Annotated in this window: 57 protein-coding genes and 1 riboswitch (2 of these 58 cut by a window edge); of the genes, 31 read left to right on the top strand and 26 right to left on the bottom strand. The window is 71.1% G+C overall.

The features are described 5' to 3' along the window. Positions 1-46, bottom strand: partial view of an RNA polymerase sigma factor SigJ gene (gene sigJ, locus BC793_RS22330; protein WP_109595206.1) — the beginning only. 845 nt of this gene lie to the left of the window's left edge; only the first 46 of its 891 coding nucleotides appear in the window; it begins with the start codon at positions 44-46; the stop codon falls past the left edge of the window. Between the two features lie 99 nt (positions 47-145). Between sigJ and BC793_RS22325 the strand changes: the two genes are divergently transcribed. From BC793_RS22325 to BC793_RS22315, 3 genes are all read left to right on the top strand, one after another. Then, positions 146-1093 (top strand): PI-PLC domain-containing protein, encoded by a 948-nt coding sequence (locus tag BC793_RS22325; protein ID WP_109595302.1) that lies wholly within the window; start codon positions 146-148, stop codon positions 1091-1093. Positions 1094-1178: 85 nt separating this feature from the next. Continuing rightward, positions 1179-1805 carry a DUF47 domain-containing protein gene (locus tag BC793_RS22320; protein WP_109595204.1) on the top strand — a complete coding sequence of 209 codons (627 nt, stop codon included), beginning with the start codon at positions 1179-1181 and terminating at the stop codon, positions 1803-1805. Between the two features lie 3 nt (positions 1806-1808). Next, positions 1809-2819: an inorganic phosphate transporter gene (locus BC793_RS22315; RefSeq protein WP_109595202.1), complete on the top strand. Its 1011-nt coding sequence runs from the start codon at positions 1809-1811 to the stop codon at positions 2817-2819. A 170-nt stretch (positions 2820-2989) separates the two neighbouring features. Here BC793_RS22315 and BC793_RS22310 read toward each other — a convergent pair whose 3' ends face one another. Both BC793_RS22310 and BC793_RS22305 read right to left on the bottom strand, forming a co-directional pair. Further along, positions 2990-3259, bottom strand: a complete 270-nt coding sequence (locus tag BC793_RS22310) for a LysR family transcriptional regulator (RefSeq protein WP_109595200.1) — start codon at positions 3257-3259, stop codon at positions 2990-2992. 249 nt (positions 3260-3508) lie between these two features. Further along, positions 3509-3922, bottom strand: coding sequence for a hypothetical protein (locus BC793_RS22305; protein WP_109595198.1), 414 nt, complete (start codon positions 3920-3922; stop codon positions 3509-3511). A 284-nt stretch (positions 3923-4206) separates the two neighbouring features. On the opposite strand from BC793_RS22305, the gene BC793_RS22300 reads away from it, so the two are divergent. Beyond that, complete coding sequence (locus BC793_RS22300) at positions 4207-4407, top strand: hypothetical protein (RefSeq protein WP_109595196.1); 201 nt, start codon at positions 4207-4209, stop codon at positions 4405-4407. 175 nt (positions 4408-4582) lie between these two features. On the opposite strand, the gene BC793_RS22295 is transcribed toward BC793_RS22300, so the two are convergent. Together BC793_RS22295 and BC793_RS22290 are read right to left on the bottom strand one after the other, a co-directional pair. Further along, positions 4583-5839, bottom strand: coding sequence for a helix-turn-helix domain-containing protein (locus BC793_RS22295; protein ID WP_109595194.1), 1257 nt, complete (start codon positions 5837-5839; stop codon positions 4583-4585). A 210-nt stretch (positions 5840-6049) separates the two neighbouring features. Beyond that, positions 6050-7117 (bottom strand): nucleotide disphospho-sugar-binding domain-containing protein, encoded by a 1068-nt coding sequence (locus BC793_RS22290; protein ID WP_109595193.1) that lies wholly within the window; start codon positions 7115-7117, stop codon positions 6050-6052. A gap of 442 nt (positions 7118-7559) precedes the next feature. Between BC793_RS22290 and lxmK the strand changes: the two genes are divergently transcribed. The 15 genes from lxmK to BC793_RS22215 all read left to right on the top strand — a co-directional run bounded on the left by lxmK (position 7560) and on the right by BC793_RS22215 (position 21280). After that, positions 7560-8696, top strand: coding sequence for a class V lanthionine synthetase subunit LxmK (lxmK, locus tag BC793_RS22285; protein ID WP_203896322.1), 1137 nt, complete (start codon positions 7560-7562; stop codon positions 8694-8696). Beyond that, complete coding sequence (locus BC793_RS22280; protein ID WP_109595189.1) at positions 8696-9649, top strand: T3SS effector HopA1 family protein; 954 nt, start codon at positions 8696-8698, stop codon at positions 9647-9649. The genes lxmK and BC793_RS22280 overlap by 1 nt, the downstream gene beginning before the upstream one ends. Positions 9650-9734: 85 nt before the next feature. Further along, on the top strand, positions 9735-9929 hold the full coding sequence (locus BC793_RS22275) for an LxmA leader domain family RiPP (RefSeq protein ID WP_109595187.1): 195 nt from the start codon (positions 9735-9737) through the stop codon (positions 9927-9929). Between the two features lie 70 nt (positions 9930-9999). Continuing rightward, positions 10000-10182, top strand: coding sequence for an LxmA leader domain family RiPP (locus BC793_RS22270; RefSeq protein ID WP_109595185.1), 183 nt, complete (start codon positions 10000-10002; stop codon positions 10180-10182). Between the two features lie 146 nt (positions 10183-10328). Continuing rightward, the gene (locus BC793_RS22265) at positions 10329-10532 is read left to right on the top strand and encodes an LxmA leader domain family RiPP (protein ID WP_109595183.1); all 204 of its coding nucleotides are present in this window, start codon (positions 10329-10331) and stop codon (positions 10530-10532) included. A gap of 38 nt (positions 10533-10570) precedes the next feature. After that, on the top strand, positions 10571-10753 hold the full coding sequence (locus BC793_RS22260) for an LxmA leader domain family RiPP (protein WP_109595181.1): 183 nt from the start codon (positions 10571-10573) through the stop codon (positions 10751-10753). 67 nt (positions 10754-10820) lie between these two features. After that, positions 10821-11840 carry a methyltransferase gene (locus BC793_RS22255; RefSeq protein ID WP_109595179.1) on the top strand — a complete coding sequence of 340 codons (1020 nt, stop codon included), beginning with the start codon at positions 10821-10823 and terminating at the stop codon, positions 11838-11840. Positions 11841-11851: 11 nt separating this feature from the next. Next, positions 11852-12742, top strand: a complete 891-nt coding sequence (locus tag BC793_RS22250; protein WP_109595177.1) for an ABC transporter ATP-binding protein — start codon at positions 11852-11854, stop codon at positions 12740-12742. Continuing rightward, positions 12739-13953 (top strand): ABC transporter permease, encoded by a 1215-nt coding sequence (locus BC793_RS22245; protein WP_109595176.1) that lies wholly within the window; start codon positions 12739-12741, stop codon positions 13951-13953. Before BC793_RS22250 ends, BC793_RS22245 begins: the two co-directional genes overlap by 4 nt. Before the next feature lie 28 nt (positions 13954-13981). After that, a complete protein-coding gene (locus BC793_RS22240) occupies positions 13982-15724 on the top strand; it encodes an ABC transporter ATP-binding protein (protein ID WP_109595174.1) in 1743 nt (580 codons plus the stop codon). Positions 15725-15740: 16 nt separating this feature from the next. Continuing rightward, positions 15741-16703, top strand: coding sequence for an LLM class flavin-dependent oxidoreductase (locus BC793_RS22235; RefSeq protein ID WP_109595172.1), 963 nt, complete (start codon positions 15741-15743; stop codon positions 16701-16703). Then, complete coding sequence (locus BC793_RS22230) at positions 16700-17317, top strand: flavoprotein (RefSeq protein WP_203896324.1); 618 nt, start codon at positions 16700-16702, stop codon at positions 17315-17317. Before BC793_RS22235 ends, BC793_RS22230 begins: the two co-directional genes overlap by 4 nt. Next, complete coding sequence (locus BC793_RS22225; protein WP_109595170.1) at positions 17314-18210, top strand: phosphotransferase family protein; 897 nt, start codon at positions 17314-17316, stop codon at positions 18208-18210. The genes BC793_RS22230 and BC793_RS22225 overlap by 4 nt, the downstream gene beginning before the upstream one ends. Before the next feature lie 14 nt (positions 18211-18224). Continuing rightward, positions 18225-20618 (top strand): M16 family metallopeptidase, encoded by a 2394-nt coding sequence (locus tag BC793_RS22220; RefSeq protein ID WP_109595168.1) that lies wholly within the window; start codon positions 18225-18227, stop codon positions 20616-20618. Then, entirely contained in the window at positions 20615-21280 is a 666-nt protein-coding gene (locus BC793_RS22215; RefSeq protein WP_109595166.1) for a GOLPH3/VPS74 family protein, read from the top strand. Before BC793_RS22220 ends, BC793_RS22215 begins: the two co-directional genes overlap by 4 nt. A gap of 45 nt (positions 21281-21325) precedes the next feature. Here the strand turns inward: BC793_RS22215 and BC793_RS22210 are convergent, their stop codons facing one another. Continuing rightward, positions 21326-22303, bottom strand: coding sequence for a Gfo/Idh/MocA family protein (locus BC793_RS22210; RefSeq protein ID WP_109595164.1), 978 nt, complete (start codon positions 22301-22303; stop codon positions 21326-21328). A 93-nt stretch (positions 22304-22396) separates the two neighbouring features. Here BC793_RS22210 and BC793_RS22205 point away from each other — a divergent pair, with 93 nt between their 5' ends. Further along, positions 22397-23167: an NUDIX hydrolase gene (locus tag BC793_RS22205; RefSeq protein WP_109595298.1), complete on the top strand. Its 771-nt coding sequence runs from the start codon at positions 22397-22399 to the stop codon at positions 23165-23167. Between the two features lie 300 nt (positions 23168-23467). Here BC793_RS22205 and pstB read toward each other — a convergent pair whose 3' ends face one another. From pstB to BC793_RS22175, 6 genes are all read right to left on the bottom strand, one after another. Next, positions 23468-24244, bottom strand: a complete 777-nt coding sequence (gene pstB / locus BC793_RS22200) for a phosphate ABC transporter ATP-binding protein PstB (protein WP_109595162.1) — start codon at positions 24242-24244, stop codon at positions 23468-23470. Between the two features lie 14 nt (positions 24245-24258). Beyond that, a complete protein-coding gene (gene pstA, locus BC793_RS22195) occupies positions 24259-25344 on the bottom strand; it encodes a phosphate ABC transporter permease PstA (RefSeq protein WP_109595160.1) in 1086 nt (361 codons plus the stop codon). After that, complete coding sequence (gene pstC, locus BC793_RS22190; protein WP_109595158.1) at positions 25341-26411, bottom strand: phosphate ABC transporter permease subunit PstC; 1071 nt, start codon at positions 26409-26411, stop codon at positions 25341-25343. The genes pstA and pstC overlap by 4 nt, the downstream gene beginning before the upstream one ends. 40 nt (positions 26412-26451) lie before the next feature. Further along, on the bottom strand, positions 26452-27543 hold the full coding sequence (gene pstS, locus BC793_RS22185) for a phosphate ABC transporter substrate-binding protein PstS (protein ID WP_109595156.1): 1092 nt from the start codon (positions 27541-27543) through the stop codon (positions 26452-26454). Between the two features lie 235 nt (positions 27544-27778). After that, complete coding sequence (gene mshD, locus BC793_RS22180; RefSeq protein ID WP_109595154.1) at positions 27779-28660, bottom strand: mycothiol synthase; 882 nt, start codon at positions 28658-28660, stop codon at positions 27779-27781. A gap of 15 nt (positions 28661-28675) precedes the next feature. Beyond that, a complete protein-coding gene (locus BC793_RS22175) occupies positions 28676-29392 on the bottom strand; it encodes a winged helix-turn-helix transcriptional regulator (protein ID WP_109595296.1) in 717 nt (238 codons plus the stop codon). A gap of 281 nt (positions 29393-29673) precedes the next feature. Here BC793_RS22175 and BC793_RS22170 point away from each other — a divergent pair, with 281 nt between their 5' ends. From BC793_RS22170 to BC793_RS22155, 5 genes are all read left to right on the top strand, one after another. Continuing rightward, positions 29674-30678, top strand: a complete 1005-nt coding sequence (locus BC793_RS22170) for a hypothetical protein (RefSeq protein ID WP_239170210.1) — start codon at positions 29674-29676, stop codon at positions 30676-30678. A gap of 87 nt (positions 30679-30765) precedes the next feature. Then, the gene (locus BC793_RS22165; RefSeq protein WP_249037386.1) at positions 30766-31554 is read left to right on the top strand and encodes an LmeA family phospholipid-binding protein; all 789 of its coding nucleotides are present in this window, start codon (positions 30766-30768) and stop codon (positions 31552-31554) included. Positions 31555-31623: 69 nt separating this feature from the next. Then, the gene (locus tag BC793_RS52700; protein WP_311772860.1) at positions 31624-31701 is read left to right on the top strand and encodes an Ms5788A family Cys-rich leader peptide; all 78 of its coding nucleotides are present in this window, start codon (positions 31624-31626) and stop codon (positions 31699-31701) included. A 186-nt stretch (positions 31702-31887) separates the two neighbouring features. Next, the gene (locus tag BC793_RS22160) at positions 31888-32736 is read left to right on the top strand and encodes a sulfurtransferase (protein ID WP_109595150.1); all 849 of its coding nucleotides are present in this window, start codon (positions 31888-31890) and stop codon (positions 32734-32736) included. 2 nt (positions 32737-32738) lie between these two features. Next, on the top strand, positions 32739-33086 hold the full coding sequence (locus BC793_RS22155) for a DUF1416 domain-containing protein (protein ID WP_109595148.1): 348 nt from the start codon (positions 32739-32741) through the stop codon (positions 33084-33086). A 107-nt stretch (positions 33087-33193) separates the two neighbouring features. Here the strand turns inward: BC793_RS22155 and BC793_RS22150 are convergent, their stop codons facing one another. After that, positions 33194-34447: an AI-2E family transporter gene (locus tag BC793_RS22150; RefSeq protein ID WP_109595146.1), complete on the bottom strand. Its 1254-nt coding sequence runs from the start codon at positions 34445-34447 to the stop codon at positions 33194-33196. Between the two features lie 152 nt (positions 34448-34599). Here BC793_RS22150 and BC793_RS22145 point away from each other — a divergent pair, with 152 nt between their 5' ends. Continuing rightward, on the top strand, positions 34600-34896 hold the full coding sequence (locus BC793_RS22145) for a GroES family chaperonin (RefSeq protein WP_203896332.1): 297 nt from the start codon (positions 34600-34602) through the stop codon (positions 34894-34896). 88 nt (positions 34897-34984) lie between these two features. Here the strand turns inward: BC793_RS22145 and BC793_RS22140 are convergent, their stop codons facing one another. Together BC793_RS22140 and BC793_RS22135 are read right to left on the bottom strand one after the other, a co-directional pair. Further along, the gene (locus BC793_RS22140) at positions 34985-36484 is read right to left on the bottom strand and encodes a PrsW family intramembrane metalloprotease (RefSeq protein WP_170167258.1); all 1500 of its coding nucleotides are present in this window, start codon (positions 36482-36484) and stop codon (positions 34985-34987) included. A gap of 432 nt (positions 36485-36916) precedes the next feature. Next, complete coding sequence (locus BC793_RS22135; RefSeq protein ID WP_109595141.1) at positions 36917-38053, bottom strand: FUSC family protein; 1137 nt, start codon at positions 38051-38053, stop codon at positions 36917-36919. A 29-nt stretch (positions 38054-38082) separates the two neighbouring features. On the opposite strand from BC793_RS22135, the gene BC793_RS22130 reads away from it, so the two are divergent. After that, positions 38083-38721, top strand: coding sequence for an HD domain-containing protein (locus BC793_RS22130; RefSeq protein WP_109595139.1), 639 nt, complete (start codon positions 38083-38085; stop codon positions 38719-38721). Here the strand turns inward: BC793_RS22130 and BC793_RS22125 are convergent. Genes BC793_RS22125 through BC793_RS22115 form a run of 3 tightly spaced genes read right to left on the bottom strand, consistent with a single transcriptional unit; the run spans position 38693 to position 41078 of the window. Beyond that, complete coding sequence (locus BC793_RS22125) at positions 38693-38977, bottom strand: DUF4031 domain-containing protein (RefSeq protein WP_109595137.1); 285 nt, start codon at positions 38975-38977, stop codon at positions 38693-38695. The two genes, BC793_RS22130 and BC793_RS22125, sit on opposite strands and share 29 nt — an antisense overlap. Next, positions 38974-40773, bottom strand: a complete 1800-nt coding sequence (locus tag BC793_RS22120) for a glycerol-3-phosphate dehydrogenase/oxidase (RefSeq protein ID WP_109595135.1) — start codon at positions 40771-40773, stop codon at positions 38974-38976. The genes BC793_RS22125 and BC793_RS22120 overlap by 4 nt, the downstream gene beginning before the upstream one ends. Positions 40774-40826: 53 nt before the next feature. Next, positions 40827-41078 carry a hypothetical protein gene (locus tag BC793_RS22115; RefSeq protein ID WP_109595133.1) on the bottom strand — a complete coding sequence of 84 codons (252 nt, stop codon included), beginning with the start codon at positions 41076-41078 and terminating at the stop codon, positions 40827-40829. A gap of 366 nt (positions 41079-41444) precedes the next feature. Here BC793_RS22115 and BC793_RS22110 point away from each other — a divergent pair, with 366 nt between their 5' ends. Next, a complete protein-coding gene (locus BC793_RS22110) occupies positions 41445-42335 on the top strand; it encodes an Ig-like domain-containing protein (protein ID WP_109595131.1) in 891 nt (296 codons plus the stop codon). Positions 42336-42413: 78 nt separating this feature from the next. Here BC793_RS22110 and groL read toward each other — a convergent pair whose 3' ends face one another. After that, complete coding sequence (gene groL / locus BC793_RS22105; protein ID WP_109595129.1) at positions 42414-44036, bottom strand: chaperonin GroEL; 1623 nt, start codon at positions 44034-44036, stop codon at positions 42414-42416. A 299-nt stretch (positions 44037-44335) separates the two neighbouring features. Next, positions 44336-44989, bottom strand: coding sequence for a hypothetical protein (locus BC793_RS22100; protein ID WP_109595127.1), 654 nt, complete (start codon positions 44987-44989; stop codon positions 44336-44338). Positions 44990-45123: 134 nt separating this feature from the next. Here BC793_RS22100 and BC793_RS22095 point away from each other — a divergent pair, with 134 nt between their 5' ends. After that, a complete protein-coding gene (locus BC793_RS22095; RefSeq protein ID WP_109595125.1) occupies positions 45124-45627 on the top strand; it encodes a GNAT family N-acetyltransferase in 504 nt (167 codons plus the stop codon). 23 nt (positions 45628-45650) lie between these two features. Next, entirely contained in the window at positions 45651-46121 is a 471-nt protein-coding gene (locus BC793_RS22090) for a hypothetical protein (RefSeq protein WP_239170212.1), read from the top strand. Positions 46122-46356: 235 nt separating this feature from the next. On the opposite strand, the gene thrC is transcribed toward BC793_RS22090, so the two are convergent. The 4 genes from thrC to BC793_RS22070 all read right to left on the bottom strand — a co-directional run bounded on the left by thrC (position 46357) and on the right by BC793_RS22070 (position 52642). After that, on the bottom strand, positions 46357-47640 hold the full coding sequence (gene thrC, locus BC793_RS22085; protein WP_109595121.1) for a threonine synthase: 1284 nt from the start codon (positions 47638-47640) through the stop codon (positions 46357-46359). Between the two features lie 9 nt (positions 47641-47649). Further along, positions 47650-47788: riboswitch (SAM riboswitch) on the bottom strand. Positions 47789-48062: 274 nt separating this feature from the next. Further along, positions 48063-48971 (bottom strand): GNAT family N-acetyltransferase, encoded by a 909-nt coding sequence (locus BC793_RS22080; RefSeq protein ID WP_239170213.1) that lies wholly within the window; start codon positions 48969-48971, stop codon positions 48063-48065. 60 nt (positions 48972-49031) lie between these two features. After that, complete coding sequence (locus BC793_RS22075) at positions 49032-49901, bottom strand: ABC transporter permease (protein WP_109595119.1); 870 nt, start codon at positions 49899-49901, stop codon at positions 49032-49034. Then, the gene (locus BC793_RS22070; RefSeq protein ID WP_109595117.1) at positions 49898-52642 is read right to left on the bottom strand and encodes an alpha/beta fold hydrolase; all 2745 of its coding nucleotides are present in this window, start codon (positions 52640-52642) and stop codon (positions 49898-49900) included. Before BC793_RS22070 ends, BC793_RS22075 begins: the two co-directional genes overlap by 4 nt. Positions 52643-52790: 148 nt before the next feature. On the opposite strand from BC793_RS22070, the gene BC793_RS22065 reads away from it, so the two are divergent. Further along, positions 52791-54992, top strand: coding sequence for an AAA family ATPase (locus tag BC793_RS22065; protein ID WP_109595115.1), 2202 nt, complete (start codon positions 52791-52793; stop codon positions 54990-54992). A gap of 202 nt (positions 54993-55194) precedes the next feature. Here the strand turns inward: BC793_RS22065 and BC793_RS22060 are convergent, their stop codons facing one another. Both BC793_RS22060 and BC793_RS22055 read right to left on the bottom strand, forming a co-directional pair. Further along, positions 55195-55539 (bottom strand): DUF3263 domain-containing protein, encoded by a 345-nt coding sequence (locus tag BC793_RS22060; protein WP_249037385.1) that lies wholly within the window; start codon positions 55537-55539, stop codon positions 55195-55197. A gap of 162 nt (positions 55540-55701) precedes the next feature. Continuing rightward, positions 55702-55820: the final stretch of a DeoR/GlpR family DNA-binding transcription regulator gene (locus BC793_RS22055; protein WP_109595111.1), read on the bottom strand. Its footprint extends 667 nt past the window's final position; only the last 119 of its 786 coding nucleotides appear in the window; its start codon lies off the right edge, out of view; the stop codon is at positions 55702-55704.

Here is a 55820-nt window from a genome sequence, read left to right as displayed (position 1 = left end):
GGTAGGAGCGCTGGGCCTCGAACTCGACCGCGGAGGGTGACGGCATGACACGAATTCTGCGCGACATTCCCCGTCTACGGGTATCGGCTGTGCCACAGTATGAAATACCCATAAAGTACGAATCGGACGGTGCTCGGTGCAGGACATGGCGACTATCGCGGGGGGACTGGCCGGGCTGGCCGGAGCCGGCGGTGCGGTCTCGGTCGCGATCATGCGCCGACCCCGCCCGTTCCTTCCGGCCGGGCACGCGCTGATCGGCCCGGACGCCACCGACCCACTGCCGGGCGTGCTGCGGCTCGGGCTGGCCGGCATGACGGTCCGGGTGGCGCCGGGGCCGCACGGCGAGCTGTTCCTCGGCCCGGGCGGGCCGCAACCCGGCCGTACTCTGCGCCGCCTGATCCTGGCCCCGCTCTTCACCCGGGCCCGGGCCGCCGGCGGCCGGCTCTGGCCCGACCAGCGGGCACCGTTCCGGCTGGTGGTCGAATTCGGTGGGACGAGCCGCGACCCGAGGGCCCTGCTGCACGCCTACCGGGTGCTGGACCGGCAGCTGCAGGACCACTCCGCCCTACTCAGCCGATGCCGCGACGGGGTGCTCGCCCCCGGCGCGGTGACCGTCACGGTGACCGGCGTGATCGACGTCCGGGAGCTGCTCGCCGCGCAGGCCGAGCGGTACGCGTTCGCCGACGGCACCTTCGACGACCTGGGCTCCCGCTCCGCCCCGCCGTCACTGGTCCCGATGGTCAGCGAGCCGTGGTCGCGGCGGTTCGGCTGGGACGGTCGCGAGCCGATCACCGCCGAGGAACGCCACCAGCTGCACGCCCTGGTCCGGGCCGGGCACGCCGACGGCCGTACGGTCCGGTTCTCCGGCCTGCACGACGGCTCCCGCAGGGCACGCGCCGCGATCTGGACCGAGCTGGGAGCGGCCGGTGTGGATGTGATCGCCGACACCGACCTGACCGGACTGGCCCGGCACCTGCGCCGCAATCCGGTCGCCGCCGGCACTCCGCTGCCGCACCTTCCGGCCAGGGCGGTTCGCCGTTCCGCGCCGCGTCCGAACGCACCCCGTACAACAAATCGTCACGAGGCGGTTTAAGGGCCGTCGCGAAGGGTGAACCCGCGTGGACCGATAGCATGCCTTCGAGATCCATTCATAAAGCCCGTCGATCGAGGTCCGCGCCGTGAAGTTCTCATTCCGCCCCGTCGAGGGGGCCTTCTACGAACTGTTCACCAGGGCGGCCCAGAACCTGGTCAAAGGCACCGAGCTGCTCAACGAGCTGGCGCTGCCCGGAGTGGACGTCCAGTCGGTCGCCGACCGGCTGAGCGATGTGGAGCACGACAGCGACTCCATCACCCATGAGCTGTACAAGAAGATCAACTCCACCTTCATCACCCCGTTCGACCGGGAGGACATCTACTCGCTCGGCTCCCAGCTGGACGATGTGATGGACCACCTGGAGGCGGCCGGCAACCTGCTCTACCTCTACGGCCTGACCGATCTGCCCTCGCTGCCGCGGGAGATGCACGAGCTGGTCACCGTGCTGGACACGCAGGCCAAGGTGACCGCCGAGGCGATGCCGCGACTGCGCTCGCTGAAGGGCATGGAGGAGTACTGGATCGAGATCAACCGCCTGGAGAACGACGGCGACCGCGCGTACCGGATGCTGCTGGTCCGTCTCTTCTCCGGGGAGTACGACGCGCTGACCGTGCTGAAGATGAAGGAGGTCGTCGACGAGCTGGAGGCCGCCTGCGACGCCTTCGAGCACGTGGCGAACACCATCGAGACCATCGCGGTCAAGGAGTCCTAGAGCGTGGATGCCGAATTCATCGCCGTCGCGGCGGTGATCCTCGCGGCGATGGCGTTCGACTACACGAACGGCTTCCACGACGCCGCCAACGCGATCGCCACCAGCGTCAGCACCCGTGCCCTCACCCCGCGGGTGGCCCTGGCCATGGCCGCGGTCGGCAACTTCATCGGTGCGCACCTGGGCACCGAGGTGGCCAAGACGGTCGGTGACGGGCTGGTCGACCTGCCCCTCGGGATCCCCAGCCTGGGCATCGTCTTCGCCGGCGTGCTCGGCGCCATCACGTGGAACCTGATCACCTGGTATTTCGGGTTGCCGTCCAGTTCGTCGCACGCGCTCTTCGGTGGCCTGGTCGGGGCCACGCTCTTCGCGACCGTGGGTGTCGTCCAGTGGGACAACATCATCAACAAGGTGCTGATCCCGATGGTGGTGTCGCCGCTGGTGGGCCTGGCCCTCGGCTTCGTCGTCATGGTCGGGATCATGTGGGCCTTCCGGCGCGGGCACCCGGGCCGGCTCAACCGCGGGTTCCGCTGGGCGCAGACCGTCTCGGCGGCGGCGATGTCGGTCGGGCACGGCATGCAGGACGCGGCGAAGACGATGGGCATCGTGGTCCTGGCGCTGTACACCGGCGGTTTCCAGTCGGATTCGTCGCACATCCCGGAGTGGGTCTACTGGACCTCGGCGAGCGTGCTGGCGGCCGGCACCTACGCGGGCGGCTGGCGGATCATCCGCACCCTGGGCCGCAAGATCATCGACCTGGGGCCGGCCGAGGGCTTCGCGGCCGAGACCGTGGCCAGCTCGGTGCTCTACTTCAACGCCCTGGTGCTGCACGCGCCGATCTCCACGACGCACACCATCACCTCGGCGATCATGGGCGTGGGCGCGACCAAGCGGCTCAGCGCGGTCCGCTGGAACGTGGCCGGCAACATCGTGATCGCCTGGATCACCACGTTCCCCGCCGCCGCGTTCTTCGCCTGCCTCTTCTACTTCGTGGTGCGGCCACTGTTCGCCGCCTGACCCACACGACGAAGCCGGTCCTGTTCTACTTCGTGGTGCGGCCACTGTTCGCCGCCTGACCCACACGACGAAGCCGGTCCTGTTCTACTTCGTGGTGCGGCCGCTGCTCGCCGCCTGACCGGCACGACGAAGCCCCCGGGAGAAGACTCCCGGGGGCTTCGCTGTGAGTCTCAGGCGACCAGTGCCAGGTCTCCGGTCGTCGCCTTGATGCCGCGCATGAGGGTCAGCACCGCCTGCGCCGAGGGCAGCATGAGCGCGCCGGTGCGGCTGAGGGTCACACCCGACGAGGTCCGGACGAACAGCTTGGCGCCGAGAGTCATCTCCAGGCATTTGATCTGGTAGCTGACCGCGGGCTGCGAGTAGCCCAGCGCTTTGGCAGCGAGATCCATCCGGCCGTGCTCCGCGACCGCCACGAAGGCGAGGAGTTCACGCTCGTTCATTTCGACCCCCGTACGTTCGATCCCGATCAGTTGACTTGTGTCATCGCTAGGCAGTCATGAGCGTAATATCTCGACGCCGGATCGTCAATCACTGTCATCAGTCGATGTTTAGAGCATTCTCCCTGCAAGAGGGCGTTCTCAGCACACTCACAGCAATCTCTCGACAAGCTCGGGCCCGTCATACAACGACCGGGCCCAGTCATATTTCATGACTGGGCCCGGTCGACGGGGGGAGGGATCAGGTACGAGTCACCACAGAGGCACCGCGGCGCCGCAGGCAGACGTACCCGAAGCCGAGCACAGGCGCACGGACGGCGCCTGACCGATCGCCACGGCCTTGAACGTGGTGAGGAAGGACTGCGCCGTCTCGCCGGAACACGTCGTCGGCGACCGCCAGGACGTTCCCTGGGCATCGATCACGGCCTGGAAGCACCCCGTCGCCGAGCCGGTCTTGATGACTCCCTTCACGGTCACGGTCCGAGTGACCCCGAACGGGTCCTGCACATAGCTGGTAGTGCCGCCGGCCTGGGCGCCGGCGTACGACGCCGTCCAGCTCGACGGGATGACGGACGCCGCGAACGCCGGCGCGGCTGTGGTGACCGCCGTTGCAGTCATCACCACCGCGGCGGTCAGGACACGGCGGAAATGGCGGGAAAGGGACATGACCAACCTCCGATACCGATCCGGCAATTGCGGCAGCTCGCCCCTGATCGAGGCATTAGGCGTAGGACGACTTTCGATGCCCGGGTCGCTGCCGGGACAATTGCAACAACGCGGTTACCAGCTCTCAATGCTGTATTGAAACCTTCGAAACACTCGCCCGGGTTCCGCGGGGCGGGCGATCTTACGATGAACCCCACCCGGGTCCGCCACCCCGTACCGGGTCATCCGCAAAGATTTCGATACAGGAACCACCCGGCATCGTCCGGACCGGTAGACATTGAGCCATGACGAAGAACCCGCGCCACCTGGTGATGCCGACCATCCTCGCCGCCGCCGCGATCGCCCTCACCGGCGCGCAGCTCGCCGCCCCGCACGTGACCGCGTCGGCCACCGGAACCACCCCGCCGCCCGTCATCCTCCCGACCGACGGCCCCGGCGTCCCCACCGACCCGAAGCAGCCGATCACCAACGACTGGCCCTGGTAACGACCGGACGCCCGCACCGGAACACCTCCGGTCGGCCGCGGCAGCGAGGGAGCCGCGACCTTCCTACCCGAACGGCCTCCGCGCACACCGCGCGGAGGCCGTTTTCTTTCGTGAACCGAGGAGGTGAACCGAGGAGGGTGTGAGCCCTCGGCAGAGGGTCGGCCGCCGGTGGTGGTCAGCCGAGTTCGGTGACCTCGCGCCAGATCTGGCTGGCCCGCCGGTACGCGGCTGCGGCCTCGGCCAACTGGGCCGCCCGGCGCAACGACGCGGCCGCCTCCGCGGTCCGGCCGCAGCGCCGCTGGGCACGCCCCACGGCGAGCACGAAGCGCACCTGTTCGATACCGGAGAGGTCGGTCTCGTCGACGGTGGCGGCGATCTCCAGCGCCCGTTCCGGTTCGCCGACCGCCACCGCGTACCGCACCTCCAGGCTCGCCGCGGCCGACGGTGTCGCCGCGGTCTCGGCGGCGGCCATCGCCGCCCGGGCGGCCTCCATCCGGGAGGTGATCTCGCTCAGCTCCACGTCCGCGTCCATCAGCGCGGAGACCGCCGCGATGGAGAACCGGGCCCAGTCCCGCAGGGAGGTGGTCGGGTGTGCCAGCATCTCCCGGGCCGACCGCAGGTGCTCCAGCGACCGTTCGACCTCGCCGATGCGGGCCATCGCGATGCTGGCCACCCAGTGCGCCCGGCCGGAGATGGTCAGGCTCTTCACGTCGGCCGCCATCGCCACCATCCGGTCGACGATGCGGGTGACCTCGGCGCCGCCGCCGGCGTCACTGAGGATCGAGATGTGTACGGCGTGCAGGCGGACGTGTTCACTGCCGCCGACGAAGGCGGTCTCGGCGATCTCCGCCTGGGCCTGCTCGATGTGGGTGAACGCCTCGGTGAGCCGGCCCACGTCGCGGGCCGCCGCGGCAAGCGCGATCCGGGTACGCACCAGCGCCTCCGGCACCCCGGCCCGCTCGGCCACCGTGACGAGTTCGTTGAGCAGTTCGTACCGCCCGCTGCGGTCGTTGCGCTGGTCCATGATCCGTTCCAGGGCCAGCCCGTGGCTGAGCATCGCGGCCGGCTGACCGTCGCGCCGGGCCTCCTGGAGCGCGCCGGTCAGCACCTGCTCGGCCCGGGACAGGTCGCCCTGGTCGACGGCGCTGCTGACGATCAACTCCCGGGCCAGCTCGGTGCCGGACACCCCGGGTGCCGCGGGCGGTGGCGCGAAGCCGGTCTCGACACCGGCGAGCTCGTCCACCGGAACTCCGAGGACCTCGGACAAATGGTTGACGACGTCCAGCGTCGGAACGCGGGAGCCTTTCTCCAGCAGCGAGATGTAGGACTGATTGACCACGCCTACGGCAAGATCGCGCTGCGACATTCCACGCTCGATGCGCAGACGCCGCAAACGGCGCCCGAACTCGGGCTGCACAATCTGCGTGGCCATGTGGACTACCTGCAATTCCAGTCGCTGATCTGATGTCGTGATCGGCCGATTCTGCACGATACTCCCGGCTGACTTCGTTCGGGGATACCTGCGTACCGGGCCGTTGTGGGCCACCTGGACGGACAGCCCCGTGGGAAGGCGTCCGTCCAGGTGGCGGTTCGGGGAGTCACCGAAGTGATGACAACGGTGTCATGAAGATGACGTCGGCATTCACGCCGTGTCACCGCGTGCGAGCTGTTTCTCGATGACGTCGGCCGCGGCGGGCGCACCACCGGACAGGAGGATCTCGGCGCGCATGGTGTCCAGGGCGGTACGGGTCGCGGCATCGCCGGTGAGCTCTTCGGCCGCCGCCCGGACCGCCGCCGCGGAGAACCGCTCCGGGGTGATCGTCCGGCCCACCCCGAGCGCCTGGATCCGGGCCGCGGTCAGGAACTGCTCGACACCCTGCGGCACGACCACCAGCGGCACGCCGTGCGCCAGCCCGTCCAGCGCGTCTCCGGCACCGCCCGCGGTCACGACGACCTCGGCCTTCTCCAGCACCGGGGCCGGTGCCACGCCATGGTGCACCTCCACGCTGCCGGCCGGTTCGCCGAGGTCGAGCGGGCCGTCGGTGACGATCACGACGTGCCAGCCGGCGGCCGCCAGTCCTTCGGCGCAGCGGGCCGGAACGTCGGTGCGGCCGTGGTGGGTGGTTCCGAGGGACACCAGCGCCACCCGCCGGCTGTTCGGGGCGGTCCATGTCGTGCCGGCCCGCCGATGCCACGGCACCGGCCCCACGAAGTGGTGCTCCGGCCCCACCTGATCCACGTTGACCTGCAGGGAACGCGGAAGGGCGACCACCGAGGGCACGAGCGGGTCGTCCTCGGCCGACAGGAAGACCTGGGCCGGTGAGAACCGCACCCGCGGCACCCCCCAGAGGTCGGCGAGCGGTGGCGCGAACGCCGTGGCCGTGTCGTGGACGATCAGGTCCGGCCGGTCGGCGCCGTACGCCGCGACGATCTGTGGGAAGGCGGCGTCGCGCTCGCGGCCGAACCGCCGGGCGGTCTGCCGGCCGTCGACGGCCGGGGCCAGCCAGCCTTCGCCGGGTGCGCCGTCGGCCGGGAAGGTCGACAGATACGTCACCGGGGTGGCGCCGGTCTCGGCGATCAGTGAGGCGAAGGCCCCGCCGGAGGCGAACGTGACCCGGTGGCCGCGGGCGACGAGCTCGGCGGCGACGCCCAGCACCGGAGTGATGTGGGCGTGCAGCGGAACAGACATGAGCGCGATGTGCGATCGCATCGGTGCGCCTCCTTTCGTGTGTGCCCGGGACCGGCATGTGGGGTCGGTCGCGTGAGTTCAGGTGAGAACATTTCTACCCACTGACAGGGACGTTTACCAAGCGTGCATAAAAGACTTGAATGCACCCTGGTAGAACCACCCTCTCCGCGACCTGAAGCCGGGATCATGCTGGTCGTTGCGCTGCCGCATATAAATGGCATGGACGTACGCCATTGCCAGGTCGATATCGAATATGTGGAATCAATCCCGGAACGGGCGCCCGATGATAAGAAGTCGGCGCGGTTTTGCAATACCGTTCAGGCGCTGCTTCAAAGGTTTGAATAAGGGGTTTCATCGGGTGCCGCGGGCCCCGTAGAAAGTTGGACATGACGAAGCGCCGCCACAACGGCGGGTCGTCGAGGACCACCCGATGAAGCACTCGCAACGTACGGAAGGGGTAACAGTGGGATCGAACACCGCGCTGCTGCCGGAGAAGAAGGTGGAGCGGCCTCGATACACGCCGGTCGATCTGGATCGGCACCCGGCCGTCGAGGCTCTGCTCGGACGGCTCGGCCTCGGCGCCTTCGACCGTGACTCGCTGGCCGCACCGGTCGGCCGCAACGACACCTGGGCCGGCCGGACCACCGGTGGCCGCTCGGTGTTCGTGAAGCGGCTCGTCGGTACGGACCCGGCCGAGGTGGAGCGGCGGATGAAGCGTCTGCTCGCCTTCCACCTCTGGGCGAGGGACCTGCCGGCCGAGGCGCTGCGCGGCCCGGACTTCCTGGGGTACGACCGGGACGCCGCCCTGGTGGTGTTCGAGCTGGTCGACGGCGCCCGCAACGGCGCCGAGCTGATGGTCGACGAGACCTTCGGCGCCGACCTGGCCACCACGATCGGCGAGGCGGTCGGGCAGCTGCACACCGCTGTCCCGCCGGCCGGTGCCGACTGGGACAGGTCACTGCCCTACCAGCCGCCGCTGGAGGCCCTGCACGGTCTGTCGCCGGCCACCTTCGATTCGCTGAGCTTCGGTGAGCTGCAGGGCTGGCGCCTGATGCAGCAGGACGCCGACCTGCGTGCCGCCGTGGCCCGGCTGCGCGAGTGGGAGGCCGAGGCGCCGCTGGTGCCCACGCACTGTGACCTGCGGGTCGACCAGCTGCTGATCACCGGCGACACGGTCTACCTGACCGACTGGGAGGAGTTCCGGCTCGCCGACGGAGCCCGTGATGTGGGCTCCTTCGCCGGCGAGTGGCTCTATCGCTCGGTGCTCGACATCGTGACCACCCGCGGCGACACCGTCTTCGTCGACCTGGAACTCACCCACGAGATGGTGATCAGTCGCGGCGTGGCGAAGATGCAGCGCCTGATGCCGCTGGTCCGCGACTTCTGGCGCGGCTACCGGACCGCACGGCCGACGGTCGACGACCGGTTCGCCGCACGGGCCGCCGCCTTCGCGGGCTGGCATCTGCTGGACCGGCTCATGGCCGGCGCCTCCCGGTCCTCCCGCCTCTCCGGGATCGAGCGCGCCGCCGCCGGCATCGGCCGGGGCGTGCTGCTCCAGCCGGAGAAGTTCATCGACACCCTCGGACTCGGAGACTCCTGATGACTGTGACGACCTGGCGGATCCCCTCCGCCCTCAACCTGGCGCTGGACTCGGTGACCGTCGCGCCGGACCGTACGTCCGCGACGGTCGGCGACCGCACCGTCGAGTCGGAGAGCCCCCGCGAGCTGCGGCGACTGCTGGCCGAGGCGATCTATGACGTGCTGCACGCCGGTCAGCACGTGGAGAAGAACAAGCTGCCCTTCCGCCTACGGGACGACGAGCTCGAGAGCCGGTTCGCCGCGGCGATGCCGCATCGGGGCACGACCGTGCGGGCCAGGTACCACGGCGCCCGGCGCACCGCGAACAACGGCCGGGAGATGGTGCTGGTCGAGCGGGACGGCGTACGGGTCTGGGTGCCCGAGACCGCGGTGCCGGACACCGATGCGGGTCCCTTCGTCGACCTGACCGTGCCGGCCATGCGTCCCGCGCTCTCCCCCGGGTTCTTCCTGGTCGACGGGTCCACGCCGCAGCCGGGCCGGTCCGAGATGCTGCGCGTCTACGTGCACCTCACCGCCTGGGAGCCGGCCGCCGAGGTCTTCGGCCGGGTGCTCGGTGTGCTGGAGGACGGCGGCGTGCCGTACCGCGCCAAGATCTTGTCCTCTCGTCTGCTCTATCCCCGCCGTGACGCGCTGGTGGTCTATCTGGACCGGCCCTGGTGGCCGGCCGCCCACCTGGTCGCGGAAGCGGTCCGGGACCAGCCCGGCCTGGGCGAGGCGACGTCCGTCTTCACCGAGCCGCTGGGGCCCGGGGTGGCGGTCGCGTGGGAACCGGACGATGCCCGGTCCGCCATGAAGGGCCTGAGTTTCGGGCAGCACCGGGCCACCGCGCTGGCCACCGCGCTGCTCGCCGAGGGCGACTCGTTCTCCGAGGCGCTGTCGGAGGCCTTCGCCGAGGCCGGGATCGACCCGGTCCGGCCGGCCCGTAACACGAGCTCCAGTCCATTCCCGGACTGAGCCGAAACCCGGTTTGAGCAGAGCGCAGGGGACGAGTGTACGCATCCCCTGTTTTCCGCTCAAACCACTATGAAAGGAGTCCTCCATGGACAAGAACACCGAGATCGTCGACCTGGTCGCGCAGTACGAGACCTACGCCGAGGCGAACGAGCTCAACCTGTCGGCGGCGTCGGACGCGCCCGCCACCTCCCCGGTCTGCGCCGCCTCGGCGGCCAGCTCCACCTGGTGCGCGGCCGGCGCGAGCGCCGTCTCGGGCGCCACCTACGAGTTCGTCTGCTGACGAACTTCCCACCCCATCCATCAATCCATCAGTCCATCCAGCAACACCCATCACAGAAAGAGGTAACCCCATGGAGCAGATCGAGACCGTCATGGAGCTCGTCGCCAACTACGAGGCCTACACCACCGGCGCCGAGGAGCTGGCCGTCTCGGCCGCGGCCGACGCCCCCGCCACCAGCGCCCCCTGCGGCGCGGCCGGCGTGAGCTGGATCGTCAGCCAGTTCTCCGGCAAGACCATCTCGGAGGGCTGCTGAGGCACGGGCCCCGGGTGGGGCGGCGGTCCGCCGCCGCCACCACCCGGCCCGGCCCGGCCGGTGAGCTGAGTGCCGAGGGCGAGTACACGCACCCTCCGCCGTCAGCTCAACGGGAGCTGCCGATCCATCACCGAAGGGAATCCACCATGTCGAACCACATCGAGAACACCGAGATCGTCGACCTCGTCGCGCAGTACGAGACCTACGCCGAGGCGAACGAGCTCAACCTGTCGGCGGCGTCGGACGCGCCCGCCACCTCCCCGGTCTGCGCCGCCTCCGCGGCCAGCTCCACCTGGTGCGCGGCCGGCGCGAGCGCCGTCTCGGGCGCCACCTACGAGTTCGTCTGCTGACGAACCCCCCACCAGTCGAGAACGAGAGAAGGAGACCCATGGAGAAGTCCGAGAACCTCAGCGAGCTGATCGAGGGCTACCTCGTCTACAGCGAGACCGACGAGCTGAACGTGGCAGCTGCCGCGGAGGCCCCCGCGACGACCGCTCCGTGCGCCGCCGCCGCCACCGCCAGCTGGATGGTCAGCCAGTTCTCCGGCAAGACCATCGCGGAAGGCTGCTGACGCAGCATCAGGCACGGGGTGCGGCCCCACTCGGGCCGCACCCCGCCCGAACCCAAGGACGGAAGAGATGTCGACCACCACGCTCACCCACCATGAACGCCTCCGGGCGTTGACCGACCTGCTGACCCCGTCGATCATCCGGGCCGCCGCCACCCTGCGGTTGGCGGATCACATCGCCGCGGGAGTCGACCGTACGGACGCGCTGGCCGAAGTGACCGGCACGATCCCCGAGCTGCTCGACATGCTGCTGCGCCGGCTGGCAGGGCTGGAGATCCTGAACCGGGCCGAGGACGGCACCTACACTCTCGCGCCGCTCGGCGAGCCGCTGCTCGACACCGACCCGTCCGGGATCCGTGGTCTGCTCAGGATGGACGGCCTGTTCGGCCGGCAGGACCTGGCCCTGGTCAACGTCCTGCACACGGTGCGTACCGGCCAGCCCAGCCACGCCGCCGTCTTCGGCGCCGGCTACTGGCAGGACATCAACCACAACCCCGAGTTCATCGAGGCTCTGGAGCTCAACGCCCGCAACCCGATCGGCTGGGACGCGAGCATCATCGTCGAGGGCTACGACTGGTCCGCCGTGCGCAGCGTCACCGACGTCGGCGGCCACGGTGGAGCGCTGCTCATCGAGCTGCTCCGCAGCCACCCGCACCTGACCGGCCGTCTGCTCGACCTCAAGAACGTCGCCGAGGTCGGTGGCCGCGCCATCGCCGACGCCGGGCTGGCCCACCGGGCCGAGGCCGTGGTCGGCAGCTTCTTCGAGCCGCTGCCCACCGGCACCGACGTGTACCTGCTCTCCGCAATCCTGGCCGACTGGGACGACGAGCAGGCCATCACGATCCTCCGCAACTGCGGCCAGGCGGCCGGCCCCGGCGGCAAGGTGCTGCTCGCCGAGGTCAACCTGCCGGTCGGCGTGACGGGCAGCCTCGAGACCGCCGGCTTCGAGCTCTACCTCCGGGCGACCATGCCCGCCCCGGTCCGCAGCGTCGAACAGCTCGAGCGTCTCGGTGAGGCGGCCGGGCTGCGCGTCAGCTGGCGTGGACCGGTGACCCAGGTGCGCTCGCTGCTCGAGTTCACTCTCGCCTGAGGAGCCACACCATGCTGAACTTCGATCGAGTGGTCAAGAGCTTCGGCCCCAAGCGGGTGCTCAACGAGCTCAGCCTCACGGTACGTCCCGGAGAGCTCTACGGATTCTGCGGGGCGAACGGCGCCGGCAAGACGACCGCGATGCGCATCGCCCTGGGGGTGCACCCCGCCGACGGTGGCTCGGTCACCATCGACGGCCGGCCGATCGACGCCGAACTGCGGGCCCAGATCGGCTACATGCCCGAGGAACGTGGGCTGTACGCCAAGATGCGTCCCGTCGACCAGCTCGTCTACCTGGCGAAGCTGAGTGGCGTACGCCCGGACGAGGCGTCTCGGCGGGCCGCCGAGTGGATCGAGCGGCTCGGCGTGGTGATGTCTCCGAAGGACCCGCTGGAGAAACTGTCGCTGGGCAACCAGCAGAAGGTCCAGCTGATCGCCGCGCTGATGGCCGAGCCGCGGGTGCTGGTGCTCGACGAGCCCTTCTCCGGGTTGGACCCGGTGGCCGTCGACGCGATGGCGGACGTGCTCCTGGAGCAGGCCCGCAAAGGCATCCCGGTGCTCTTCTCGAGCCACCAGCTGGATCTGGTCGACCGGCTCTGCGACCGGATCGGCATCATCCGCGGCGGCCGGATCGTGGCCGAGGGCACCGTCGGCGAGCTGCGCGCCAAGGTCGCCGGGCGGCTGCTGCAGATCTCCCTGCAGGGCGCCGAGGCGGGCTGGCCGGAGAACGTGCCGGGGGTCCGACGCGTCGACGACCACGACGGCCTCGTCTCGTTCGAGCTGACCGCCGGCACCGATCCGGACGACGTCCTGGACGCGGTCCGCCGGCTGGGCCGGATCGAGCACTTCGGCTGGCGCAACCCCTCCCTGTCCGACATCTTCCGCGAGGCGGTGACCGCATGAGCGTCGACGTCCGTACCGAATCGGTCCACGTGACGACCTCCCCTTCGACCACTACGACGCCGCCGCGCGCCCGGACGCTCGCGCTGATCCGCGCGGTGGCCGGCCGGGAGATCTCCCAGCAGCTGCGCAACAAGAACTTCTGGTCCTCGCTGCTGGCGACCGTCATGCTGGCCGCGATCAGCCTGGGCCTCACCACCCTGCTCGACCGGGACACCGAGCAGCCGACCGTGGCGGTACTGGCCGGTCAGGGCGCGCTCACCGAGGCGCTGCGGGCACAACTGCCGGTGACCGAGCTGCCCGACGCCGAGGCTGTCCGCACGGCCGTCCGCGAGCAGAAGGCGGACGTGGCGATCATCGGCGACGAGATCGTGGTGCTGCGCAAACTGCCCGACGACCTCGGCCGTACCCTCGCCGACACCTTCCGTACCGTCACCTATCAGGAACGTCTCCGCGCGCTGAACGCCGCACCCGCCGACATCGCCCTGCCGGCGATGCGGGTGACCGCCCTGGACGCCGACGCCGCGCGGGTGCAGCAACGCACCATCACCGCCGGCGTGGCGGTGATCGCCCTGGTCCTGCTCATGTTCATGGCCGGCCTCGGCATCGCCCAGGGTGTCGCCGAGGAGAAGTCGAGCCGGATCGTCGAGCTGCTGCTGGCCAAGGTCACCCCTCGTCAGCTGCTGATCGGCAAGATCCTCGGGCTGGGCGTGGCGGCCCTGGTGCAGATCTCGGTGATGCTCGGCCTCGCCCTGGTCGGCGCGACCGTCGCCGGGTTGTTCACCGCGCCCGCCGAGATCCTCGGCACCGCGCTCAACGTGCTGCTCTGGTTCATCCCCGGCTACCTGCTCTTCGTCACCCTCTACGCGGTGGCCGGCTCGCTGGCCTCCCGCCAGGAGGACGTCAACCACGTCACCGGCCCGGTCAGCATGATCCAGATGGCCACGACGATCGGCCCGATCCTCGCCATCACGGCGCCGGCCTCTCCGGCTCTGGCCGTGGTCTCCATGATCCCGGGACTCTCCTGGGCCGCCATGCCGGTCCGCATGGCCTACAGCTCCGTGCCGTTCTGGCAGGTCGCCGTCGCTCTGGCGCTGACCGTGGCCGCCGTCGGGGTCCTGCTCGCCATCGGCAGCCGGGTCTACACCGGGGGGCTCCTCCAGTACGGCGGCGTCATCAAGGTTCGCCAGGCCCTTCGCGCGGCCCGGCACTGACACCCCTCACACAGGAAGGACCGTCGTCATGCCCGAACGGCTCAAGATTCTCCGGGAACTGACCCGCGGCCGCGGGATCCAGGTGGCGCTGATCGCGATTCTGGTTCTCGTCTCCACCAGCTCGTCACTGGCCGTACCGATGCTGGTCGGCCGGCTGGTCGCGGCGATTCAGTCGGACGAGGCGCTGCTCGGGCTGACCGGGCTGCTCATCGCGACCGGACTCGGCACCGCCGCGGCCGGCGCCCTGGCCACCTTTCTGCTGGGCCGGATGGGCCAGCAGTTGATCTACCGGTTGCGGGTCCGCACCGTGGACCACTCGCTGCGACTGCGGATGGCCGACATCCGCCGTCAGGGCAGCGGCAACCTCGCCGCACGGCTCACCATGGACGCCGCCCGGCTGAAGGCCCTCATCGACATCGGTCCGATCCAGCTGCCGATGGCCGGGGTCACCCTGCTCGGCACGCTGATCATCATGGGCCTGCTGGACTGGGTCCTGCTGCTGATCACGCTCGCCGCGTTCGCGGTGGCGGCGACGATCGTGGTGGTCGTGGTGCGCCGGCTGCGCAGCACCTACCAGAACGTGCAGATCGAGGTCGGCGGCTTCGTGCAGCGGTTCGTCAGCGTGATCGAGGCGATCACCGTGATCAAGGCGAACCGCGCCGAGGCGATCGTCGGGGAGCAGCTCGCCGAGAGCGCCGCCCGGCTGCGTGACCTGGAGACCAAGGCCGCGCGGATGGAGTCGCTGATGGTCCCGGTGATCAACCTGGGTCAGCAGATCGCGCTGGCGGCGGTGGTGATCGGCGGTGGCGCCCGGCTGCTCAGCGGGCACCTGACCCTGGCCACCTTCGTCTCCTTCCTGCTCTACCTCCTCCAGCTCGCCGCGCCGCTGCTGATGGCCGCGTCCGGGGTGACCGGCCTGCAGATGGGCCTGGCCGCCCGGGAGCGGTTCGACGAGATCTTCGCCCTGCCCCGGGAGGACCGCGACGACCTGGCCGACGTCATCGTCCCGGCGTCGCCGCGCCCGGTCCGGCCCGCCTCCGCCTCCGCCGTCGAGTTCGACCAGGTCACCGCGGGGTACGACGCACGACCCGTCCTGCGTGACGTCTCCTTCGCCGTACCGGCCCGTGGCCTCACCGCGGTCATCGGCCTCTCCGGCTCGGGCAAGAGCACGGCGCTGAACCTGATCCTCCGTTTCCTCTCCGCCGAGCAGGGCCGGATCTCGGTCTTCGGCGAGCCGGTGCACAGCTGGCGACTCGACCGGCTGCGGTCCGAGATGGCCTATGTGGACCAGGCGGCGACCCTGCTGCCGGACAGCATCCGTACCAACCTGACGCTGGGTTCGGAGCACCCGGCCGACGACGCCGAGCTGCGGGCCGCCCTGGACCGGGTGGGACTGCTCGACGAGATCGGCCACCTGCCGGACGGCCTGGACACGGTCCTCGGCGGTGAGGTCGACCTCTCCGGCGGCCAGCGCCAGCGGCTCGCCCTGGCCCGGGCGCTGCTCTCCGGCTCCCGCCTGATCCTGCTGGACGAGCCCACCTCGCACCTGGACGGCGTCAACGAACACCGGCTCCGCGAGGTCGTCGACGAGCTGGCCACCGACCGTGCGGTCCTGGTCGTCGCACACCGGCTCTCCACCGTGCGGGAGGCCGACCACGTGATCGTCCTGGACAACGGCCGGGTCGCCGATCAGGGCAGCCACCAGGAGCTGCTGAACCGCTGCGAGCGCTACACCGAACTGGTCGACGCGCAAGCGCTGGCCCACGCGTGAGCCCGGGAGGATTCCGATGAGCACCTATTCCATCCTGATGCCGTTCGCACCCACCCGCCCCGAGCAGGCGCTGCCCTTCGGCGCCTTCGCCCAGTGGAGTTCCGCCCACCGGCTGTGGCAGGGACAGGCGACCCTGCACGAGCCGCACCACACCTTCACCCACCTCGCCGCCAGCGGGTTCCGGATGCCGGTCGGGCTGGGCGTGACGCTCATGCCGTTCCGTCACCCGTACGACGCCGCGATACAGGCCCAGTCCCTGGCCGTCACGATGGGGCACCCGGTGGTCGCCGGATTCGGGCCGGGGGCCACGGTCCTGCAGGAGGGGCTGCTCGGTGCGCCGTACCGCAGCCAGCTCCGGGCCGTCCGGGAGTACGTCACCATCGTCCGGGGCCTGCTCGACGGTGAGCCGGCACCGCCGCCCGGCGAGTTCTTCACCTGCAAGGCCCGGCTGACCAGAGTGCCCCGCCCGCCGGTCGAGGTCGGCCTGGGCGTGCTCCGGCCGGGCATGGCACGGGTGGCCGGCGAGACCGCCGACGTGGCGATCACCTGGCTGACGCCGGCGTCGTACCTGAGGGACACCGTGATCCCGGCGCTGCGGGAGGGCGCCGAGTCGGCCGGGCGGCCCACCCCACGGGTGGTGGCGATCGTGCCGATCGCCCTGGACCGGCCCGGATCGGACCCGCGTGACGCGGTGCTGACCGCCAACTCCGGGCACCTGTCGCTCCCGCACTACCGGGACATGCTCAGCCGCAGTGGCATCCACGTCGACACCGCGGATCCGCGGACCGCAGCCGAACAGGTCCTCAAGGGCGGGGCGTTCCTCGCCGGGACCTCCGGGCAGGTCGCCGACCGGCTGCGCGAGTTCGCCGACGCCGGAGTCGACGAGATCGTCCTGAACACCACCGCGACGTACGCCCGGTTCGGTGTGAAGCCCGCTTTGGAGGAGTTGGAGAAGGTACTGAGGGAGGTGTCGTCATGACCGATCTCGCCGGACCGCAGGTGCCCGTGCTGGACATCCAGCGACTGGTGCTGGTGGTCACCGGATCGGCCGCCGCCGCGGGCATGCCGTTCTGGGTGTCGTGGCTGCGGACCCAATACCCCGAGCTCCAGGTGACCACCGTGGTGACCCGCAGCGCCCAGCGCTTCGTGACCCGGGCCGCGCTGGCCGGGCGCACCCACGGTGAGGTGCTCATCGACGAATGGCCGCCGGACGAGCACCGGGCCCGCCACGTGGAGCTGGGCGAGTGGGCCGAGGCGTTCGTCGTCTACCCGGCCACCCTGCACTTCATCGCCCGGCTCGCCCTGGGCCTGGCCGACTCGCCGGCACTGCTGGCCGCCCAGTGCACTGCGGCGCCGATCGTGATCGCGCCGGCGCTGCCGCCCGGCGGCATGTTCAGTGCCGCCTTCCGGTCACATTGGAGCACGCTCTCCACCAGGGAGAACATCGTGCTGGTGGCGCCGCAGACCGGAGTCAGCCTGACCACCGGGCGAGCCGAGGCATGGGCCCCGCCGCCGCTGCCCGAGGTGCTGGAGCATCTCGCCGAGCACCGGCTGCGGCTGGTCACACCGGTGGTCCGGACGGTGCCGTCATGAGCATCGACACCTCCCCCCGGCACGCCGGGGAACGGGGCACGGCACTGCTGCGGACCGTCGAGGTACGTGGACCGGGCGGCATCGGCGTGCGACGCCGGCTGCCCGGCCCCCGGGCCCCTCGCCCGTTCGTGCCGCCGACGCCCGGTCTGCATCGCACACTGGCCCGGATCCGGGTTCCCGGCGACGCCCGGCTGGCGCTGGCCCGACCCCGCGGCGACGCCCGGGTCTACTACGTGGACGGTGGCGAGACGGTCGCCAAGGCGCTACTGGCCCGCGGTCCGGTGCCCGAGCTGGTGGAACCGGTGCGCAGCCTGGGCCGGCTTCTGCGGGCAGTGCACGCGGTGCCGGCGCCGGCCGAGCTGGCCGGCGAACGCCCGCCCGGGCTGGACCGGCTCGGCGACTGGCTGTCCGGCCGCCACCGGCAGGCCTACCCGGCATACGCCGAGGCGGTGGTCCGCCGCCGCCTGGGCCCGGCCGGCTGGGCGCTGGTACGCGACCACTACGAGCGGCTCTCCGCCGGGCAGACCGGCCTGGTGCACGGGGCCGCCGGGCTGGGCGCGATGATCGTCGGCTCGGCGCAGGGTGACGTCCTGCTCACCGGCGAGGACCTGGCCGTCGGCGACTGGCGGATGGACGTCGGCTGGGTGATCGGCGAACTGGTCGAGCTGCGCTGGCAACTGGGCGGCGACGGCCCCTCCTGGCAGCGGCTGATCCAGGCCCTCCTCGACGGGTACGGCCGTGACCTGGGCACCGACTGGCCGATGATCGCCGTCCTCCGGATCCTCCTGCACGTCCACGACATCGCCTCGTACGTCGACTGGTTCCAGGCCGGGTTCGACCACTACGCCGGCTTCGTCGCCTTCCTGGTCGGGCTGGCCTCCGACCCCTCTTGAGAAAGGGCAGTTCGATGCGTACCCGTACTCTCGGCAATGGTCTTCGTCTTCAGATCGTGCACGTGCCCGGCGCGCTGCGCACCGGGATCGCCCTGCACTACGGCGTCGGTTTCCGCTCGGAGCGCCCGGGGCAGGAGGGCCTGGCCCACCTCTTCGAGCACCTGATGTTCCGGGGCAGCGCGAGCCTGCCCGACGGCCGCTTCTACGACCACATCAAACGCTGGGGCGGCGCCGCCAACGGCACCACCCACCAGGACTACACCGACTACTACCAGGTGACACCGCTGGTCGCCCTGGAGGCCTCGCTGTTCGCCGAGGCCGACCGGATGCGGTCGCCCCGGTTCACCGCGGCCGGGCTGGCCGAGCAGATCGAGGGCGTCGGCACCGAGATCGACGAGGCGCTGCGGGGCCGGCCGTACGGCGGTTTCCCCTGGCCGCTGCTGCCGTCGGCGCTCTTCGACGGGCACGCCGACGCCCATGACGGGTACGGCGAGCCGAGCCGCCTCGCCGAGGTCACCCTGGACCGGGTCGAGGACTTCTTCGACGCCCACTACACACCCGGCAACGCCGTTCTCACGGTGGCCGGCGACGTCGACCCGGACCACGTCGAGGCCCTGGTCGAGCGGCACTTCGGCGACATCCCGCCGCGCCCCGCGCCGACCGTGCCGGAGAATCCCGCACCGGCGCTGACCGCGGACCGCCGGCTCACCACGACCCGCCCCGGCATCCCGCTCACCGCCCTCGCCCTCGGCCACCCGCTGCCCGGCCCGGAACAGGACCTGGAGGGCTACCTGGCCCACCTGGTGCTGGGCCGGATCACCGCCCGGCACGGCGCCCGGCTCGGCCTGCACAGCCTCTCCGCGGGCTGCGGCTTCTTCGGCGGATTCGACGCGCGTACCCCCGACGTGCTGATCACCGCGGGCCTGCTAGCCCCGGACCGGGAGCCGGACCGGGTGATCGACGACCTGCGGGCGCTCTGGCAGGGCTGGGGCGAGCCGGGCGCGGTGGCCGGCGCGGTCCGCCACGTCGTGCCGCTGCTCGTCGCCGAACACCACCGCAAGCACGCCGACATCGGCGAGCACGCCCGGGCGCTCGGCCGGTTCGCGCTGCTCTTCGACGACCCCGGCCTGCTGGCCCGAATCCCCGGCGCGCTCGGTGCGCTCACTCCGGAGACGGTCGCCGCCACCGCCCGGCGGCTGGCCGGCCGGCCGCACGCCGCGCTGGTGATGGCCCCGGCGGTCGTCACGCCGCGACCCCGGCCCGGAGCCCGTCCGCTGCCCGCGCCCGGCCCCCAGCTGACCCCCGATCTCGGCCCGGTACGCGACCGGGTACTCCCCCGGGGGCTGCACGTGGTGGCCGCCCCGGACGGCCGGGCCCCGCTCGCCGAGGCCCGCCTGCGGCTGCCGGTCGGCGACTTCGACCCGTCCGCGGTCGGCGCCTGGGTACGCTCCGCGGCCACCCGCGCCCCGCTGGCCGAACGTCTCGGCGGCGCCCTCACTGTCACCGCCGACGCGCACTGGCTGGACCTCAGCGGGTACGTTCCCCGGCACCGCGCCGGCGAACTGCTCGACCTCTTCGGCGCCGTGCTGGACGTACCGGCCGGTCCGGCCCCCGCGTTCACCACCGCGAACCCGGAACACGAGATGGACATCGCGCTGCGCCGGCACTGGCTCGGCACGCCCGGGCCCGGCCCGTTCGTCCCGCCGCTGTCCGCCGGTGTCCTGACCGTGGTCGGCGCCGACCCGCGGGCGGTCCTCGAAGCCGCGGCCGTCCTCGACCGGGCGGACGCCGTCCCGGCCCCGCGCCCCGGTACCGCCCGGCCCGGCACGCTCGTCCTGAGCCGGGACGGTGCGACCCGCGTCCACATCACCGTGAGTGTCGCCGAGCCGGACGGCGGCCCGTCCGAGGCGGCCCGCTTCCTCGCCGCGGCGGTGGTCGGCGGCGGCCCGGACGCCCGTGTCCCGGCCCGTGCCACGCTCGGTGACTATCACGCGCGTACCGGCCGGGACGTGGTCGGGAACTTCGCCCGCGCGTACGTCCGGGCCGAATGCGCACCGGATCAGCTGGCCGGCGCGCTCGACGATCTGGCCGCCGAACGGCAGCGGCTGCACGACGAGCCGCTCACCGCCGCCGAGATCGATCCACTCCGTGAATACTGCGCGGCCCAGCTGCTGGCCGCGTTCGACAGCCCGGCGACCTTCGCCGACCTGCTGTCCACTCTGGTCTCCGGCGGGCGCGACGCCCGCTGGCTGCAACAACTTCCGGGCCTGCTGGGCAAGGTGCCCGCCGAGGAGGTCGCGGAGGCCGCCCGAATCCTGTACGGCTCGACCGAATCGTGCATTGTGGTAGACGGCCCCGCCGAATCCGTACGTGTCCTGTCCCCCGATTTCGAAGGAGCCGAACGATGAGCACACTCGCTGAAGACGTCCTGCAGTTGGTCTTCGACGACAAGACCGGCCGCTCGGTGATCAACCAGACCTACCTGGACTCGGTGATCGCGGGCGCGCTCCTGCTCGACCTGATCCGCCTCGGCCGGGTGGTGCCGGGCGAGCCGGAGGGCCGCGACGGCAAGAAGCGCGCGGCGATCGTCACCGACCGCACCCCGACCGGCGACCCGCTCCTCGACGCCGCCCTGGCGACCGTCGCGGAGAAGCCACGAACCCTGAAGAAGGCGGTGGAGGCGCTGGTCAAGGGCAACCGGAAGGCGGTCATCGAGCGTCTGGTGGAGCGGGGCATCCTGCGCCACGACCGGACCCGGGTCCTCGGCATCTTCAAGCTCACCAGCTTCCCGGCCGCGGACACCGAGAACGAGGCCGCGCTGCGCCGGGACCTGGCCGCCGCGCTGCATCAGGGCGCCGAGCCCGACTCGCGTACCGCCTCGCTGATCGCCCTGCTGCACTCGGTGAAGTCGCTGCCGAAGGTGGTCGGCGGTGACAAGGCCGAACTCAAGGCCCGTGCCGACGCGATCGTCTCGCGGAACCCCGCCGACGACGCCGTCCGGGAGGCGGTCAAGCTGGTGTGGACGGACGTCGAGATGAACGCGGCCGCGGTGGCCGCCGCGGCGACCTGACCCGAAGGTGTGGGAGGGGCCGTGGCCCCTCCCACACCCGGTCGGTCAGTAGGTGACGCCGATCTGCTCGCGCAGGGCGTCCAGCAGGGCCATCACCTCGAGGGTGGTGTGGTGCGAAACGATCGGGCTCTCCAGTTCACCGGCCAGCAGGGCACGCTGCACCTCGGCGGCCTCGTACTGGTAACCGCTGCCCTCGAACGGGAACTCGAACGTCTCCGGCGCCGTGTCCGGCCGGTGCAGCGTGAACGAGCGCGGCACGAAGAAGCCGGCCGGCAGATCGATCCGCCCGGCCGTACCGGTGATCGTCGCCGCGTTCCGGCTGGCGCCGTTGATGCTGCAGGTCAGTGCGGCCACCGCCCCCGACGCGTAGCCGAGCAGCACACCGGTGTTCTCGTCGACCCCCTCCGGGGTCAGGTGCGCCCACGCCTGGGCCGACGCCGGCACGCCCAGGATGGTGTGCGCCAGGTGGATCGGGTAGACACCCAGGTCGAGCAGCGCGCCGCCACCCAGCGCCGGATCACGCAGCCGGTGCGACGCCTCGAACGGCCCCTGCAACCCGAAGTCGGCGTGGATGGCACTGACGTCCCCGATGGCGCCCTCGGCGACCAGCTGGGCGATCCGCCGGATGGCCGGGTTGCAGCGCATCCACATGGCCTCCATCAGGAACACCCCGCGGGTGTGCGCCGCCTCGACGATCAGTGCCGCCGACGGCAGGTCCAGGCTGATCGGCTTCTCCACCAGGACCGCTTTGCCCGCCTCGATGCAGAGCAGCGCCGCCTCCAGGTGGAACGCGTGCGGCGTGGCCACGTAGATCACGTCGACGCCGTCGTCGGCGGCCAGCTCCGCGTAGGAGCCGTACGCCCGCGCGAAACCGTGCCGCTCCGCGAACGCCTGCGCGCTCGCCAGGTTCCGAGAGCCCACCGCGGCCAACTCGGCGCCCGCCACGAGCGGTAGATCCGCGGCGAATGTGCTGGCGATCCCGCCGGGGCCGAGAATCCCCCAGCGCACCTTCTGTCCCATCATGATCGCTACCGTATCGCCCGGACCGCGCCCGGAGGCACGATCGTCCGTGACCTGACCGCCCTCCGGTGCCAGGATCAGGCGGTGACCGACTCGATGCAGCTTCCGCCCGCCATGTCACAGCGCGCCCGCGAGTTCACCGGCCCACCGGCCGAGGCCCGTCCGGCCGCGACCGTGGTGCTGCTGCGCCCGCACGGCGACGGCTTCCAGGTGTACGTCCTGCGCCGCGCCTCCACCATGGTCTTCGGCGGTGTCTACGCCTTCCCCGGCGGCGTCGTCGACCCCTCCGACAGCCCGTCGACGATCCGTACCGACTGGTCCGAACGTCTCGGCGTACCCGACGACCAGGCACGGGCCGTCGTCGGCGCCGCCGCCCGCGAACTGTTCGAGGAGGCCGGCATCCTGCTGGCCGGCCCGCTCGCCGAACCCGACCGCACCGTCACCGCCACCGGCACCCCCGACTGGGAGGCCGACCGGGCCGCCGTCGCGCGCCACGAACTCACCATGACCGATCTGCTGGCCCGCCGCGGCCTGCGGCTGCGCGACGATCTGCTGTTCCCCTGGGCCCGCTGGATCACGCCGGACTTCGAACCCCGCCGCTACGACACGTGGTTCTTCGCAGCCCTGCTCCCGGACGCCCAGACCGCCCGCGACGTCTCGGGCGAGGCCGAGGGCACCGCGTGGATCGCGCCGTCCGCCGGCGACCTGCCGATGCTGCCACCCACCCGCCGGACCCTCGACCAGATCGCCGCCTGCCCCACCATCCCCGACGTGGTCGCCGCGTCGGCACACCGCGACGCCGCGACGCCGCTCAACCCCCGCATCGAGGTCACCGCGGACGGCCAGGTCACCGTCCACCTCCCTTAGTTTCTCCGGTACGGGCCACCCCGCCCCGCCGTGCCACATGGGCCCCGTGACCACGCCGCCCCCGGGCCACGACGCGAGGTCGGCGCCACTTGAGGCCCCCAGCGCGCCGCACGGGCAGGTCCGTGGCTCACCGGCTGGTTCCCACCGCTGTTTCGAAGGGCTCGAGACAGCGGTGGGAACCAGCCGAAACAACCCGGCTGGGCGGCACCGCTGTTCGCGTGCGGCGAGGAGTGGCCCGTACCGAAAAAAGAACGCCGGCCCTCGCAACGCGGGGGCCGGCGCTCGAACGCAGAGTTCCGATCAGCCGAAACGACCGGTGATGTAGTCCTCGGTCTTCTTCTGCGCGGGGTTGCTGAAGATCTTCTGGGTGTCGTCGTACTCGATCAGGCGGCCCGGGTCGCCGGTCTTGTCGATCGAGAAGAAGCCGGTCTTGTCGCTGACCCGGGCGGCCTGCTGCATGTTGTGCGTGACGATGATGATCGTGAAGCGGTCCTTCAGCTTGAACATCAGGTCCTCGATCGCCAGCGTCGAGATCGGGTCGAGCGCGGAACACGGCTCGTCCATCAGCACGACCTGCGGCTCGACCGCGATGGTGCGGGCGATGCAGAGACGCTGCTGCTGACCACCGGAGAGGCCGGCGCCCGGCCGGTCCAGGCGGTCCTTGACCTCGTCCCACAGGTTCGCCGACCGCAGCGACTTCTCGGCCGCCTCGTCCAGGATCGCCTTCTTCTTGACGCCGTTGAGCTTCAGGCCGGCGACCGCGTTCTCGTAGATCGACATCGTCGGGAACGGGTTCGGCCGCTGGAAGACCATGCCGATCATGCGGCGGACCGCGGTGACGTCCACATCCGGGTCGTAGATGTTCTGGTCGTCGATCGTCAGGCTGCCCTCGATGCGGGCACCCGGCAGCACCTCGTGCATGCGGTTGACGGACCGCAGGAAGGTCGACTTGCCGCAACCGGACGGGCCGATCAGAGCGGTGATCGTCTTCGGCTCGACGGTCATCGAGACACTGTCGATGGCTTTGAAGGAGCCGTAGTAGGAGGAGACGTTGCTCGCCTCGATGCGCTTGGCCATGGATAGCACCTTCTTTACCGGGACAGTTTGTTGCGGCGGGCGAGCAGCTTGGCGGCGACGGTCAGGATCAGGACCAGTGCCACGAGGGTGAGCGCGGCGGTCCAGGCGCGGTCCGGCGCGTACCGGGAGGCGTCCCCGGCCTGCTGATAGACGAACAGCGAGAGAGACTGCTGGTTGCCACCGAACGGGTCGAAGTTGATCGCCGCGGCACCACCGGCGACCAGCAGGACCGGCGCGGTCTCGCCGGCCGCACGGGCGACGGCCAGCATGATGCCGGTGACGATGCCGGGCAGGGCGGTCGGCAGGACCACGCTGAGGATCGTCTTCCACTGCGGGACGCCGAGCGCGTACGCGCCCTCCCGCAACGGCCCCGGCACCAGGCGCAGCATCTCCTCGGTGGACCGGACGATCGTCGGCAGCATCAGCACCGCCAAGGCCAGGGCGGCGGCGAAGCCGGAGAAACGCGGCTGCCCGTTGTTGAACCACGGGCTGACGATGAGCACCCAGAACGACAGGATGAACAGACCGGCCACGATCGACGGGATACCGGTCATCACGTCGACGAAGAAGCGGACCGTGGTGGCGAACTTGCCCCGGCCGTACTCGACCAGGTAGATCGCTCCCAGCACGCCCAGAGGGACGGACATCAGGGTGGCGATGCCGACCTGCTCCAGGGTGCCGATGATGGCGTGATAGGCGCCGCCCTCGGGGTCCCGGGCGCCGATGTTGTTCATCGACGTGTTGAAGAAGTCGGCGTCCAGGCGCCCGATGCCCTTGGAGACGAGCGTCCACACCACCGACGCCAGCGGCAGGATCGCCAGGACGCAGGCCGCATAGATCAGCGACTTCATGGCCCGGTCGCGGGCGGCCCGCCTACCCTCGATCCGGCCGGCCACGACGTTCAGGCCGACCAGGTAGAAGGCGGCGCCGAGCACCACGACCAGCACCCAGTTGCCGATGGCGAGGCCGAACACGACCGCGGCGGCAACCGCGAACGCGCCGGCGGCGATGGCCAGGTTGACGGCGACCGGAAGCGTCCGGCTCCGGATGTTGTCCGGCGTCATGACGACGCCCGGAACCTCACGATCCAGCAAACTCATGCGGCGGCGTCCCGGAACTCGCGACGGCGGTAGATGATCGCCCGCGCCGTCATGTTGACCACAAGTGTGATCGCGAAGAGCACCAGACCGGAGGCGATCAGCGCGCCACGGCCGGTGTCGTTGGCCTCCGCGAAGGAGTTCGCGATGTTGGCGGCGACCGAGTTGCCGCCGTTCTCGATCAGGTTGAACGAGATGTCGAAGGCGACGCTGAGGGTCAGCGCCAGGGCGATCGTCTCGCCGAGGGCACGGCCCAGACCCAGCATCACCGCGGCGATCACGCCGGGCTTGCCGTACGGCAGGACCGCCGTCCGCACCATCTCCCAGCGGGTGGCGCCGAGCGCGAGGGCCGCCTCCTCGTTCATGCCGGGGGTCTGCTGGAAGACCTCGCGGGACAGCGAGGTGACGATCGGCAGCACCATGATCGCCAGCACCAGGCCACCGAGCATGATCGACTGACCGAACGGGCCGTCGCCGCCGAAGAGCGGGATCCAGCTGAAGTACTTGTTGAGCCAGATCGAGAAGTCGCGGACCGGCTCCTGGAAGACGTCCCGGCCCCAGAGACCGAAGACGACACTGGGTACGGCCGCGAGCAGGTCGATCACGAAGCCCAGCGGCGTGGCCAGCCGCTTGGGTGCGTAGTGCGACAGGAACAGCGCGATACTCAGCGCGATCGGCACCGCGACGACCAGCGCGATGATCGAGCTGAGCACGGTGCCGAAGGCCAGAGCCGCGATACCGAAGGACGGCTGCGTGTCGTTCGGCGCCCACTCGAACTGGGTGAGGAAGTTCCCCGTGTTGGCCTGGAGAGCGGGAACCGCCTTGGAGATCAAGAAGACGGCGATGGCGACGATGATGACCAGCACCATCGCACCGGAGGCCGTGGACAGGCCCCGGAATCCCGCCTCGATCGAGAATCGGGCCTTCTTGGGCAGTGCGCCACCGCCACCGCGCGGAGGCTCGTCGAAGTTACTCGGAGAACCGCCGTAGCCGGCGCCCTGGGCGTGACGTGGAGTCACGCTCAGGTCGCCGGCGGTGGAGTTCACCGAGCGGGAGGGGTAGTCACCCATCTGCGCGCTCGCTGTCGTCTCGGAGGGATTGGCGGGTACGTCAGGCGATGGTGGCGACGGACTCGGCGACCTTGGCCCGGAGCGACTCCGGCAGCGGGGCGTAGCCCAGCTCGGAGAGCTCCTTCTGGCCCTCGGTGCTCGAGGTGTACTTCAGGAAGGCCTGGACCTCCTTGGCCTTCGCGCTGCCCTTGCTGCAGGCGATCTCGTAGGTCACCAGCACGATCGGGTAGGCGCCCGGGGTCTTGGTGGCGTAGTCGAGGGAGAGGGCGAGGTCGCCGTCCTTACCCTTGATCTCGGCGTTCTCGAAGGTCTTGCCGGCGCTCTCGGCGGACAGCTCGACGTACTCGCCCGCGCCGTTCTTGATCTTCGCGGTCTGGAGGGTCTGGTTCTCGGCGAACGACATCTCGATGTAGGAGATCGTGTTCGCGGTGCTCTTCACCTTGGTGGCGATACCGTCCGACTTCGAGACGGCGGTGCCGCCCGGAGCCTTCCACGCCTTGGCGTTGCCGTAGGTCCAGTCGGCCTCGGCGGTCTTGCTCAGGAACTTGGTGAAGTTGTCGCTGGTGCCCGACTCGTCGGCGCGGTGCACCGTCTCGATGTTGGCGTCCGGCAGCTTCGCACCGGCGTTCTCCGCGGCGATGGCCGGGTCGTTCCACTTGGTGATCTTGCCGGCGAAGATCTTCGCGAGCGTGGCCGACGAGAACTGGAGACCGTCCGCGCCGTCGACGTTGTAGACCACGGCGATCGGGCCGATGACCATCGGGAGGTTGAGGGCCTTGCCCCCGACGCACTTGGCGTCGGCCTGCGGCTGCTCGTCCTCCTTCAGGGCCGAGTCGGACCCGGCGAAGTCGGCGGTGCCGGCGATGAACGCCTCGATGCCCGCGCCGCTTCCGGTGCCCTGGTAGTCGACCTTGGAGTCGGCACACTGCGTCTGGTACGCCTTGATCCACTCGTCCATGGCGTTCTTCTGAGCGGTGGAGCCCTGAGCCGTCAGGCTGCCGCTGACGCAGCTGCCCGGAGCAGCGGACGTGCTGCCGCCCCCAGTGGGCACGTTGTCCGAGCCGCACGCGGTGAGCGCGATCGACGCAGTCAAAGCAATGCCGGCCACGAAACCGGACCGCTGGAGCTTCACAATTTCCCCTTCGGGTTTGCCGCCGGTCTTTCACCGGCTCACACCCGAAAAGCTAAGAAGGCGAAGTGACCGGATCCCCGGTCGCAAATGAACTGGGAGTGAACAGGTAAGCGCCGGAAGGTAGCCATCCTCCGGAATAGAGTTGTCCGTTAAGTGAACTGCGCTCCAGCTACCCGAAATGTCGGTTATTTACGGGCAGTCGTGACCGCAGCGAGACAAGCGCTTGACCGGGCCGTTACCGGCTGTAGTTCACGTCCGTCGTGAAAACCTCGAACCCCAGCCCCCGGTACAGCTTCACGGCGGCGGTGTTCGACTCGTCGACGTAGAGGCCGGCGACCGTCAGCCCGGCCTCGGCGAGATGCTTCAGCCCGGCCACACTCAGCGCGGCGCCCAGGCCGCGACGGTGCCCCGCCGGGTCGACACCGAGCACATAGATCTCACCGACCGCCGGCTCGTCGCCGGACGCCGGGTGCACCTTGGTCCAGTGGAAACCGAGCACGGTGTCGGTGATGTCGACGGCCAACAGGAACCCGGCCGGATCGAACCACGGCTCGGCCTCCCGGCTCAGCAGGTCGTCCAAGGTCCAGCGACCCTGCTCCGGATGGTGGGCGAAAGCCCGCGCGTTCACCCCGATCCAGGCCTGCTCGTCCGAGCCGGGCCGGAAACTGCGCAGCGTCACGCCCTCGGGCAGGGGGATCACCGGCAGGGGCTCCAGCAGTGACCGGCGCATCTGCCACAGCACCCGGGCCCGCTGGAAACCGTGGCCCGCGGCGAAGGCGGCCGCACCGGGATCGTCGCCGTGCGCCCAGAACCGCATCGGGCCCGGACCGGCGGCGGCCAGCAACCCGGTGCCCACCCCAGCCCGCCGGAAGTCGGGATGGACGATCAGCTCACCGGAGGCGTCCTCCAGGAACGCGTAGCCGGCCAGCCGGTCACCGGCATAGGAGAGCAGATGCACGCCCTGATACGGAACGTCGCCGCGAACCCGCAGCACGACGTCCTCGGAGAGCGGGTAGACGCCGTCGACGTGACCGGCGGCCGCGGCCAGGGCCAGCACGTCATCGGCCTCGGACGACGACAGCCGATCCGTGGCACGGACCGGCTGTCGACTCGTCATGAAAGGAACTCCGGCTCAGACCGGAAGGGAGACCGGCTCGTTGTCCGGCAGCTGACGGCCGGACGGCGGGACCACGAACTTGTAGCCCACCTGGCGGACGGTGCCGATCATCGACTCGTACTCCGAGCCGAGCTTGGCACGCAGGCGCCGCACGTGCACGTCGACCGTACGGGTACCGCCGAAGTAGTCGTAACCCCAGACCTCGCGCAGCAGCTGGTCCCGGGTGAAGACCCGGCCCGGGTGCTGGGCGAGGAACTTGAGCAGCTCGAACTCCTTGTAGGTGAGGTCGAGCGGGCGGCCCTTGAGCTTCGCGGCGTAGGTGTCCGGGTCGATGTTGAGCTCGCCCGCGCGGATCGAACCACCGGCGCCGGCGGTCGCGTTGTTGAGACGGCCGACCGCCAAGCGCAGCCGCGCCTCGACCTCGGCCGGGCCGGCGCTGGCCAGGATGACGTCGTCGACACCCCAGTCCGCGTTCAGCGCGATCAGGCCGGCCTCGGTGACGACCGCGACCAGCGGGACGCCGATGCCGGTGGCGTGCAGCATGCGGCAGGTGGCTCGCGCTTCCGAAAGCTCGGAACGGGCATCGACCAGAACGGCGTCGGGGCTGGGCCCGGACACCAGAGTGCGCACGTCACGCGGAGCGGTACGAACCGAGTGGGGAAGAAGGTCCAGGGCGGGCAGTACGGCAGAGGGCTCACCGGCACGTGCCGTGACCAGCAGAAGGATCTCCACACTCACCTCCGTCCTCGCGGCGTTGAGCCGCTCGGGTGACCCGGTCTGCGAAAGCTCGGGGGCTTCGCCACCGGAGATTGGGGCCCGGCGTCACCGACGGGTGGGTTGCGCTCACCTTAACCGATGCATCACGGCTGAGACCCTGGTCGCGCCCGCAAGTGATGTAGAGAACGCCCGGTAGGTGGCCGAACGGTGGATTCGTAACCGGCCTTTTACCCGAGAGGCGAGGCCCCCGCGGCAGCGATTGGGACCTCGGTCACCGGTCTGGCACGATCGCACTCGTGTTTCCCTCATTGCCGAACGACGACCCCTGGGACGCCGAGGCCTCTCAGCAGGTCGCCCGCTTGAACCCGGGGCGCCCCAAGGCCGGGTTCTACGGCGCCGTCCCCGAGGACGACGAGGAGAACTCGCCCCCCTCCGAATCCGAGGACGAGGAGGAGTTCGAGGAGATCCCGATCCTCCCGGTGCGGCCGAGACTGTCGGCCGCGATCGGCGGGTTCGCGGTGCTCCTCGCCATCGCGCTGATCGTCGGCAGTCATGTGACCGGGCCGGGCGCGCGGGTGTCGTACGCGATCGTGCTCTTCGGGGTGCAGTTGCTCGGTCTGCTCGCCTGGATCATGGCGTTGCAACCGCCGGCGGCGGGCGTGACCGCCGGCGTGGTCGCGGCGACCGCGCTGGGCGCCGACTACCTGGCGGTGACCGGCCGGCCCAGCGAGTTGCTGCCGCTGTTCTGGGCGGGTCTCGCCGGTTTCGCGGTGGCGATGATCGCCCAGGTGATCCTGGTCAAGGACCGCCAGCACGCCAAGGACTCCTGGCGGACCACGCTGCTCATCGTGTCCGGCACGGTCGCCTACGCCGTCCTGATCACGCTGGTCAAGGAGCCGCTCGGCGCGCCGGCGATCCTGATCTGCTGCACCGGTGCCGGGGTGACCCTGCTGGTCGCCCGGCTCACCGACGCGGTGTTCCCGAAACCACGGATCGCGTTGCAGGTGCCGCGTGGCGCGACCGGCATCGTGCTCGGCGCCATGCTGGGCACCCTCGCCTCGGCCGTGCTCGGCAGTTACATGGTGCTGCCGTTCGACCCGACGAAGGGCGCGGTGCTCGGTCTGATCGCCGCGGTCGCCGCGCAGCTGATCGATCTGGCGGTGAACTTCGGCGAGGCGGGCCGCCGGCTGGCCGGTGAGGCGCCGACGTTCTGGCTGGCCCGGCACATGCAGGGCCCGCTCGGCGGGTTCGCCCTGACCGCCGTCGCCACCTATCTGTCGGTGCACTGGTACCTCTCCTGACTCTTCCGCCCCGCCGAAGTCGTTTCGCTGAACCCTGGGCGCGGGCATGTACGTTCCTCAGGGCAGCCGGGTGATTCGGGAGGAACAGTGGCCGAGGTGTACGGATCGGAGCGTCCCCGCCGTCGCCGGGGGCGTGGACTGCGCATCGTCGTCCTGACGCTGCTCGTCTTCCTGATCGTCGGGGTCGTGGTGCTGGACCGTTTCAGCAACTCCTACGCCGAGAACGTCATCGCCGAGAAGGTGGCCACGGAGGTGGCGAACCAGAAGGCGGAGAGCAGCCGCCCGGTGGTGACCATCGCCGGTGTCCCGTTCCTCACCCAGGTGGTCGCCGGGAAGTATGAGGAGATCCAGATCGAGCTGCCGGACTTCAAGGCGCAGACCGGTACCGGTGAGACCATCCGGATGGACCTGCTGGACATCCGCGCCCGTGACGTGAAGGCACCGCTGAGCGCACTGCGGGGCCAGGGTGACGTGGTGGCCGGCTCGGTCACCGGGACCGGGACCATCGACTACCAGCTGCTCGCCGACGCGACCGGCCAGAAGGACCTGAAGCTGGCCGAGAAGGACGGCAAGCTGGTCGGTTCCGGGGTGCTGGCGATCACGCAGACCCAGGAGTTCCCGGTGTCCGCCTCGGCCGATCTCAAGGTCGCCGACGGCCGGGTGCAGGTGCGTTTCTCCGATGTGAGCACTCCGGGTCTGACGGTCAATCCGCTGATCCAGTCCCAGGTCGACGGATTCGTCCAGCAGATGGCCTTCGAGCTGGACGTGCCGAAGCTGCCGTTGAATCTGGTGATCCAGGAGCTGCAGCCGCTCCCGGAGGGCCTGCGGTTCACCTTCGGAGCGAGCGACGTCAACCTGGCCGCGGCCGGAGTGTGACGACCGTCCGATCCCGGATCGTGGTCGGACCTGTTCCGAGAGTTGGGCCCGCTGGTAGGGTCGTTTCTCATGAGCCTGTTGCTCACGAAAAGGCGCGCGGTCGACCTGTGCCGCGTGGCCGCGTGCCTGTGTCGTCCCGTCATCTGACGGGGCCACCTCGTGCTGAGCACCTTCTGAAGCTCTAGCTAAGCCCAGGGCACTTTCTGCCCGGCAGTGGCGCCGTCGCACAGCAGCCCGTGATCCCACCCACCGATGGGTCCGCGCGGAGTGCGACATCTTGCTCTCTCCGTGCGCTGACTCTCCCTCCACCCACCTTCCACAGGGAGTGAACCGATGAGTCGCGACACCGCACTCGTCTCGGCCGATTGGGCCGAGCAGAACCTGGAGACCCCGGGCCTCGTCTTCGTCGAGGTCGACGAGGACACCACCGCCTACGACGGCGGCCACATCCCCGGCGCCATCAAGCTGGACTGGAAGAAGGACCTGCAGGACCCGGTCCGCCGTGACTTCGTCAACCAGGAGCAGTTCGAGGCGCTGCTGTCCGAGCGCGGTATCTCCAACGACGACACCGTGATCCTGTACGGCGGCAACAACAACTGGTTCGCGGCGTACGCGTACTGGTACTTCAAGCTGTACGGCCACGAGCAGGTCCGGCTGATCGACGGCGGCCGCAAGAAGTGGGAACTGGACGCCCGCCCGTACTCCAAGGACGTACCGGTCCGCGAGAAGACCTCCTACACCGCCAAGGCTCCGAACCTGGAGATCCGCGCGTTCCGTGACGAGGTCGTCCAGGCCATCGGCGTGAAGAACCTGGTCGACGTGCGCAGCCCCGACGAGTTCGCCGGCCGCCTGCTCGCGCCGGCGCACCTGCCCCAGGAGCAGTCGCAGCGGGGTGGCCACATCCCGACCGCGATCAGCGTGCCGTGGAGCAAGGCCGCCAACGAGGACGGCACCTTCAAGTCCGACGAGGAACTCGCCAAGATCTACGGTGAGGCCGGCCTCGACGGCAGCAAGGACACCATCGCCTACTGCCGCATCGGCGAGCGCTCCTCGCACACCTGGTTCGTGCTGAAGGAACTCCTCGGCCACGAGAACGTGAAGAACTACGACGGTTCGTGGACCGAGTACGGATCGCTCATCGGCGTGCCGATCGCCCTCGGCGACGAGCCCGGAAAGGCCTGATCATGACTTCTCCCGCAACGAACGTCGCAGCGAACGTGGCCGCCGGCTGCGCCGCCCCGGACCAGTCCGCGTCCCTCCCCAGCAGCGTGGACCTGGCCAAGGAGACGGTGATCACCGGCATCGTGCGCAACGCGGACGGTGAGGTCGTCGGCGGTGCCTACGTGCGCCTGCTGGACGGCTCCGGCGAGTTCACCGCCGAGGTGGTGTCCTCTCCCGAGGGTGTGTTCCGCTTCTTCGCGGCACCCGGCTCCTGGACCGTGCGGGCGCTGAGCCGGCACGGCAACGGCGAGCTGGTCGTCGACGCCGACCGCGGCGTCAACGAGATCGCGCTCGACGTGGCGACCGTCTGACCCACGCTCTGTTGAGAAGAAGGGGACCCCGTCGGGGTCCCCTTCTTCAGCTGGTCGTCACCGCTGTCTCCGGGGCCCGGAGACAGCGGTGAGAACCAGCTGGAACCTCACGGCCCGCCGGTGGTCACGACCTCCGCATGCGGTGGCACCTCCGGCCGCCGCCGGGACAGCCGCCGGACCGCGGTGTTCAGAACGGCGATCAACGGTACGGCCACCAGCGCCCCGATGATCCCGGCCAGCACCACGCCGCACGCGATCCCGATGATCACCGCGAGCGGGTGCACCGACACCGCCCGGCCCATGATCAGCGGCTGGAGCACGTGCCCCTCGATCTGCTGGACCAGGATGACGGCGCCCAGTGTGATCAGCGCGATCACCCAGCCCTCGTCGACCAGCGCCACCAGCACGGCCACCGCCCCGGACACGCTGGCACCCACGATCGGCACGAACGCGCCCAGGAACACCAGTGCGGCCAGCGGGAACGCGAACTCCACCTCCAGCACCACCAGCGCCATGCCGATGCCGACCGCGTCGATGAAGGCGACCAGCACGGTGGCCCGCACGTAGGCACCCAGGGTGCGCCAGCCCGCGTCCCCGGCGTCGGCCAGCGACCAGCGCGCGTTCACCGGGAACAGCCGCACGATGAACCGCCAGATGGTCCGCCCGTCGCGCAGGAAGAAGAAGGTCGCGAAGATCACCAGCAGCATCCCGGTGACCAGCTCGGCGATGGTCGCGACGGTCGCGATGCCGGTGGACGTCAGCGCCGCCGTGTTCGAGTTCACCCACTCCTGCGCCGTGGAGATGCCCTGGGCCACCTGGTCGTTGGAGAGGTGCAGGGGGCCCGTCTTGGCCCACGTCTGGATCTGATTGACACCGGCCGCGGCGTTCTCCGTCAGCTTCGGCACACCCGCGATGAACTCGTTCACCACCAGGGTCAACGTGCCCACCAGCAGGCCGACCCCCGTCACCAGCACCAGGAAGGTGGCCAGCGAGCGGGGCAGGCGCAGCCGGAGCAGCCAGCCCACCGCCGGGCCGAACAGCGCCGACAACAGCAGCGCGATGGCCAGCGGGACGACCACGATGCTGACCATGCCGATCAGGCGCAGCAGGGCCCAGCCGATCACCCCGACCACGATCAGCCGCCAGCTCCAGGCCGCGGCGATACGTAACGGCTGTGGCACGTCCGCGTCGTCCCGGCTGTTCGTCGACGCGTGCACGATCTCGGGTTCCGTTCGGGGCGGGAGGAACTCGTCATACCGATCGGCTTCCGCCGGACGATCGGCCCGAGCCTGCCGCACCGACTGCCGGCCGGCCTCGTAGGCCCGGGCCAGGTTGTCCCGGACCCGTTGGAAGCGGTTCAAACCGCGTACCCCCCTCGACCTCGAATGCGCAATGGTCACGCTAGTACCCGGACGCCCGCGGCGCCTTACCCGGCGACGGCGATGACAGGCGGCGGCGTACCGTCTGCAACGTGAGTGCCGACACCCGTACCGAGACCGGATTGCCGATCCGGATGCTGCACGACCGCGTCCTCGTCCGTCAGGACGGCGGCGAGGGCGAACGGCGGTCGACCGCCGGCATCGTGATCCCGGCCACCGCCTCGATGGGCCGCCGTCTGTCCTGGGCCACCGCGGTCGGCGTCGGGCCCAGCGTCCGGTCGATCGTGGTCGGCGACCGCGTCCTCTTCGATCCGGACGACCGTTCCGAGGTGGAGCTGCACGGCAAGGAGTACGTCCTGCTGCGCGAACGCGACGTGCACGCGGTCGCGGCCGACCGGGTCGAGTCGGACGGCACCGGCCTCTACCTCTGACACCGCCCGGCCACCGCCGCGGCAGCCGGTCTGCTCACCACTGCCGCGACAGCGGGCTCGATGACCAGCGCCGCGGCAGCCGGTCTGCTCACCACTGCCGGGGCGGGGGTGCGAACGGCGGCGGGCCGCCATACGGGCCCCCGTAAGGCCCGCCGTAGAGCGGCGGCGGAGGAGGCGGCAGGACGATCGGCACCGGCATCACCGGCTCCGGCGGCGGCGCGACGGTACGCACCACGCCGTCCGGGAAGGTGATCCGGTAGTGCTGCCCGTCCCACCACGACGGCGGCGTCTGTGGGTCGCGGCCGGCGAACGCGGACCGGTACTCGGTGATCGCCACCAGCAGCTCCCGCTCCTCGCCGAGTGCCCGCTGCATGTCCACCGGTGTCCGCGGCAGGCCACGCTCCATGCCGTCGCGGATCAGGGCGAGCCGGGTCGCGGCGAACTGGAAGGCACGCATCGCCCGGTGCCCGACCGGACCGGCCACCCGGCGCGCCCACTCGCGGGCGGCGTGCCGGCGGCCCAGCGTGCCGAGCGCGGCCACCTCGGCGGGTGCGAACCAGCCGGCCTCCACATACCGGTACAGCACCCGCTCGGCGAGCCGGCCCTCCCAGCTGCGCAGCGCGATGGCCAGGCCCACCACGGCGAAGAAGAACGGGACCATGAAGCCGAGGTACCCGTACAGCATGATCATGGTTTCGCCGGTGGCCCCGGCCAGTGTGGGCAGCAGGTTGAAGATGCCGTGCAGCATCATCGCCAGGAGCAGGCCGGCGACCGGGGCGAGCCATCGGACCGTCCGGTTGCCGGAGCGCGCCGCGATACCCAGGCCGATCCCGGCCATCGAGGTGAAGAGCGGGTGCGCGAAGCCGGTGAAGAGGATCCGCACGATGAAGATCAGGAAGACGTTCTGCAGGCCGGTCGCCGGGCCGTACTCCGACTCGCCCGCCGCGTAGCCGTGCCCGCCCAGGTAGAGCACGTTCTCCACCATGGCGAACCCGAGCGCGGAGAGACCGCAGTAGACGATGCCGTCGGTCATGCCGGACCACGCGGTGCGCCGCCACAGGAAGAGCAGGAGAGGGCCGAGCACCTTCATCGACTCCTCGATGAAGGGCGCCACCAGCACCGCGACCAGGGCGTCCGGCAGGCCGGCCCGGTCGAACAGCCAGGCCGACCCGGTGTTGACCACCAGGGCCACGGCGGTCGCGATCGCGGCACCCCAGGCGAAGCAGAAGACCAGATACTTCGTCGGCTCCGGCTCGTAGCGGTCCAGCCAGACGAAGGCGCTGGCGAGCAGCGGCACCGGCAGGATGGCCGCGGTCAGGCCGATTGCCAGGCCGGTGATGCCGATCCGGTAGCCGAGGTAGGTGAGCATGCCGATGGCCACCAGCGCGATCACCACCATCGCCACGGTCATCGGCAGCCAGCGGCGCCATCCGGTGGGGCGGCCCGGGACGGCGGCCTTCGCCGCGTGGTCAGCTCCGGGGTACGGCGGGACCGGCTCCGGGCCGGGTGACAGCTGAACCGGCGTGAGCTGTGCCTGCTCGGGCAGCCGGAAATGCGCGACGGGGGGCGACGAAAACTGCGCCGGCATTCCGGGCGGCGCTGACGCGGGCGGCGCCGACGACGGCGGCGCTGAAGCAGGCGGCGCAGACGCGGGGGGTGCCGACGCGGGCGGCGGCGCGAACTGCGTCTGACCCGGCGGCGGGTAGGAAGACTGAGCCGGCGGGTAGAAAGGCGGCGGGTACGACGGCTGGGCCGGTGACGAGGGCCGGATCAGCGGCTGGCCGAAGACCGGCGGCTCGAAGGCCAGCGAGGCCGGAGGTTCGGGCGCGGCCGGGAACCGGGTTTCGGCCGGAGTGTCGGCGGCCGGAGGCTCGGGGGCGGCCGGGGACCCGGGCGCAGCCGGAGGGACGGACTGCGGGCGGTCGGCGGGATCGGGCGTTCCGCTCGGCGAGACATCGGCCATGCCCGCCAGCGTAGTCACCGTATCCGTGCCGGACCGGCCCGAGGAGCGCGAAACCGATCACGACGGCATCGATCCGGACCGGCCCGGCTTCCGGCGGGCCCCGTGCGGCCGCCCCCGCCAGCCGATGGCGTCGCGTACCTGCCGGGTCGCCTCGGCGTATTCGATCCCGGTCGCGCGCAGCAGGTCGGCCACCGTGGTGCGGGTCTGCGCCACCACCACCCCACCGGAGTAGCCGACCCCGGCCTGGTAGGCGCGCCCCGACTCGGCGACCGCCCGCAGCGCCTGTTCCCGCGCGGTGACCGGCTCGTCGCCGCGATCCCACTCCTGGCGCAGCAGCTCGATCGCGTCGCCGAGGTGCCGGACCGAGACCGGCAGGACGTCGGGGATCGGTTCCCGGTCCTCGATCGCCGTCTGTGCCCGCCGCAGCAGCACCCGGACGTTACGCAGCGCGTAGGTGAGCTGGGCGGCACCCTCCACGTACTGGGCGAGGGCGCCCCGGGCCCGCCACCGGGCCGGCGCGAACGCCACGTTCTCCCGGGCGGCCTCGATCGCCGCGCTGAACGCCGCGAACGTCCCCTCGGCGGCCCGCAGCCGTTCCACTGCGGCCCGCACCACCTCGGCGTCCGCGTCGGCCAGTCCGGCTGCCGCGTCGTACAGCCCGCCGGTGAAGGCCCGCAGTGCCGGGTCGGCCGCCCGGCGGACCACGGTGAGCGGGTTCAGCGGCAGCAGCACGGTCATCACGACGAGGGCGATCCCGCCGCCCACCAGCGCGTCCAGGAAGCGGGTCCAGGGCTGACCGGTGGCCGAGGTCAGGGTGGCGACCAGCACGGCCGAGGAGGCGGACTGCACGATCAGTGCCGCCCCACCGCCGGCCACGGTGGCCAGCAGTACCGCGAGCAGCACGATCAGGCCGATCTGGAGGGGGCCGGCGCCGATCAGCAGGATGATCACGTCGCCGAGGCCGATCCCGGCGGCGACCCCGATGACCAGCTCGGTGGTGCGCCTGAGCCGCTGCCCCACCGAGGAGCCGAGGGCGATCACCGCGGCGATCGGCGCGAAGAACGGCATCTCGCGGCCGAACAGGTCGTGCGCCAGGAACCAGGCCAGACCGGCGGCGAGACCGGCCTGCACGGCGAGCATCAGTCCGGCCCGGCCCCGGGACAGCGCGGCGGTCACCCGGTTCCGACCGATCATGACCTGAATCTACGTGCCAGGATGCGGAGGTGACATCTCTGCCCGAAGCTTTCCGCACGGCCGCCCGCGGCGCCGGTGCCACCGCGGCCGACGCGGACCTGGACGCCGCCGCGCAGTACCTGCTGGGCCGCTGGTCCGAGCCGCAGCGCCACTACCACGATGTGACCCACCTCGCGTCGGTGCTCGAGGTGATCGATCGCTTCGCTCACCTCACCCCCCACCCCGATCGGGTACGCCTGGCCGCCTGGCTGCACGACGCCGTCTACGACCCGCGTGCCCTGGGTGACGCGAACGAGCGGGACAGTGCCGAGTTCGCGGCCGGTCTGTTGCAGAGCCTGGGCGCCCCGGACGAGGTGTCCGCCGAGGTGGCCCGCCTGGTGAGCCTGACCGCCGGGCACGCGACCGGGGACGACGACCCGGACGGCGAGCTGCTCTGCGACGCGGACCTGTCGATCCTGGCCGCCGACCCGGAGCGTTACGCCCGCTACGCCGAGGCGATCCGCCGCGAGTACGCGCACGTTCCCGACGACGCGTTCCGCGGTGGCCGCTCCCGGGTCCTCACCGAGCTGCTGAACCTGCCGTCGATCTACCGGCTGGCGCCGATCCACGAGGAGTGGGAGGAACGCGCCCGCGCCAACCTCAAGGCCGAGCTGGCGGAGCTGGCCTGACCAGATGCTTGGGGCGGCGCAGGCCGGAGGCCCGGAGGCGGGCGGTCAGGTCCCGGGACCGCAGCAGGGTGGCACCGAGCCACAACGCGCTGCGGAACCGGGTCTCCGGGATGTCGTAGTGGTCGCGATCGAACCCTCGCCGGGGCACGCCCAGCATCTCCGCGAAGGCGTGCAACTCGGCGTAGGAGACGTCGCTGACCAGGTGCGACCACAGGTGGCCGCGCCCCGGCCAGCGAGGCTCGTCGACGAGGATCAAAGCTCGATCTCGAGCAACGGCATCCTCCGGTCGGCGGCCAGCCCGCGCACGTCCGGCACGCCGATCCGGGCGGCGTCGGCGGTCGCGTCGTCCGGCATGGTCTGGGACTGCCGTTCGGCGGTGACCCGGGCCAGGTAGTGCTCGACCTCCTTCTGCCGGACGGTCGCGTCCCACCCGAGGGCCTCACCCATGATCTCGGCGGCGTGCACGGCCGACTCGGCGCCGCGGTGTGCGGTCTCGATCGAGATCCGGGTACGCCGGGTGAGCACGTCGTCCAGGTGCAGGGCCCCCTCGGCGAGCGCCGCGTACGCCACCTCGGCCGACAGGTACTCCGGGGCACCGGCGAGCGGGACGGCCAGTTCGGGCTGGGCGGCCACCATCGCCAGCAGGTGGACGGTCAGCGTCCCGTACCGCTCCAGGAGATGCTCGACGACGCCCGCCGTGACGCCGTGCCGCCGGGCGATGTCCTGCCGGTCGCGCCAGGCGGCGGCGAAGCCGTCCGCGCCCAGGAGGGGCAGCTGGTCGGTACGCGACGGCCGGGCCGGACCACCCAGGCGGCGGACCGCACGATCGATGACGTCGGCCGCCATCACCCGGTACGTCGTGTACTTACCGCCCGCCACCAGCATGAGCCCGAGCATCGGCTCGACCACCGCGTGCTCACGGGACAGCTTGGAGGTGGAGTCGGCCTCACCGGAGAGCAGCGGGCGCAGCCCGGCGTAGACGCCCTCGATGTCGTCGGTGGTGAGCGGCCGGTCCAGCACCGCGTTGACCTGGTCCAGCAGGTAGCGGATGTCCCGGGCGGAGGCCGCCGGGTGGGCGCGGTCGAGCTGCCAGTCGGTGTCGGTGGTGCCGATGATCCAGTGGCCGCCCCACGGGATGACGAAGAGCACCGAGGTCGCCGTCCGCAGGATCAGGCCGGCCTCGCCGGTGATCGCCGAGCGGGGCACCACGAGGTGCACCCCCTTGGAGGCGCGGACCCGGAAGCCGGGGCGCACCCCGACGTCGGTGAGCATCTGCGACATGTCGTCGCTCCACACACCGGTCGCGGCGACGACGGTGCGTGCCCGTACCTCGAAAGGCTCCTGATCGGGCGCCTCCAGGTCGCGCACCCGGACGCCGACCACCTGGCGGGCCTCGCGGAGAAAACCGACCACGCGGGCGCTGGTGGCGACGGCCGCACCGAGGCTGGCCGCGGTCCGGGCCAGGTTGACCACGAGGCGGGCGTCGTCGACCTGGCCGTCGAAGTAGCGGATCGCGCCGGCGATCCGGTCGGCGCGCAGGCTCGGGAAGAGGTGCCGGGCGCCGTCCCGGGTCAGGTGGCGGTGCAGCGGCATGCCCCGGCCGGAGCCGAAGACCCCGGCGAACACGTCGTAGGCGGCCACCCCGAGCCCGTAGTAGCCACGCTGCCAGGCCCGTTTCGGCAGGCCGGCACTGGGCAGGGGCACCAGGATCGGCACCGGGCGCACCAGGTGCGGCGCGAGGCGGGTGGCCAGCAGGCCGCGCTCGGTCAGCGCCTCGTGCACCAGATGCAGCTCGAGCTGCTCCAGGTAGCGCAGACCGCCGTGGATCAGCTTGCTGGACCGGCTGGACGTGCCGGCGGCGAAGTCACGGGCCTCGACCAGGGCCACCTTGAGGCCCCGGGACGCGGCGTCGACGGCCGCGCCGGCACCGGTGACGCCACCACCGATCACCAGGACGTCGAACTGCTCGTCACGTAACCGCCGCAGGTCGGCGGTGCGACGGATCGGAGAGAGCCGGCCGGCCGAGTTACGGGAGACGGAGGGATCACGCACCCGTCCCACGTTAGCGCTTCAGCCGTTCACCCCGGCGGGGGAAATCCCGGCGGCTAGCGTGAGGTGGTGCGGGGACGGCTGCTCGGCATCCTGCTCCTTGTCCTGGCCGTGCTGGTCACGGCGGTGCCGCGGGGCCCGGCCGCGGCGGCGATCGTCACACCGTTCGCCGCGCGGTTCGACGTGAACGCGAACGGCGCGATCATGCTCCGTGGCAACGCCAGCCTGACCTGCCCGATCGGAGCCGGGACCTGCGCGAACGCCCGCAACGGCACCGGTTCGGCAGCCACCGAGGAGCTGAACGACAACGGCTACGCGATGGTGTACACCGACACCGACGGGGACCCGGCGACCTTCAACGACAGCACCGCGACGGTGGCCACGCCGTCCGGCAGCAGCGTCCTCTTCGCCGGTCTCTACTGGGGCGCCGACCCTCGCGCGGGCAGCAGCGGCGCCGCCGCACCCACCCCGGCGGACAAGGGCAGGATCCTCTTCCGTACGCCGTCCGCGCCCACCTGGACCCCGATCGTCTCGACCGATCTGCTGACGATCTCCCCGACCGGCGCCTTCCAGGGCTTCGCCGACGTGACCGCAGGGCCGGGTTCCAGGGCGTCGACGCGATCGGCTACACGATCGGGGACCCGGCGCGGGCCACCTCGTCGGCCGTCCTCACCGTGCTGGTCCGCAACGCCCCGCCGGTCGCCGTGGACGACGTCTTCGCCGCGCAGGAGGCCACCGCCACGATCCTGGACGTGCTCGCCAACGACCACGACCCGAACACCGGGCAGCCTCTCACGGTCACCGAGGTCCGTACGTCCGGGAACGGCACGGCGATCATCGACACCGGCGGCACCATCACGTACGTCTCCCGGCCGGGCGTGTCGTCGGACTCGTTCACCTATACGGTCGGCGACGACATGGGCCGTACCGACACCGCCTCGGTGACCGTCCACGTCTACCGGCCGTCCCCTGCCGGGCCGACGTCCCCATCGGTCACCGTCCCGGTCTCGTCTCCGCCCGTTTCGCCGTCACCCGGCCTGCCGTCACCCGGGCCGCCGTCGCCCGCCGGTCCCCCGCCCACGTCTGATTCACCGAGGCCCTCGTCTCCGGCACCGAACCGGCCGCCCCTGGTGACGGGTGACCTGACAGCGGTGACCGCGGGAGAGGAGGTGACGCTGTGGCCGGCGGGCAACGACACGGATCCGGACGGCTACGACCTCACCCTCGTCAGCGTCGGCCGGCCGGCGCACGGGAGGGTCCACACCCGTCCAGGGCCGGGCATCGTGGCCGCCGCCGGGGAGGGCGCCGGTGCGGTCACCTACGTTCCCGACCGCGGTTACGCCGGCGTCGACCGGTTCACCTACACGATCACCGACGGGCGGGGCGGCACCGCGACCGGAACGATCACGGTTCAGGTGACCGCGGCCCGGCCGGAGCCGCCCGACCTGCCGGTGAGCGGCCCGGACGGCGACTCCATCGCACGGGTGGGTGCTCTGGTCGTACTCACCGGGGTGTTTCTGCGATGGCTGACCGACGCCCGGCCTGGACGGCACCGCCGGCGATGAGCGACGGAGACGCCGAACGGGCGGGCCGCTTCCGCGACCCGCCCGTTCGTCAGGTATCACCTGGTACTACTCATGGACTCAGAAGTCCATGTCACCGCCGCCCGGGGCGCCGGCCGGAGCCGGGTTCTTCTCGGGCTTGTCGGCCACGACGGCCTCGGTGGTGAGGAACAGCGCGGCGATCGACGCGGCGTTCTGCAGCGCCGAACGGGTGACCTTGGCCGGGTCGATGATGCCCGCGGCCAGCAGGTCGACGTACTCGCCGGTCGCGGCGTTGAGGCCCCAACCCGCTTCCAGGTTGCGCACCTTCTCGACCACGACGCCGCCCTCGAGGCCGGCGTTCACGGCGATCTGACGCAGCGGGGCGTCGAGCGCGACCTTGACGATGTTGGCACCGGTGGCCTCGTCGCCCGACAGGTCCAGCTTGTCGAACGCGGTCTTGCCGGCCTGCACCAGCGCGACGCCACCACCGGGGACGATGCCCTCCTCGACGGCCGCCTTCGCGTTACGAACGGCGTCCTCGATGCGGTGCTTGCGCTCCTTGAGCTCGACCTCGGTGGCCGCGCCGACCTTGATCACCGCAACGCCGCCGGCCAGCTTGGCCAGACGCTCCTGCAGCTTCTCACGGTCGTAGTCGGAGTCCGAGCGCTCGATCTCGGCGCGGATCTGGTTGACCCGGCCCTGGATCTGCTCGGCGTTGCCGGCACCGTCGACGATGGTGGTCTCGTCCTTGGTGATGACGACCTTGCGGGCCTGGCCCAGCAGGGACAGGTCGGCGGCGTCCAGCTTGAGGCCGACCTCTTCGCTGATGACGGCACCACCGGTGAGGGTGGCGATGTCCTCCAGCATGGCCTTGCGGCGGTCACCGAAGCCGGGGGCCTTGACGGCGACCGACTTGAAGGTGCCACGGACCTTGTTCACGACCAGGGTGGCCAGGGCCTCGCCCTCGACGTCCTCGGCGATGATCACGAGGGGCTTGCCGCCCTGCATGACCTTCTCCAGGATCGGGAGCAGGTCCTTCACCGCGGAGATCTTGCTGTTCGCGATGAGGATGTAGGGGTCGTCGAAGACGGCCTCCATGCGCTCGGCGTCGGTCATGAAGTACGCCGAGATGTAGCCCTTGTCGAAGCGCATGCCCTCGGTGAGCTCCAGCTCGAGCCCGAAGGTGTTGCTCTCCTCGACGGTGATGACGCCTTCCTTGCCGACCTTGTCCATGGCCTCGGCGATGATCTCGCCGACCGTGGAGTCACCGGCCGAGATGGAGGCGGTGGAGGCGATCTGCTCCTTGGTCTCCACGTCCTTGGCGAGCTGCGAGAGCGCCTCGGAGACGCTGGCGACGGCAGCCTCGATGCCCCGCTTCAGGCCGAGCGGGTTGGCACCGGCGGCCACGTTGCGCAGGCCCTCACGGACCAGGGCCTGGGCCAGGACGGTCGCGGTCGTCGTACCGTCACCGGCGACGTCGTCCGTCTTCTTGGCGACCTCCTTGACCAGCTCGGCGCCGATCTTCTCGAAGGTGCCCTCGAGCTCGATCTCCTTGGCGATGGATACACCATCGTTGGTGATCGTGGGAGCGCCCCACTTCTTCTCGAGGACGACGTTGCGACCCTTCGGGCCGAGCGTCACCTTCACGGCGTCGGCGAGCTGGTTCATGCCGCTCTCGAGGCCCCGACGAGCCTCCTCGTCAAATGCGATGATCTTGGCCATACGGCGTTGTCCTCCCGGACATCCGCGGTGCCGGGCCTCGTCGGCCCCGCTCTCCGCACGTTGAGGAAGTCTGTGGACGTCACCACCTGGCGATGTGACGTCCTCAGGCCGAGCCGGATAGCCCGCGACGACCGGCTCCGTGCCCCGATGCCGATGGCAGCACCGCGACCGGAACCCCACCGTCCCGACCTGCTGGCACTCAGCATGCGCGAGTGCCAATCACTTGTTTAGCACTCTCCGATGGCGAGTGCAAGAAACCCCATCTTCCCGCGAAACCCCGAAAGGGGCCGCCGTTTCGCCTAAGGATCTTGACGGCCCTGCTCAGCGGGGGTGCGAGCCGGGCTTTCGGCCCCCGGACGCGACGTGACGAGCGCCGCAACCGACCAGCCGACGATGCCGGCCGCCCCCAGGACCATGGGCACCCACGGGATCGGCACCCGGGCCACCGCGAGGAGGAACACCGGCAGCGCCACGGAGGCCGCCAGAAGCGCGACCGGACCCCGTTCGCCCCCCGCCGCCGGGAACAGCCCGCCGGCGAGCAGACCCAGGACCACCAGCTTCACCGCCTGCGCCAGGACGGCCACGAGCACCAGCCACCCGCCGGTGCCACCGGCCACGCCACCGACCAGGAGGGCCGCCAGCCAGACCAGAACACTGAGCACCCACAGCGCCAGCACCCGGCCCACCGTCACCCGGCGTCCCGACAGCACGGCGACCACGGTCAGAGCGCCCACCGTCGGCAGCTCCAACAGCGCCAGGCCCAGCGGCTGGACCAGGCTGAGCAGAAGCCCACCGGTCTCCATGGCCCGGTCCAGCAGCACGCTCCAGAAGGTCGTGGGGCCGATCTGGAGCAGGAACACCGCGAGCACCGTCGCGGCCAGGGCCCACGGGCGGCCACGCACCAGGCGGACGCCGGCGAGCGGTTCGGCGACCGGGCGAACTTCGTTCTTCATCGGCGCATCATGCGGTAAGACCGATGCGGGCGGTATCCGGCTCCCGCTCCCCGCCGGATCCTCCCGCAGGCCGGTCACACGGCTTGCCGACAACCAGGTTGCCGGGCGGGTACGGCGGCGGTAGGGATGGACGCATGGAGAACTGGGACGTACGGCGGGTGACCCCGGACGACGCCGGGCGCATGCGGGCGCTCCGCCTGGAGATGCTGGCGGACAGTCCGCTGGCGTTCCTGGAGACCCTGGCGCAGGCCGCGGCACGACCGCACGAGAGCTACCGGCAGCGGATCCGGCAGTCGTCGGAGGGGCCGGACACCGCGCAGTTCATCGTCGACCCGGGTGGGCCGCTGCTCGGGCACGCCGGCGGGACCACGGTGCCCGGCGAGCCGGGCTGCACGGTCATCTTCGCGGTCTACCTGACCCCCGCCCACCGGGGCGGCAAGATGCTCGGCCAACTCGTCGAAGCGGTCGCCGACTGGTCCGCGGCGGCCGGGCGTGACGAGTTGCTGCTCGAGGTGGTCTGCGGCAACGACCGGGCCGTCCGGGCGTACGAGAAGCTGGGTTTCACCGACACCGGGGTGCGCCTGCCGCACCCGACCGTCCGCGCCCTCACCGAGTTGCAGATGCGCCGGCGGGTCTGACGATGGCCGGGCGCGGGTGGCACGTGACGCGGACGGCGCTGACCGCGGTGAACGGGACGACCCTGGTCGGGCTGCTGGTGGCCCTCGGCACCGGCACGAGGCTCCGGCGCGGGCGCCACGGGGTGCTGATCGCCGAGAACTTCCGGTTCCGGATGCCGGCCGGTTCGTGCTTCACGGTCGGCTCGGTGATCATCACGAACCGCTCCGCCGAGTGGCTGCTCGCCGAGGAACGGGCCCGGCTGTTCGCTCACGAATGCCGGCACGTCGGTCAGTACGCGTTCTTCGGCCCGCTGTTCTGGCCCGCCTACTGGGTCGCGTGTGGCTGGTCGATCGCGCTGACCACGTCCTACGGGGTGCGCAACTGGTTCGAACGGAACGCGGGCCTGGCCGACGGGCACTACCCGCTGGAGCTGCCGCTGCGACCCTGGGCCGTCAGGCTGCTGCGAAAGGAAGTTGGTCGGGAGGACGGACGCACAGCGCCTCCGGGCACGTAGCCGTTTGGGTCAGCGCTGGATCGTTGGGAACCTCGGAGATTGTCGCCAAGCTCTAGTGAGGGGCCTCGTACGGCGTCGCGTCCTCCCGCAGAGAGCATCCTGCCCATCCGGAGATCGGAGTGCAAGTCCTCGGAGGAGGTAATTCTGACAACCGGCTGATCACCCGTGACGGTCAGTGAGAGTTGGTCACGAATTGGTGACCTTCGCCCCTCCGCTCGGGCGACCCGCAACGGGGTCAGCCGAGCAGGCCGGCCTCCCGGGCGCCGCGCAGCGACGGCTTGATCGTGTGCGTCGGTCCAACCTGGCCGGCCACCGCGTCGATCGTCTTCAGGCCCTCGCCGGTGTTGTAGACGACCGTCTCCTTGGTGGGGTCGAGCCTGCCGCTCGCCACCAGCTTCTTGAGCACCGCCACGGTGGTGCCGCCGGCGGTCTCGGCGAAGATGCCGGTCGTCTCGGCCAGCAGCCGGATGCCGTCGCGGATCTCGTCGTCGTTCGCGTAGTCCATCCAGCCACCGGTACGGCGGACGGCCTCGATCGCGTACGGCCCGGCGGCCGGGTCGCCGATGTTGAGCGACTTGGCGATGCCGGTCGGCTTCACCGGCTGGATCACGTCGGTGTCGGCGTGCAGGGCGACCGCGATCGGGTTGCAGCCCTCCGACTGCGCGCCGAAGACGGTCCAGCCGCCCTCCGGGGCCTCGGCCAGTCCGATCTCGACCAGCTCGGAGAACGCCTTGTCCACCTTGGTGAGCAGTTCACCGGAGGCCATCGGGATGACCACCTGGGCCGGGATGCGCCAGCCGAGCTGCTCGGCCACCTCGTACCCCAGCGTCTTGGAGCCCTCGGCGTAGAACGGGCGGACGTTCACGTTCACGAACGCGGTGTCCTCGAACTCGTCGGTCTCCACGAGCTCGCTGCACAGCCGGTTCACGTCGTCGTAGGAGCCCTCGATGGCGACCAGGTCACCGCCGTACACCGCGGTCGTGATGATCTTGCCGGGTTCCAGGTCGGCCGGGATGAAGACGATGCTCGGCACACCGGCACGGGCCGCGTGGGCGGCGACCGAGTTGGCCAGGTTGCCGGTCGAGGCGCAGGAGAACCGGTTGAAGCCCAGCTCCTTGGCGGCGGTCAGAGCCACCGAGACGACCCGGTCCTTGAACGAGTGGGTCGGGTTCTGCGAGTCGTCCTTGACGTAGAGCGGCGCCTCGATGCCGAGCGCGGCGGCCAGCTGCGGGGCGGCGACCAGCGGGGTCAGGCCCGGGTCGAGGGTCACCCGGGTCGCCGGGTCCTGGCCGGCGGGCAGCAGCGCCGCATAACGCCAGATGTTCTGCGGGCCCGCCTCGATCTGGGCCCGGGTCACCCGCGCGAGCGCCGCCTCGTCGTAGGCGACCTCGAGCGGGCCGAAACACTCGTAACAGGCGTGCTGCGCGGCGAGCGGGTACTCGGTGCCACAGGCGCGGCAGATCAGGCCGCGAGCGGGCGAGGCGGAGGTGGCAGCGGGCGCGTCGACGACAGACGTCATTAGAGTTTCCTCTCATCTTTCCCCGCGGCGACCTGCCGAAACGGGGACGGAATTAGCACCTGCCACGCGCGGCTCGTCATCGAGAATCGCTGCGCGGTGGTTGCCGGGGCTTCGTCGGGCCGTATCCCTCTGCCCCTCTGGATGAGGTATTCAGTTGTTTCCCACACCTTACGACGAGATGCCGCGAACGCCACACGTAGTTCCCGAGGTGTGAGCGACCTCCTTCCCACCCGGCTGGCTCCCACCGCTGTCTCAGGAGCCCTGAGACAGCGGCCAGAACCAGCCGAACCCTCGCGGCTGGCCGCCACCGCTGCCTCACGGACGCTGAGACAGCGGTGAGAGCCAGCCGGGCCTTCGTGGCTGGCCGCCACCGCTGTCTCAGGGGCCGTGAGACAGCGGTGAGAGCCAGCTGGGGTTGATCTTCAGAGGGTGGCCAGGCAGGAGAACTGGCTTGCCACCGGGCGGTAGCCGAGACGCTCGTTGACCGCGAGCATCGGCGCGTTCTCCTCGTCGTTGCTGGTGTAGGCGGTACGCACACCCGACGCCGCGGCCCGGCGCAGCGCCGCGGTCTTCACCAGGCGGGCCAGCCCGCGACCGCGATGCCCGGGGACGGTGGCGGTCATGTCCGACCAGATCCGGTCGCCGTCGCGCAGCACCATCGAGAACGACACGATCTCCCCGCCGGCCACGGCCGCGGTGCTGGCGTCCCGGTCCAGTCCCGGCTCCTCCAGGGTCTCGTAGCGCCACAGCGGGTACGGCGTCGGCTGCGGCGGGGTATCACCGGGCTCGTCGGTCGCGGCCGCCACGTCAGCCGCGTAGAGGGCCTGCTCCGTGACCTCCCGCAGCCGGACCAGCTGGATCCCGGGCGGCGCCGGCACCCACGTCCGGTCTCCGAAACCGGTCAGGTCCAGGGCCGAGAAGCGCATCTCCCGGGACTTCTCGAACCCGTGGGCGCCGGCGAACTTCACCGACTCGGGTCTCACCCAGGTGGCGACCCGCCGGACTCCGACGGCCCTCAGGTGATCGACGGCCTCGGCGAGCAGCGCGGTTCCGACACCCCGGCCACGATGGTCCGGATGCACATGCAGCCCGATCCGCCCGAATGCGGGATCCGCCGAGCGGACGTCCCGGAGCGCCGAGACGTTGCCGACGATCGCGCCGTCGCGTTCGGCCAGCAGGAAGATCCGCTCCTCCCCGGGTGGCGGCGAGGCGAACATGCGCCGGGTGGAGGCCTCGCCGCGGACCAGGTACGGGTACACCGAGGCGCGGAGGGCGACCGCCGCGGCGGCATCGTCGGGGCGGGCGGGGCGGATCGAGAAGTCAGCCGTCACGCGGCCATGCCACCGCGCGGCGGCCCCGGCCGTCAATCGAATTGAGACCGGGGCACACCGTCAGGAGGTGACGTCCTTGCGGGTGAAGCGGAAGAACGCGATCCCCCAGAACAGGGTGGCGTAGACGATCGCGGAGATCGCCCCCTTCGCCAGATCCTCGGTCTGCACCGGCGTGGAGAGCAGACCCATCCAGGCGTCCGTGTAGTGGGTCGGCAGGCCGTTGCGGATGCCGCCGAGCGCATCGATCTGGTCCAGGATGCTGGACAGGATCCAGAGCAGCACCGCGCCGCCGACCGCGCCGAGAGCGGCGTCGGTCAGCACCGAGAGCAGGAACGCCAGGCCGGCCACCACGAGCAGGGTGGTCGCCAGGTACGCGCAGATCCCCAGCAGCCGCAGCAGACCCTCCCCGGGCGGGATCTCGGCGGCGATCGTGCTGCCCATCGGGGACCAGCCGTACCGCAACGTGCCGACCAGCAGGCTGGTGCCGACGAGCAGCAGCAGGGCCAGCAGCGAATAGCCGGCGGCGACGATCAGTTTCACGCCGAGCAGCCGGGCCCGCGGCACCGGGATCGCCAGCAGGTAGCGCAGACTGCCCCAGCTCGCCTCGCTGGCCACCGTGTCACCGAAGAACAGCGCGACCACCACGACCAGCAGGAACCCGGCCGACACGGCGAGGCCGAAGAGCGCGAAGTTGAGCCCGCCGGAGGTGGCCAAATCGGCCATGCTGCTGAACGCGCCACCGCCGTTGCCGTCGTCGTCATCGCCGCCGCCGCCACCGAACTCGAAGGCGGCCAGGACGATCAGTGGCAGCAGCACCATGAAACCGAGGGCCATCTGGGTACGCCGCCGGGACGCCTGCCGACGCACCTCCGCCCAGATCGGCATGGTGCGCGACGGCTTGTAGCCGGACGCGGCCTCCAGGGTGCTCATCGGTCTCCACTTCCTCGCGAGTTGTCGCCGACCAGGGACAGGAACGCGTCCTCCAGGCGGCGGCGCGGCACCAGCCGGTCCACCCCGATGCCCGCCCCGACCAGGGAGGCGACCACCTCGGAACGGGCCGTGCCGTTCATGTCGACGATCAGGCCGTTGGGGCCTTCCGTCTTGACCGAGCGCACCCCGAGCTCCTCGAGGACCCGGGTGGCCGCCGGCACGTCGGAGACGTCGAGCTGCACCGACGGGGAGTCCCCGACGATGTCGCTGACCTGGCCGGACGCGACGATCCGGCCCTTGTTGACGACGACCGCGTGGGTGCAGGTCTGCTCCACCTCGGCGAGCAGGTGACTGGAGACCAGCACGGCCCGGCCGTCGGTGGCGTAGCGCTGAAGGACGCGGCGCATCTCGGCGATCTGCGGCGGGTCCAGGCCGTCCGTCGGCTCGTCCAGCACCAGCAGGTCCGGCAGGCCGAGCATGGCCTGCGCGATGGCGAGCCGCTGCCGCATGCCGTGGCTGTACTTGCGGGTCTTGCGGTGCACCGAGCTGCCCAGGCCGGCGATCTCCAGGGCCTCCTCGAAGCGGGCGTCGGCCCACGGGCGGCCGGTCGCCTGCCAGTACGCCCGCAGGTTCTCCTCACCGGTCAGGTGCGGCAGGAACCCGGGGCCCTCCACCAGCGAGCCGACCCGGGACAGGATCGGGGCGCCCGGGACCAGCCGGTGCCCGAAGACGAAGATCTCGCCCGCGGTCGGCTGGGTCAGGCCCATCAGCACCCGCAGCGTGGTGGTCTTGCCCGCCCCGTTCGGGCCGAGCAGACCGACGACCTGGCCGCGCTGGACCGTGAAGTCGATCTCCTGCACCGCCACGAAACCGTCGCCGTACGCCTTGCGGAGCCCGTTCACCACCAGCGGGGTGTCCGCGTGCTCCTCGACCACGGCCACGTCCCGCCGCCGGTGCCGGATCCGGCTGATCACCAGGAGCGCGACCAGGCCGAGCAGGATCACCCCGAGCACGCCGGCCAGCACGAACCACCAGAGGCTGCCGGGGTCGGCGATCGGTGTGCCGGTCAGTGTCGGCAGGGTCAGCACCGGCTCCACCGCGACCGTGTACGTGGCGGGCTGGGCGGGAGTCAGGAAAGCCTGGTCCGAGGTGGCGACGGTGACCCGTACCGTATGACCCGCCTCGATCTGCCGGACGATCGCCGGAAGCGTCACGCTGACCGGTGAGGCCTGCGCGATGTCGGCCGGCAGGCCGGTGAGCCGGATCGGCGCGACCAGGCCGGCGCTGAGCGTCGCCGACCCGTTGGCGTCGACGTCGTAGAGCTTGACGAAGAGGACCGCCTCGCCGGTCGGTGAGGCCGCCCGCAGCCGCAGCGTGGGCGCCCCGGCCACCTCGACCGGCGCGGTCAGCGCGGCCGACTCGAAGACGGCGTGCTGGCCGGGCACGTCGAGAGCGACGCCGCCGCTGAGCACCGAACTGAGCCGGCTGGTGATGCCGGGCATCGACGAGATGGCGCCGGGATTGCCGTTCGGCGGGTTGGCGATCGGCTGTGCCGCGCCCGTCAGGGTGACCTCGGTGCTGCCGGTGCCGGTGAGCCCCGGGTACGACCCGGTGGAGTAGCCGTTGGTGACCAGACCGCGGTCGAGCGCGCTGAAACCGGCCACCCGGGAGAACGTGAAGTCGTCGCCGGGCGCGTCGCCCTCGCCCTTCAGGTAGTGGTCGAGCCACTGGGCCGTCAGGTACTTGAGCCGGTCGGAGTCGGAGGTGGGGCCCGCGCCGCCGTCGTGGCCGCCGGTGAACCAGGCGACCCGCACCGGTGTGCCGGTGGCCGCGATGCCCTTGGCGTTGGCGTCCGCCTCGGAGAGCGGGAAGAGGGTGTCGACGGCACCCTGGATCAGCAGCGTCGGCGCCTTGATCTTGTCGAGGACCGTGGCCGGGCTGGATTTGAGCAGCAGGGCACGGGTGGTCTCGTCGGGGATGCCGGTGGTGGCCATCTGGAGGTACGCCTTGCAGACGTCCTCGGCGAACCGGCCGCAGGCGGGGTCGACCGCGGGCATCTCGCCGCCCCGGCCGCCCGCACCGCCGCCGCCCAGCAGGCCGAGTGCGGAGGCACCGCCGTTGCCGAAGAAGTAGCCGGCCCAGGCCTTCTTGAACACGCCGCCGGGGACCAGGGACGCGTTCAGATCGTTCCAGGTGATCTGCGGCACGATCGCGTCGACCCGCGGGTCCTGGCCGGCCAGCAGCAGCGCGAGGGCCCCGCCGTAGGACCCGCCGACCGCCGCGACCTTCGGGTCGCCGGTGGCGTCGGTGGTCACCTCGGGGCGGGCGGCCAGCCAGTCGAGCAGCCGCTGCGCGTCCTTGACCTCGTGGTCGGGGCTGTCCAGGTGGATCTGGCCGGTGCTGCGGCCGAAACCACGGGCGGTCCAGGTGAGCACCGCGTAGCCGCGCCCGGCCAGCGACTCGGCGTCACTGCGGACCGACTCCTTCGTGCCGCCGAACCCGTGCGCGAGCAGCACGGCGGGCACCTTGCCGTCGCGGTCGGCCGGCAGGTAGAGGCGGGAGTCCAGCTCGACGTCGGCTCCGGCGATCCGGAAGTCCTCGGTGGTCCACGCGTCCGGCGTCGGGCGGACCGCCCAGACGGCCGCGGCGGCGAGCACCACGAGGACGGCGGCCGCGGGAAGGACCCGGCGCCGGTTGAGCCGGGGCAGCGCTCGGCGCAGTCCGGCGATCAGGTCAGGCATGGCGCACACGCTAGCCCGACACGGCTGAGCGGTGCCTGTGAAACCTCTCAGCCGCCTCGAACGCACCCGCTGAGCGAGCGGAGCCGCCCGGCTTCCCCACGGCGGATAGCGTTGACGCCTCAGACCCGTCTTCGGAAAGGCACGCCCGGTGGCTGATGACCTCACGCTGACCGTGACCCTGCGGCCGGCCGCGCTGGACGCGCGACGCGGCATCGTGCGGTTGCATCCGGAGGTGATGGCCGCCCTGGCCCTGCGCCCCGGCGACCCGGTGCGCCTGACCGGCGCCCGGACCACGGCCGGGATCGTGGCCAAGGCCGAGTCGACCGCCGGGCGGGGGCTGCTCTACGCCGACGACCTGACCCTGGGCAACCTCGGTATGCGCGACGGCGGCCAGGTCACCGTCACCCCGATCCCGGTGACCCAGGCCGCCCGGGTGACGCTCGCCGGCCCGGCCGAGGTGGTCGCCGTCGTCTCCCCCGAGATGCTGCGCCTGGCCCTGCTCGGCAAGGTGGTCAGCGCCGGCGACGACGTCTCCCTGCTGCCGCAGGACGTGCTTCCGGAGGCCGGGCACCGGCCCCTCGTCGAGGCCGCCCGGCGCAGCCTCGCCAACCGGGTGGGGTACGCCTGGACCAGCACCCTGCTCAGCGTGGTGGAGGTGGCCGGGGCGGACGCCGCCCTGGTCACCATGGACACCGTCGTCGCCTGGCAGGACGGCCCGGCCGCCGCCGCCCCGGCCCGGCCGGAGGTCTCCCCCGGCACACCCGCCTCGACCGACCCGGACGTGCCGCCGCTCAGCCTCGACGACCTTCCCGGGCTCCGCACCCAGGCGAAGGAGCTGGAGGAGCTGCTCGATCTCGGCTTCCACCACGGGGAGGTGCTGGCCAAGCTGGGCACCCGGGTGACGCTCGGCGTGCTGATCTGCGGTGCCGCCGGGTCCGGCAAGTCCGCGCTGGTCCGTGCGGTCGGCACGGCGGTGGGCGCGGAGGTGCGCACGGTCTGGGCGCCGGAGCTGGCCGCCCTCACCAACAACGCGGCGGCGGCACGGCTGCGAGAGCTTTCCTCGGAGGTACGGTCGAAGCGCCCGGCCGTGCTCCTCATCTCCGACGTCGAGGCCCTGGCCCCGCGCGAGGAACCCGGGCCGATCTCCACGGTGTTCCGTCAGGTGCTGGCCGACACGCTCGCCGACGGGACGGCGGTCGTCTGCACCACCAGCCGACCCGAGTCGGTGGACCCGTCCCTGCGCGCCCCGGAGCTGCTGTCCGTCCAGCTCACGGTGCCGCTGCCGGATGCGGCGATGCGCCGGGAGCAACTGGGTGTGCTGACCCGCGGGATGCCCCTGGCCGAGGACGTGCGGATGGACGAGGTCGCCGGGCGTACCCCCGGGTTCGTCGCCGCCGATCTCGGCGCGCTGGCCCGGGAGGCCGGCGTCCGGGCGGCGCTCCGGCAGAAGGACGCGGAGTCACCGACCGTCACGATGGCCGACTTCGAGGCCGCTCTCGACGTGGTCCGGCCGACCTCGATGGCCGAGTCCACGCTGGAGGTCGCGGCGGTGACCCTGGACGACGTCGGCGACATGGCCGAGGTGAAACAGGTGCTGACCGAGTCCGTGCTGTGGCCGCTCACCTATCCGGACACGTTCGCCCGGCTCGGGGTGTCGCCGCCGCGCGGGGTGCTGCTCTACGGGCCGCCCGGCTGCGGCAAGACGTACCTGGTCAAGGCGATCGCCGGGACCGGCAAGGCGAACGTGCTGTCGGTCAAGGGCGCCGAGCTGCTCAGCAAGTGGGTCGGCGACAGCGAGCGGTCGGTACGGGAGCTGTTCCGCCGGGCCCGGGAGGCGGCGCCGACGCTGGTCTTCCTGGACGAGGTGGACGCGCTGGCCCCGGCCCGTGGGCAGGGCACCGACGGAGGTGTCACCGACCGGGTGGTGGCGGCCCTGCTGACCGAGTTGGACGGTGTCGAGGACCTGCGCAACGTGGTGGTGATCGGCGCGACGAACCGGCCGGACCTGATCGACCCGGCACTGCTGCGCCCGGGCCGGCTGGAGCGGCTGGTGTTCGTGCCGCCGCCGGATGCCGAGGCCCGTACCGCGATCCTGCGGGCGTCGTCGAAGGCGGTGCCGCTCGACGAGGCCGTCGATCTGGCCGCCCTCGGTGCCGACCTGGAGGGTTTCTCGGCCGCCGACTGCTCCGCGCTGATCCGTGAGGCGGCGCTGGCCGCGATGCGTGACTCCCTGGAGGCGACCACGGTGACCGCGGCGAACGTGGCGGCGGCGCGCGCCCGGGTCCGGGCTTCCCTCGACCCCGGCCAGGTGGCCTGGCTCGCCGCCTACGCCGAGTCCCACCAGCCCTGACCCCAGGCCGGATCCTCCCGGCTGGCCGCCACCGCTGCCTCAGCCACGCCGAGACAGCGGTGAGAGCCAGCCGGATCTTGCGGGCTGGCCGCCACCGCTGCCTCAGCCACGCCGAGACGACGCTGAGAGCCAGCCGGATCTTCGCGGCTGGGCGCCACCGCTGTCTCAGCGGCGCTGAGACAGCGGTGAGAGCCAGCCGGGGTCAGCGGCGGCGGGTACGGGCCCGGGCGGAGCGCAGGCGACGGAGGCGGCCGACCAGGACCGGGTCCTTCTCCAGGGCGGCCGGGTTGTCGAGCAGGCCGTTGAGCAGCTGGTAATAGCGGGTCGAGGAGAGGCCGAAGGTGTCCCGGATGGCCTGCTCCTTGGCTCCGGCGTGTTTCCACCATTTGCCCTCGAAGGCGAGGATCTCCAGCTCCCGGTCGGTGAGCGCGGACTCCGTCGCGGTGATCGGCTCCGCCACACGGGGGACCGGGATGTGCTGCTGCTCCTCGACCGGCTGCTCACCGGTCGGTTCGGCGGCGGGCTGCATGGCGCTCCCAGACGGCATCGGTGACCACGGATTTGAAGGATCCTCAGCATAGGACGCGCCGGAGATCCTCGCAGACGCTACCTGAAGCGACCAGTCGACTACGGACCGTCCACATGGCGGCCACCCGATCGGTTACCGCACCGCGGATCCATCGGCTATCGCAGCGCCGATCTGAGGGGATCAGGCCGTGATGACGTCCACTCCGGCGTCCTGGAAGGCGGCGATCGTCGAGGCGGGCGCCCCGGAGTCGGTGACCAGCGTCTCGATCTTGCTGATCGGGCAGATCCGGGCGAACGCGT

It is taken from the genome of Actinoplanes xinjiangensis (assembly GCF_003148685.1).
GTDB lineage: Bacteria > Actinomycetota > Actinomycetes > Mycobacteriales > Micromonosporaceae > Actinoplanes > Actinoplanes xinjiangensis.
This window is presented reverse-complemented; position numbering and strand designations above follow the sequence as displayed.

Bases quoted from the DNA above. Each gene is read 5' to 3' on its own strand.
- BC793_RS22325 (WP_109595302.1), top strand. From the start codon at position 146: ATGGCGACTATCGCGGGGGGACTGGCCGGGCTGGCCGGAGCCGGCGGT.
- BC793_RS22310 (WP_109595200.1), bottom strand. From the start codon at position 3,259: ATGAACGAGCGTGAACTCCTCGCCTTCGTGGCGGTCGCGGAGCACGGC.
- BC793_RS22305 (WP_109595198.1), bottom strand. From the start codon at position 3,922: ATGTCCCTTTCCCGCCATTTCCGCCGTGTCCTGACCGCCGCGGTGGTG.
- BC793_RS22300 (WP_109595196.1), top strand. From the start codon at position 4,207: ATGACGAAGAACCCGCGCCACCTGGTGATGCCGACCATCCTCGCCGCC.
- BC793_RS22295 (WP_109595194.1), bottom strand. From the start codon at position 5,839: ATGGCCACGCAGATTGTGCAGCCCGAGTTCGGGCGCCGTTTGCGGCGT.
- BC793_RS22290 (WP_109595193.1), bottom strand. From the start codon at position 7,117: ATGCGATCGCACATCGCGCTCATGTCTGTTCCGCTGCACGCCCACATC.
- BC793_RS22280 (WP_109595189.1), top strand. From the start codon at position 8,696: ATGACTGTGACGACCTGGCGGATCCCCTCCGCCCTCAACCTGGCGCTG.
- BC793_RS22275 (WP_109595187.1), top strand. From the start codon at position 9,735: ATGGACAAGAACACCGAGATCGTCGACCTGGTCGCGCAGTACGAGACC.
- BC793_RS22270 (WP_109595185.1), top strand. From the start codon at position 10,000: ATGGAGCAGATCGAGACCGTCATGGAGCTCGTCGCCAACTACGAGGCC.
- BC793_RS22265 (WP_109595183.1), top strand. From the start codon at position 10,329: ATGTCGAACCACATCGAGAACACCGAGATCGTCGACCTCGTCGCGCAG.
- BC793_RS22260 (WP_109595181.1), top strand. From the start codon at position 10,571: ATGGAGAAGTCCGAGAACCTCAGCGAGCTGATCGAGGGCTACCTCGTC.
- BC793_RS22255 (WP_109595179.1), top strand. From the start codon at position 10,821: ATGTCGACCACCACGCTCACCCACCATGAACGCCTCCGGGCGTTGACC.
- BC793_RS22250 (WP_109595177.1), top strand. From the start codon at position 11,852: ATGCTGAACTTCGATCGAGTGGTCAAGAGCTTCGGCCCCAAGCGGGTG.
- BC793_RS22245 (WP_109595176.1), top strand. From the start codon at position 12,739: ATGAGCGTCGACGTCCGTACCGAATCGGTCCACGTGACGACCTCCCCT.
- BC793_RS22240 (WP_109595174.1), top strand. From the start codon at position 13,982: ATGCCCGAACGGCTCAAGATTCTCCGGGAACTGACCCGCGGCCGCGGG.
- BC793_RS22235 (WP_109595172.1), top strand. From the start codon at position 15,741: ATGAGCACCTATTCCATCCTGATGCCGTTCGCACCCACCCGCCCCGAG.
- BC793_RS22230 (WP_203896324.1), top strand. From the start codon at position 16,700: ATGACCGATCTCGCCGGACCGCAGGTGCCCGTGCTGGACATCCAGCGA.
- BC793_RS22225 (WP_109595170.1), top strand. From the start codon at position 17,314: ATGAGCATCGACACCTCCCCCCGGCACGCCGGGGAACGGGGCACGGCA.
- BC793_RS22220 (WP_109595168.1), top strand. From the start codon at position 18,225: ATGCGTACCCGTACTCTCGGCAATGGTCTTCGTCTTCAGATCGTGCAC.
- BC793_RS22215 (WP_109595166.1), top strand. From the start codon at position 20,615: ATGAGCACACTCGCTGAAGACGTCCTGCAGTTGGTCTTCGACGACAAG.
- BC793_RS22210 (WP_109595164.1), bottom strand. From the start codon at position 22,303: ATGATGGGACAGAAGGTGCGCTGGGGGATTCTCGGCCCCGGCGGGATC.
- BC793_RS22205 (WP_109595298.1), top strand. From the start codon at position 22,397: ATGCAGCTTCCGCCCGCCATGTCACAGCGCGCCCGCGAGTTCACCGGC.
- pstB (WP_109595162.1), bottom strand. From the start codon at position 24,244: ATGGCCAAGCGCATCGAGGCGAGCAACGTCTCCTCCTACTACGGCTCC.
- pstA (WP_109595160.1), bottom strand. From the start codon at position 25,344: ATGAGTTTGCTGGATCGTGAGGTTCCGGGCGTCGTCATGACGCCGGAC.
- pstC (WP_109595158.1), bottom strand. From the start codon at position 26,411: ATGGGTGACTACCCCTCCCGCTCGGTGAACTCCACCGCCGGCGACCTG.
- mshD (WP_109595154.1), bottom strand. From the start codon at position 28,660: ATGACGAGTCGACAGCCGGTCCGTGCCACGGATCGGCTGTCGTCGTCC.
- BC793_RS52700 (WP_311772860.1), top strand. From the start codon at position 31,624: ATGAGCCTGTTGCTCACGAAAAGGCGCGCGGTCGACCTGTGCCGCGTG.
- BC793_RS22160 (WP_109595150.1), top strand. From the start codon at position 31,888: ATGAGTCGCGACACCGCACTCGTCTCGGCCGATTGGGCCGAGCAGAAC.
- BC793_RS22155 (WP_109595148.1), top strand. From the start codon at position 32,739: ATGACTTCTCCCGCAACGAACGTCGCAGCGAACGTGGCCGCCGGCTGC.
- BC793_RS22145 (WP_203896332.1), top strand. From the start codon at position 34,600: ATGCTGCACGACCGCGTCCTCGTCCGTCAGGACGGCGGCGAGGGCGAA.
- BC793_RS22140 (WP_170167258.1), bottom strand. From the start codon at position 36,484: ATGCCGGCGCAGTTTTCGTCGCCCCCCGTCGCGCATTTCCGGCTGCCC.
- BC793_RS22135 (WP_109595141.1), bottom strand. From the start codon at position 38,053: ATGATCGGTCGGAACCGGGTGACCGCCGCGCTGTCCCGGGGCCGGGCC.
- groL (WP_109595129.1), bottom strand. From the start codon at position 44,036: ATGGCCAAGATCATCGCATTTGACGAGGAGGCTCGTCGGGGCCTCGAG.
- BC793_RS22100 (WP_109595127.1), bottom strand. From the start codon at position 44,989: ATGAAGAACGAAGTTCGCCCGGTCGCCGAACCGCTCGCCGGCGTCCGC.
- BC793_RS22095 (WP_109595125.1), top strand. From the start codon at position 45,124: ATGGAGAACTGGGACGTACGGCGGGTGACCCCGGACGACGCCGGGCGC.
- thrC (WP_109595121.1), bottom strand. From the start codon at position 47,640: ATGACGTCTGTCGTCGACGCGCCCGCTGCCACCTCCGCCTCGCCCGCT.
- BC793_RS22075 (WP_109595119.1), bottom strand. From the start codon at position 49,901: ATGAGCACCCTGGAGGCCGCGTCCGGCTACAAGCCGTCGCGCACCATG.
- BC793_RS22070 (WP_109595117.1), bottom strand. From the start codon at position 52,642: ATGCCTGACCTGATCGCCGGACTGCGCCGAGCGCTGCCCCGGCTCAAC.
- BC793_RS22060 (WP_249037385.1), bottom strand. From the start codon at position 55,539: ATGCCGTCTGGGAGCGCCATGCAGCCCGCCGCCGAACCGACCGGTGAG.